Raw genomic sequence first — 55,577 nt, 5'->3', positions numbered from 1 at the left:
CCGGGGGGCGTGCCAGAAGGCGTCGAGGGGCTGGGGGTCGACCAGCCCCTCGCGGTCGAAGATCGCCCGGCCCAGCAGCTTCACCGGCACGCCGCGGCGCAGGGCCGAGAGGCCGACGGTGGAGTTCACCGTGACCAGCCCCGCCGCGCGCCCGAGCAGGACCGAGAGGTCGCCGCCGTCGATCGCCTCGACCCGCGCCTCGGCCCCGTGCCGCGCCGCGACGCCCCGCAGCAGGCGCCGCCAGGGAGTCAGGCCGTTGTCCATCGGATGCTCCTTGACCAGCAGGCGGGCCGAGGGCGGGGCGTGCAGGGCGAAGCTGCGCACCACGGCCTTCGCCGTCTCCCGCAGGTCGGGGTCGGGGCCGTGGGCGCGGATCTGGAAGTCGGTGCGCAGCTGCAGGGGGAAGAGGAACAGGGGGGCGTCGTCGGCCGCCCACGCCTCCCAGACCGCGGCCGCGTGGGTCCGGTCGCGGCGGGCGCGCAGCATCTTCCACAGGAAGCCGCCGTATTCCGCCAGCGGATGCCAGGTCTGGTGCCGGCGATAGCCGGGGTGCGTCGCCCAGGAGAGCGCGAGGTTCGTGAGGTTCCACGCCACGTCCATCGCCGCGTAGGCCGCGAAGGAGGAGCGGTAGAGGCGGCGCTCCTGCGGGAGCTCGCCGCGGGCGGCCAGCGCCTCGATCGCCGCCCAGTCCGTGGGGAAGGGGGCCGCGGCGCCGCCGCCGTCGGGCTCGACCGTCAGCCAGTCGGGGCGGACGTAGCCCAGCTCGACATGGTGGACGCGCACGCCCGTCGCCTTCGCCCGGTCCACCGCGGGGCGGTGCAGGGGGCGGTTGTCGCCCAGCAGCACGAGGTCGGTGACCCCCTCCCGCGCCATGAAATCGGCGACGTACCGGGGCCAGTCGTCGAACGATCCGCGGTAGGAGCGCCCGCCCCCGCGCCGCCAGAACAGGGCGTCGCCGGGGGAGAGGTGCAGGCGCAGGACGCGCGCGCCCCGCGCCTCCAGCGCATCGCCCAGATGCGAGAAGAACGGGGAGGAGGGCCCCTGCAGCAGCAGCGCGCAACGCTCGCCCATCGCTCGATCTCTCCCGTGGTCCGCGGCGCCGGGGGGACGGCGCGGCCTCGGTCTGCACGGGCGCGGGGCGGGGCGCAAGGGGGCGGGCGGGGGCCTGCGCATTGACTTGGCGCGGCGCGCAGCCTAGCCCCTGCCACCGCCGGGGGCCGTCGCCCGCGGCGGAGCGCAGACCGCAGCGGAGAGGGCAGGCGCATGGCCGCAGTCAAGGCCGCAGTCAAGGCGGGCGGTCCGCAGGGCCGCAGAACCCGGGCCCGGCGCGTGCTGTTCCTGCAGGGCCCGCCGACGGTGTTCTGGCGCGAGCTCGCCGCCGCCTTCGAGGCGCAGGGCCACGAGACCCGCCGCATCAACCTCAGCGCCGCCGACTGGCTGACCTGGCGACGCCGGGGCGCGGACAACTACCGCGGCACGCTGGGCGGCTGGCGGAGCTGGCTGGGGCGCTACCTCGACGCCGAGGGGATCACCGACGTCCTCTACTACGCCGACCGGCTGCCCTATCACGTGGTCGCCGCCGAGGAGGCCGAGCGCCGCGGCATCCCCTGCCACGCGGTCGAGTTCGGCTACCTGCGCCCCGACTGGCTGACGCTGGAGCGGCGGGGGATGGGGGCCTATTCGCACTTCCCCAACGATCCCGCCACGATCCGCGCGCTCGCCGAGGCGATCGTCGAGAAGCCGCCGCTGGGCACGCGCTATGCGCATTCCTTCATCCGCGAGGCGACGGACGAGCTGCTGTTCAACCTGGTCAACGCGCTGTTCTGCTGGCCCTGGCCGTTCTTCGACATGGACAAGCGCTATCACCCGCTGACCGACTACCCCAGCTGGATCCCCCGCCTGATGCGCGGCGACCGGCTGAAGCGGGAGGCCGACGCGGTGGTGGCGCGCTGCGTGGCGGGCGACTGGCCCTATCACCTGTTCGCGCTGCAGATCGAGGCGGACTACCAGCTGCGCGACAACTCCCCCTACGACACGCTCGCCCAGCCCATCGCCGAGGCCATCGCCTCCTTCGCGCGCCACGCGGCGGCGGAGCACCGGCTGGTGTTCAAGCTGCACCCGCTGGACAACGGGCAGGAGAACTGGCCGGGCCTGGTGAAGCGGCTGGCGAAGGAGGCGGGGGTGGCGGATCGGGTGATCGCCATCGACGGCGGCGACCTCGAGGCGCTGCTGGTCCACGCCAACGGGGCGCTGTCGGTGAACTCGACCGTGGGGCTGCACGCGATCCGGGCGGGGACGCCGACGCTGGCGCTGGGGCCGGCGGTCTACGACATGCCGGGCCTGACCCACCAGGGGCCGCTGGCGAGCTTCTGGACGGCGCCGGAGCCGGTGGACGCGAACCTGGCCGCGGACCTGATGAAGGTGCTGGCGGACACGATCCAGGTGAAGGGGTCGTTCTACAACCCCGCCGGCCGGGCGCTGGCCGCGAAGGAGATCGTGCGCCGGGTGGCCGCGGGCGAGGTGAACGAGCCGGGCGCCTTCGTCACGGCGCCCCCCCGCCTGCCGGTGCGCCGCCGCGACGCCGACGTGGCCTTCGAGGCCGCGCACCCGGCCGCCTGAGGCCGGGCCCCCGCGGCGGCCCCAAGCCGGCGCGTCCCCTCTCCCCCTCCACCCGGGCGCCCGCGGCGCCCCGCGCGGCCCCGACGCGCCTCCCGCCCGCCCACCCCGGCGCTCCGGGGCCGCGCGAAGCGTATTCGGCGGGCGGCGGAAGGCGAGGCGCGGGGGCGGTTGGAACGGAAAACGCCGCGGGCGGGGCCCGCGGCGTTCGATATCTGGGTAGGCGTAGGCAGGGGCTTCAGCGCCCCGGCCTCAGTCCAGCGTGTTCAGCAGACGCAGGGTCTGAGTCGTCGGCGACAGGGCCTTGTCGACCACCTGCAGCACCTTGCCCGCCTGCGCGAGGTCGGAGTTGGCGGTGTAGACGATGTCCCCGTCCTCCATCGCGAAGCGCCGGGCGAGGAAGAACGAGCCCGGGTCCGACAGGTCGAGCCCGTAGACGATCGGCGACAGGGCCGTGCCCGGCGCCGGCGCGGCCGAGGGGCCGGCGAGGGCCATGGCGACCTCGGGATTCTCGTAGCGGAAGACGAAGACCGAGCGCGGATCGGCGCGGTTGTCGTCGAGCCCGCCGGCCTCGGCGATGGCCTGGTCGAGGGTCACCACCTCGGTCGAGAAGGCGATGCGGCGCGGGCGCCCGGCGGCGCCCAGCGCGGTGAAGCTCTGCCCGATGTCGAGGGCCGCGATCACGTCGCCGGAGCGCACGCGCACGTTCTGCGCCGGCTCGCGCAGGATGCGGGCGAGGTGCGCCTCGGCCTGCACGTCGCCGCGGGTCAGGCGGATCAGGGTGCGGTGCGCCGGCGGCTTGGAGCCGCCCGAGGCCGCGATGACGTCGAGCACCCGCTCCCCCACCCCGTTCAGCTTCACCCGGCCGGGCTTGCCGATGGCGTCGCCCAGCACGGTGACGGTGGAGACGGGGGACTGGTCGATGGTGACGATCACCTGCGGCTCGATCGCCTTTCCGGCGAGGGCGCGCACGATCGCGTCGCCCACCGCCTCGGGCGTGCGGCCGGCGGCGCGGATGCGCCCGGCGTAGGGCACGCTGATCTGGCCGTCGGGGCTGATGCGCTGCACGGGCAGGGCGGCGCCGCGGCTCTCGCTGTTCTGGGTCGAGAAGAGGCCGCCCTCGACCGCCTCCCAGATGGTGATGCCGACGATGTCGCCGACCCGGAACACCTGCGCGTCCTCGGCCCCGCGGCCGGCGAGGTCGGCGGGCGGCTCGGCGCGCGAGCGCTCCAGCAGCTCGATCACCTCGGGCGTCAGGATCGTGTAGGCGTAGGGGGCGACGGTGGCCTGGGGGTCGGCCGCCGCCGAGCGCACCGCGTCGCCCGAAGGGCCCGAGGCCGGCGCCGCGGCGCAGCCGGCGAGCGCCGCGGCCAGCAGCCCCGCGCCGAGCATGCGCAGCCCGCGGCGGCGTCCGCCGACCGCGCGCAGCCCGTGCCGCGCCGTCGCGGCGTCGTCGCCGCGTCCCGCTTCCCGTCCGCGCATGTGGCAGATCTCCCGTTGCTCGTCCCTCGGCGCGCGCCTCTTGAGGACGCGCTGTCCCGAGGGTCTGTGTGCCCCGCGCGCGGCGCGCAGGCAAGGGCGCAGCGCGGGACGGGAGGCGGAACGCGGGAGCGGCGGCTCAGTCTTCCCGGCGCCGGCGCATGAACAGGCCCAGCGCGGTCATCCCCGCGCCCATCAGCCCCAGCGCGGCGGGCAGGGGGATCGCGGTCGCGTCCATCGAGGCCTTCTGCGCCGCGGCCGCCTCGGCGGCGCGGCGGGCGGCCGCGTCGCCGGCGTCGCCGCATCCCGGCCCCTCCATGCAGGGCCAGGCGAGGAGGTTCGCCTCCCCCGGCGACGCCGCGGTCGAGTCGGGCGCGGTGACCAGCGCCAGGTGGCCCGGCTGCTCCGCCGGGTCCTGCTGCACGGCGGAGGCGAGGCCGGCGGAGAGGGCGAGACACAGGGCCGGAGCGCAGGTCAGCGTCAGGATCGGGCGGGCGCGACGGGTCGACACCGGGAGGCTCCTTGAAAACGGGTCCGTGAACGGTCGTGCGCAGTCTTAGCGGCGAGGCGTGATGAAAGCGTGACGAAACGGGCGCCGCGGCGCCACAAGAATTGCTGCACCGCGGCATCGCGGCGCAGCCCGGGCCGGAGCCCGGGCCGCGACGCGCCCCGGGCGCGCCCGGCGCAGGCTCGGGTCGCCGGCCGGCCCGCGGTCATCGGGCCGCCTCGCCAAGGGCCGCGCGGATATGCTAACCGGGGGCCGACGTCGGCTGCGACGTCCGCCCGGACCTGCGCCGGGCCGCCCGGACATGCCGCTGGAGCCATGACCGCAACGAACGCCTCCGCCGCCGAATCCCCGCTGCGCGTGCACCTGCGCGTGGTGATCGCGCTGCTGCGCCGGGAGATGTCGACGAAATACGGCCGCTCGGTCGGCGGCTACTTCTGGGCGGTGGCCGAGCCCTGCGGCATGATCTTCATCATGTCCTTCGCCTGGTCGTTCATGTCGCGCAGCCCCGACCTGGGCCAGAGCTTCGTGGTCTTCTTCGCCACCGGCTTCCTGAGCTTCAACTTCTACCGCAACACCGCGCAGGGCCTGTTCACGGTGGTGCGCAACAACTCGAGCCTGCTGAAGTACCCCAACGTGAACATCTGGGACGCGCTGGTCGCGCGCCTGGTGCTGCAGACGCTGACCAACTGCATGGTCGCGGTGCTGATCCTGGGGCTGGCGGTGGGCTTCACGGGGGAGCGGATCTCCCTCGACTTCCCGCGCATCGCCGCGGCGCTGAGCGCGGCGACGATCCTGGCGCTGGGGGCGGGCACGCTGAACGCGGTGCTGTTCCACGTCTTCCCGACCTGGGAGCGGATCTTCAAGATCATCAACCGGCCGCTGTTCATCATCTCCGGCGTGCTCTACACGCCCGAGAGCAAGCTGATCCCCGGCCCGGCCATGGACCTGCTGGCGCTGAACCCGCTGGTGCATGTCGTTTCGGCCTTCCGGGAGGGGATCTACCCGGTCTACCACGCGCGGCTGAACCACCTGGAATACCCGGTGGCGCTGGGCCTGGTGCTGCTGTTCTTCGGCCTGCTGCTGCTGCGCCGCTATGACGAGAGGCTGCTGGAGCGGTGATCCAGCTCGAGAACGTCTCGAAGTCCTTCCACATCAAGGGAGGCGTGAAGACCGTGCTGCACCAGCTCAGCATGACCATCCCGCGCGGGCGGTCGCTGGCGCTGCTGGGGCGCAACGGCGCGGGCAAGTCGACGCTGCTGTCGATGATCGCGGGCTCGTTGAAGCCGGACACCGGGCGGATCATCCGGGACTGCAAGGTCTCGTTCCCGCTGGGCTTCTCGGGCTCGTTCCACAAGGACATGACGGGGCGCCAGAACCTGCGCTTCGTGGCCCGCATCTACGGCGTCGACGTCGAGGAGCTGACGGACTACGTGCTCGATTTCTCCGAGCTGGGGCCGTATCTCGACCAGCCGGTGGGGGTCTATTCCTCGGGCATGAAGGCGCGGCTGGCCTTCGGCGTCTCGATGGGGATCAAGTTCGACACCTACCTGGTGGACGAGCTGACGGCGGTGGGCGACCAGAGCTTCAAGGTGAAGAGCCGCGCGGTGTTCCAGGAGAAGCTGTCGAACTCCGACGTGATCATGGTCTCGCACTCGATGAAGCAGCTGCGCCAGTACTGCGACTGCGGGATGGTGCTGGAGAACGGGCGCGTCGAGGTCTATGACGACCTCGAGGACGCGATCAACCGGCACATGCGCAACATGGAGATGGGCCCGGGCGGGGCGGGGGGCGACGAGCGTCGCCAGCGCCGGCGCCGGGACCAGGCGCGCGTCAAGGCGCGGATGAAAAAGCGCCGCGGCGCGCGGCGAGGATTGATCTGAGATGGACGAGCAAGACCGCCGGCCCGGGGAAGAGCCCGTGCCCAACCTGTTCAACGACCCGCTGGAGACCCAGGGCGCCGAGCATCCCGACGGAACCGTCGAGACGCCCGAGGCCGCCGGTCCCGCGCGCCGTCGGCGCAACCAGGAGAAGCGCGCCCGCCGTCTCGCCCGCAAGGCCTCCCGTGGAGGGGGCGGCGGCGGCGGCGGTGGAGGCAACGGCGGCGGCGGCGGCGGCAAGGGCGGCCGCGGCAAGGGCGGCGGCCGCGGCGGCAAGGGCGGCGGCGAGCTGCTCGACGATCCGCTCGACGACGATTTCGACGAGGAATACGCGCCCGCGGCCGGCGCGTCCGGCGGCGCCGTGGTGACCCAGGCCGACGCGCGCGAGGCGCGCCGCTCGGCCCGCAAGGCGCGGCGCGCCGGCGCCGAGGGCGGCTCGGGCGGCGGCGGGGGCGGCGGCTCCGACACGCCCCGCGGCGCCTCGATCATCGTGGACGTGCAGTCCGAGGCCATCGCCCGCCGCGCCCGGCGCCGGCGGATCTGGTCGCGCATCTGGCTGTGGCTGAGCTTCCTGGCGCTGGTCGCCGCGCCCTCGGGCGTCGCGGGCTGGTATCTCAACACCGTCGCCGCGGACCAGTACGCCAGCCAGGTGAGCTTCGCGGTGCGCAGCCTCGACGGCGGCCTGCCCTCGCCCCTGACCGAGTTCCTGGGCGGCGCCTCGGACAGCACCGCCGGCGACAGCGAGATGCTGTTCGAATACCTCCAGTCCCAGCCGCTGGTCGAGAAGGTGCAGTCCGAGGTCGACCTGGTCGAGCTCTACAACCGGCCCGAGGCGGACTGGCTGTTCTCGATGGGACGCGACCGGACCATCGAGGAGATGGTCGAGTACTGGAACCGCGCCGTCACCGTCAGCTACGACACCGGCGCCGGCATCATCTACGTCGAGGCCCGCGCCTTCCGCGCCGAGGATGCGCAGGACGTGGCCGAGGCGGTGCTGAGCGCGAGCGACACGCTGATCAACGGCCTGTCCACCGGCGCCCGCCAGGACGCCGTGCGCTACGCCCAGCGCGACCTGGAGGAGGCGGAGGAGCGGATCCGGCGCACCCGCCTCGCGCTGCAGGAGTTCCGCTCCGCCCAGGGGACGGCCGACATCGGCTCGGACATCACCCAGCAGATGGCGCTGATCTCGCAGCTGCGCTCGGCGCGGTCGGAGGCGGTGGCGGAGTTCGACAGCCGCAAGGACCTGCTGGGCGCGAACAGCCCCACCCTGTCGGCCCTGCGCCGGCGGATCGAGAGCCTCGACGCCCAGATCGCGGCGGAGGAGGCGCGCATCGCCTCCGCGCCCACGGCCGACGGCAGCCCGGCGCTGCCGAGCGCGCGCCCCACGCTGGCCGAAGCCGCGGGCGAGCAGGAGCGGCTGCAGGTGGAGCTGGAGCTGGCGACCAACATGTACACCGCCGCCCAGGCCTCGCTGGAGGCGGCCCGGGCCGAGGCGCGGCGCACGCAGCGCTATCTCGCCACCCACATCCACCCGACGCTGGCGCAGGAGGCGGAGTATCCCCGCCGCATCACCTGGACCGTGGCGGTGTTCGTGGGGCTGCTGCTGGTCTGGTCGATCCTGCTGCTGATCGTCGGCTCGATCCGCGACCGCAACTGAGCCGGGGGGCGCGCCCCCCACGCTTCCCGGAATGCAGATCGGCGCGGCCCCGCAAGGGACCGCGCCGACGCCTTTTCGGACGGGAGCGCCTCCGCCCGAAAAGCGGGGGGATGAAAGGCCCGGAGGGGGCGGCGCTCAGATCAGCAGGGCGGCCTCCGAAAGGTCCGCGAGGTCGGTCTCGTCCAGGCGCACGGTGCAGTCGGGCGCGAGGCTGAGCAGCACGTCGTCGCCGTCCTGGGCGGCGGTCGCCAGCGCGGCGGCCGCGTCGGAAAAGGCGAAGGCGGTCAGGTCCAGCACGTCCTCGCCGGCGTCGAACCCGTGGATGCGGTCGTGGCCGTCGCCGGCGGCGAAGACGAAGCGGTCGGCGCCCTCCTGGCCCCACAGCCGGTCGTCGCCGGCGCCGCCCTCGATCACGTCGTCGCCCTGGCCGCCCTTGATGCGGTCGTCGCCCTCGCCGCCGTAGAGCAGGTCGTCGCCCTTGCCCCCGTCCAGCCGGTCGTCGCCGGCGTCCCCGCTCAGCAGGTCGCCGTCGTCGCCGCCGTCGAGACGGTCGCGCCCGGCGCCGCCCGAGAGCGAATCCGCGCCCGCGTCGCCGCGCAGCCGGTCGTCGTCGTCGCCGCCCGACAGCGCGTCGTCCCCGTCGCCGCCGCGAAGCTCGTCGCGGCCCGAGCCGCCCGAGAGGTCGTCGTTCCCGCCGCCGCCGCGCATCCGGTCGTCGCCCGCGCCGCCGGCGAAGGCGTCGTCGGCGTCGTCGCCCTTCATGTCGTCGTCGCGCCGGCCGCCGCGCTCGACCTCGGGACCCTCGTCCTCGTCGTCGCCGCCCTTCGCGCCGAGCTCGCCCTCGCCCAGGCCCTCCAGCCGGGCGATGTCGTCGAGGGTGGCGGGACGCTCGGTCTCCACCCCCTCGGCGTCGACATGCTCATAGACGTCGCCCTTCACCGTCTCCTCGGACCCGTCGGGCCAGGAGACCTGGATGGAGCGCGGCGTCAGCTTCCACACCGAGCCATCGGCGAGCAGGCGGGTCTGGAAGTCGGCCGTCGCGCCGACCTCGAGCAGGTGCGCGACGTCGTCCTCGGTCGCGATGCGGCGCACGTCCTCGCCGCGCTTGGCCTTCAGGCGGTAGATGCCGTCCTTCAGCGTTTCGCGCGTGCCGTCGGCGTGGCGGATCTCGATCCGGTCGGCGCTGATCTTGGCGCGGGAGAAGTCGGTTCCCATGAGTGGCCCCCTTTCGTTTCGCTCGCGGGGGACCATCGCCGGGCGGCGTGAGCAAAACGTTGGAAAGATGGGTTAACGGGCCCCTCGATCGCTAAAATGCGAACGGCCTGCGCCGGGGGGCGCGGGCCGTCGGTCGGGCCGCAGGGCGCGGGGCCGATCACATGTAGTCGTACTCGTAATAGGAGTAGGACTCGGAGTTCAGCGCGTACTTGTTGAGGATGACGCCCGCGATGGGGATCATCTCCGACAGCTGCCGCTCGCAATCGTCGAGGTTGCGCACCTTGGTGGTGCCGGCCGCGGCGATCAGCAGGGCGCAGTCGACGTAGTTCATGAACGACATGGCGTCGTCCGAGGCGAGCATCGGCGGCAGGTCGAAGATGGTCACGTCGGGCTTCAGCACCCGGTCCATCTCCTCCAGCGCCTCGGCCGCGTCGGGGTGCTGGAGCAGCTCGGCCGAGTGGCGGAAAGACTGCGAGGTCGGGCCGACGGCGAGGTTGTCGCCCATGCGGATGAAGAACTCCTCCGGCCGCACGCCGCCCATCAGGTAGTCGCCCATCGAGAGCTGGCTCTCGAGGCCGATGACCTTGCGCACCTGGGGCCGCTTGAGGTCGACGTCGCAGATCACGCAGCGGGTGTTGCGCTGGCGCGCGAAGGAGAAGGCCAGGTTGGTCGCGATCATGGTCTTGCCGCAGGACATGGTCGGCGAGGTGACCGCGATCTTCTTCCAGTTGTTGGCCTCCATCATGCGCAGGATCTTGGTGCGCAGGATGTCGAAGGGCACGTGGGCCGGATCGTCCTTGGTGAAGGTGACGATGCGGTTGCGGGTCAGCACCTCCTCGTCCGGCTCGATCTGCTGGAGGGCGAGCCAGCCCGGGGGCGTCTCGTAGTCCTCGAAATCGGTGCGGGGCGGGGGCACGGGCTCGTCGCCCAGGGTGGCCGCGCGGGCCTGCTTGGCGCGGTTGATGGCGGCCTTGATGCGTTCCATGGGTCTTCGAGCCTCTTGAATCGACGCGACGCGGGCGCTGCAGTCCCGCGCCGCCGGCCCCTGGGGACGCGGCGGCGCGGGGATCGCGTCAGAACCTCAGACGGGATTTCACCAGATCCATGAGCGAGTCGATCTTCGTCTTCTCGATGATCTTCTCGCCGATCAGGTCGAGCGGCATGTAGTAGGTGTGCACCAGCGCGACGGCGGTGATCACGGTGACCACGCTGAGCACGATGATGGTCCAGCGCAGGCGCGACCGGCGGCGGACCTCCTGGTCGGTGTAGATGTAGGGGATCACCGCCAGCGGCTGGATGTCGAGGGTCGAGATGATGTCCGAGGGCCGGCGGATGGCGCGGTTCAGGAACTCGAGCACGAAGACCAGCCCGAGGCCCGCGCCGGTGCCGCCGGCGAAGCCCATCAGCAGGATCTTCAGGCGGTTGGGCTTGTCGGGGCTGTCGGGGACGCCGGCCTGCTCGATCACCTCGAAGCGCTCAGCCTGCTGCTTGAGCTCGAGCTGCTCGCCGGTGGCCGAGACCGCGAGCTTGGCGCGGGCCTGGTCGTACTGGTTCTGCAGGCCCTCGTAGTTCCGCTGCAGGGCGTTGAGGGCCATCTGGGTGTTCGGCGTCTCGGCGATCGACCGCTCCAGCTCGGCCTCCTGGCGCTCCAGCTCGGCGATCTCGTCGGCCATCTGGTTGAGCTGGGTGTCGATCAGCTCGATGCGCTGGTTGGTCTCCCTCAGCTTCTCCTCGATCACCGAGGAATTGCTGTCGCGCAGCGCCGCTTCCTGCTTGGCACGGTCGGCCTCGATCAGGGAGTCCATGGCCGTGATCCGGTTGCGCAGGGCCCTGATCTCGGGGTGGGTCTCGGAGAGGACGGCGGCGCGCAGCTGGAGCTGGCGCTCGAGGTCTTCCTTCGCCCGCTCGGACGGGGTCAGCGGACGCTCCTGGTCGACCAGGTCGGAGGGGTTCTCCTTCAGGGCCATCAGGGTCTTGCGCTGCTCGCGCAGGTCCGACATCTCGCGGTCGAGAAGCTGCATGCGCTGCTGGACGCGCTGCACCTGGGTGGTGCGGAACTCCAGCGTCTCGGGCAGGGTGGCGCGGTTGGCGCGCTTGAACTCGACCATCTGGCTCTCGATGGCCGTCAGCTCGCCGCCCAGGCGCTGGCTCTCCTGTTCGAAGAACTCGTAGGTGTCCGCGGCGCGCGCGGTGCGCAGCTTGAGGTTGTTCTCCAGGATGCGGGTCACGTACTCGCCCGCCACCCGGGCCGCGATGTTGGGATCGCGCGCGGAGAAGGAGATCGAGAAGGTCATCGCCATCGCCACGTCGCGCCGGGTGTTGGTGCCCAGCACCTCGCTGGTGAAGCTGGACTGGCGGCGCATCGCCTCGACGATCTCGGTCGGCGTCATGTCGCCGGCGTCGCGGAACACGCTGTACTGGGCCGCGATCTCGAGCAGGTTGTCGCGGGTCATCAGGCGCTGCTGGATGACGCGCAGACGCTCGGCCGCGTGGCTGGTGACGGTCGACTGCACCAGGTCGGTGGGGATCTGCTGGCTTTCCACCAGGATCCGCGCCTTCGAGGTGTAGGCCGCCGGAAGCAGCACCGCCGCGGCGGCGAAGCCGGAGAAGATCAGCACCGCCGTCAGCAGGAAGATCGGGAACCTTCGCAGCAGGATCGACAGCAGGTAACGCGGATCCAGATCGTTCAGCATGGCTCGCCCCTTGAAAGCCGGACGCGGCGGGTCAACCGTTGCGGTCCCAAACGCCGTGGAACATGTTGGAATCGCCCTGCGGGCCGGCGTCGGACGGCGAAGACGACGATCCGTCCTGGCTCCACGTCGCCTGGCCGGAGGACTGCGGGTTCGAATGCGCCTGCGGCGCGGCGGGCGCCCAGCCCCGGTCGGGGGCGGACGAGGGTTCGGGCAGGCCGAGCGCGGCCTCGGCGCCGCCGCCGGTGACGGCCGCGAAGACCCCGGACTGCCGGCGGTCCTCCAGCACCTCGCGCACCAGGGCGGCGTCGGCGACCGGACGATCCTCGGAGAAGGCGTAGACCAGGGCGTAGTCGCACAGCTGGTTGATCAGGCGCGGGATGCCGCGGCCGGCGAGGTGGATCATCCGCCGCGCCTCGGGGTCGATGATCTCGCGCGTGGCGCCGGCGTGGCGCAGGCGGTGCAGGATGTATTCGTCCGCCTCCTCGGCGGTCAGCGCCCGCAGGTGGAACTCGGCCGCGATGCGCTGGGCGAACTGCTGGAGGATCGGCTGGCGCACCAGCTCGCGCAGCTCCGGCTGGCCCACCAGGATCAGCTGCAGCAGCTGGTCCTTGTCGGCGTTGATGTTCGAGAACATCCGCAGCTCCTCGAGCGCCAGCGGCGAGAGGTTCTGCGCCTCGTCGAAGATCAGCGCGGTGCGGCGGCCGGCGGCGTATTCCTCGATCAGGAAGTCCTGGAACTGGCGGAACAGCTGCACGTAGCCCAGGCCCGGCTCGACCGGGCGGTCGAGCGACATCAGCACCCAGTGCAGCAGCTCGCCCCGGTCGCCCTGGGCGTTGGAGATCAGCCCGACGGAGAAGTCCTGGGGCATGTCGTCGAGGAGCTTGCGCACCAGCGTCGTCTTGCCCGAGCCGATCTCGCCCGTGATCATGGTGATCGGGGAGTGGGCCGCGATGCCGTATTCCAGCATCGTGTAGGCCTTGCGGTGCGGAGGGGCCCAGTACAGGAAATCGGGATCCGGCAGCAACGAGAACGGCCTCTCGGAGAGGCCGAAGTGCTCGTTGTAGAGGCGGGAGAGATCACGCATCGCCGCGCCCTCCCGCCGGGAGAGCGCCGCCCGGCGCGGGTCGGTGACCGAAAAGACGGTCGCGCGTCTGGCGCCGGGCATGGCTCACTGGGTCACCCCCTGCTGCTTGGCGGCGTCGCGCTTCTTCTGCTCTTCCTCCCGCCGGCGCAGGGCGTCGGCCTCGAGCGCGTCGATGCGGGCCAGCACCTCCTCCGCCCGGTCCTTCTGGGGGAAGTTCACCTGCTCCGAGAGCTGGATCGCCCGCTTCACCTGCTCCCGCGCCTGGGCGAGCTGGCCGTTGGCGGCCAGCACCACGCCCAGGTGGTACTGGACCAGCGGGTTGGTGGGCAGCCCCTCGGCCGCCGCGCGCACGATGGGCAGGGCGTCGGCGCTGGAGCCGGTCAGGTGCAGCAGCCAGCCGTAGGTGTCCATCAGGTGCGGCTGGCGAGAGTCGCGGAACCGCTTGGCGATGTTGAAGGCGCGCTCCACCTGCTCGGGGTCGTCGGCGCGGTGGTCGGCCAGCAGCGAGGCGAAGTTGTTCGCGATCACCGAGGAGTTCGGACGCTCCCGATACAGCTCGGCGTAGATCTCGATCGCCTCGTCGAAGTCGCCGGCGTACTCCTCCTGCATCGCCTGGGTCAGGCGCAGGGCGACGTCGTCGTCGTTCATCGCCACGCCCTTCTCGAGGGCGGCCGACATCTCGTCGGTGCGGCCCATCGAGTTGTAGATGCGCGCCAGGCTGGCGTAGGCGGCGGCGTTGTCGGGCTGCAGCTCGATGGCGCGCTGCAGGTCGTCCTCGGCCAGCTCCAGCTCGCCGCGGCCCGACAGGATCGAGGCGCGCAGCACCAGCGCGGTCGGGTCGTCGGGATCGTCGGTCAGCCGCTGGTCGAGGAAGTTCAGCGCCCGGTCGGCGTCGCCGCCCGCCAGCAGCGCGCGGACCAGCGAGATCATGCCCGCGTCGCCCTGCCTGCCCTCGGTCACCAGGTTCTCGAGGATGTCGGCGCTCTCGGAGAACTTGCGCTGGCCCAGCGCGGCGCCCGCTTCGATGCGGTCGGCGGACTCGTCGTCGGGGTTCAGCGCGCGCAGCCGCTGGGCGACCTGCTCGGCGGCGGCCCACTGCTGCTGGCGCAGCTTGATCTGGGCCAGCGAGATCAGCAGCTCGCGCCGCTCGCCCTTGCGCTTGATGGCGTCCTGCAGAAGGCTCTCGGCCACGTCGACCTTCTGGGCGTCGATCAGCGCCTGCACGTAGCGCAGCACGATCTGCGGCTCGTAGTCCGACTTCTGCACCGCCTGGCCCATGCGCTCCAGCGCCAGCTCGCGGCTGCCGTCGCGCTCGTAGGCGGAGGCGAGCATCATCATCACCTGGACGTCGTCCGGCGCCACGTCGAGCGCCGAGCGCAGGTCGCGGATGGCCAGCTCGTTCTCGTCCACCACCAGGTAGCGCGAGGCGCGCAGGGTCAGCGCGCCGGCGTTCTTGGGGTCGATCTTCAGCAGCTCGGCCAGCAGGGCGTCGGCGGCCTCGTATTCCTCGTGGCGGATGTGGATCTTGGCGCGCTCCATCATCGCCTTGCCGCCGCCGTCGGTGCCCTTCTTCTCGGCGATGACCTTGTCGAGCCGCGCGACCGCGGCGTCCTCGTCGCCCTCGCGCAGGTCGAGCGCGGCGAGCGCCAGGTCGTACTCGACCAGCGCGTCGGGCTGGGAGGCGAGGCGCAGCAGCTCCTCCCGCGCGCGGTCGGGGCCGTGCACGGCGTTGAGGAAGCGCGCGACGTCCAGCGCCTTCTGGAAGTCCTTGGCGTTGTTCTCGGCGATGGCGCGGTACTGCGCCTCGGCGGCGTCGTAGTCCTTGCGCAGCGTGTACCAGCGGGCCAGCGCCTCGCGGAACTTGTCGGTCTTGGGGAAATGCTCGACCAGCCGCTCGAGCTGGCCGCCGACGTCCTCGTCGCGGCCCAGTTTCTCGAGCAGGCCGAGGCGGATCACGTTGAACGAGAGGTCCCCCTCGTCGAGCGCGAGGCCCGCGTCCAGCGCCTCGAGCGCCTCGGCGTTCTTGCCCTGGTCGACCAGCCAGGCGACGCGCACCAGGCGCGCGGTGACCTGGGAGGGGTCCTCCTCGAGCACCGCGTCGGCCATGGCGACGGCCTTCTCGCGGTCGCCGCGCTTGTAGTCGATCGAGGCGCGGATGGCGCGCACGCGCGGATCGTCCGGCTGCGCCTTCATCGCGACGTCGATATGGCTCTCGGCCTCCTCGAGCTGGTTGGCCACCAGCATGATCTCGGCCATGTCGATGCGCGCCTGCACGTGGTCGGGCTGCGTCGAGAGAATCGCGCGCAGCTGCTCCACCGCGCCGCGGATGTCGTTGCGGTTCTTGTAGAACTTCACCAGTTCGTAGCGCGCCACGACGTTGTTGGGCTGCAGCTTGATCGCGTTCCGGAACTCGAGCTGCGCCTGGAAAGGCTTGCCCTCCTGCATCAGTTCCAGACCGCTCTCGAGGTGAGACTGCGCCCTCTCCTCGGCGGAATCGCACCCCGCCAGCATGGTCCCCACGGCGGCCGCAAGAACCACCGAGAAGAGCCGACCCCGAATTTTCATATCGCCTGCATCCCCAAACACGGACGTCCGCCGGGCTTCAACCGGCCGGATGCCCACTGCGCACGACGCCCTCGTCCCCGTGCCGCGTGGCTTTTGATCGGCGACTCCGCGGTTCCCCCAAGCGAACGCCGCGAGTCGTATTGCCGTTCCCTCCATCGTTTAACCTGCATTCACTCCAAAATCCAAGCCGTTGCAGCCCGAAAGCCGCGGCCAAGCGGCGCGTAAATGTTGATTCTTTGCTCAAACTCCCGCGATAGGGTCGGAGCGGCGGGCGTCCGGACGCGGCCGGCGCGCGCCACCGGCAGGCGAGCGGGGGGAGGCGAGGCTCCCGCGCCGCGGGGCGTGGCCGGACGTTGCGGCGCCGCAGGCGGGCGAGTAGCGTCGCCGGTCGGCCGGCGCGGCGGGGGACCGGGGCCGCGACAGGAGGTCGGACATGGGGTTTCCGCAGCGGCTCTCGGCGGCGCAGCTCGACGACAGGATCGACGCGCTCTCCTACCGCGGGGGGCCGCGGCCCGAGGGCGCGGTCTTCGAGTATGCGTTCGAGCGCAAGGCCGATCCCGGCAGCCCGCTCGACGGGATCGTCTCGGGCTACCGGGGCTGGACGCAGTCGGGCAAGGCCGCGGTGAAGGCCGCGCTGGCCGAGATCGCGGCGGTGATCGACGTCACCTTCCGGCCCGTGCGCGACGGGCGGGAGGCCGACTTCAAGTTCTTCCGCGCCGACGACCTCGGCGGCTCCAACGGCTACGGCAGCTTCCGCTACGTGGGCGACGACTGGGACGGATACGTGGCCATGCGCTCGGACTCCGACCGCGACCACGGGCTCCTGATGCACGAGATCGGCCACGCGCTGGCGCTGAAGCATCCGGGGAACTACGGCGGCGCGCCGCGGCCCTACCTGCCCAGCCGCGAGGACACGACCGACCTGACGGTGATGTCCTACACCGAGGGGCGCCACGATCCCGCGACGCCGATGATCTACGACGTCGCCGCCCTCCAGGCCCGATGGGGCGCGAATGAGAGCGCGCACCTCGGCCGCACCCGCTGGACGGCGCCCGAGACGGGCGAGGCTATGACCATCTGGGACGCCGGCGGGCGCGACCGGATCGTGCACCGCGGCGCCGCCGACGCGGTCGTCGACCTGCGCGAGGGGGCGTTCAGCTCGCTCGGCGCGCCGCGCGACGTCTCCATCGCCTACGGCACGGTCATCGAGGACGCGAAGGGCGGCGGGGGCGACGACCGGCTGACGGGGAACGAGGCGCGCAACGTCCTGAAGGGCGCCGGCGGCGACGACGCGCTGCGCGGCGGCGGGCGGGGCGACCGGCTGATCGGCGGCGCGGGCGACGACGTGCTGGACGGGCAGGGGGGCGCCGACCGGCTGAAGGGCGGGGCGGGGCTGGACGAATTCCGCTACGCCCGCGGCGGCGGCGCCGACCGGATCCTCGATTTCGCCGAGGGCGAGACGGTTGTGATCACAAAGGTCAAGGGCTTCGCGCAGCTGACGATTTCCGATGAAGGCGGCGACGCCCACGTGACCGCCAGAGGCGTGGACCTGACCTTCGTGGGCGTCGCGGCCGAGACGCTGGACGCGGGCGACTTCCAGTTCGCCTGAACGCGAACGGCCGCCGCCCGGGGAGGGCGACGGCCGCGGGTTCGGCGCGGGGAAGGCCGCGTCAGTCGAGGGCCACCGCCTCGGGCTTCGCGGCCGAGAGGGGGGCGGGATCGAAGGCGTCGCGCACCGCCTCGGTCGAAGGCGCGTCGGCCTTGACGATGCCCTTGCCCACGATCCAGGCGGCCTCCTCGACGATCAGGTCCAGCAGCTCCCGGTCGAGGGTCAGGCCGATCTCGACCTCGGACCACATCGCCTCGAGCGCGGGCTTGGGCATGGCGCCCTTCATGTTCGCCAGCACCGCGTCCTGCGCGGCGGAGGGATCGGCCGCCACGTCGGCGTCGGCCTTGGCGAGGGCGGCCATGAACGCCTCGAACGCCTCGGGCTTGGCGCGCAGGGACTCGCCGTTGGCCGACAGGATGAAGTGGACCGAGTAGCCCGGCGCCTTCAGCTCGACGTAGTCGTCGCCCAGCGCGGCCTTCGCGGCGGCGTAGAAGGTGGGGAAGGTGACCATCGCGTCCACGTCCCGGCGCGCGACGGCGGGGGCGAGGTCGGCGGGGCCCGCGTTGATCACGGTGGCCGAAACGCCCGCCTGCTCCAGCACCTTGGACAGGTAGAAGTCGACGTTGGTGCCCAGCACCGTGCCGATGTTGCGCCCTGCGAGGTCGGCGGGCGAGGCCAGCGGCCCGGCCTTGGTGTTGCCGATCACGCGGGAGCCGCGGAAGCGGGCGAGGTCGCCGACGACCTTGAAGTCCTGGCCGCGCAGCACGCCCACGGCGGCGGGGAACTCGGCCATGAAGGCCACGTCCACCTGGCCGCCGATCAGCGCCTCGAACCCCTCGCGGCCCGAGGGGAAGGAGACGATCTCGACCTCCAGCCCGGCCTCGGCGAAGTAGTCCTTGGCCAGCGCCACGTCGACCTGCGGGGTCTGCGGGTTGGGCGTCCAGGCGAAGACCAGCTTCTCGGCGGCGAGGGAGAGGGTCGGCAGCGAGAGGGCGGCGGCCGCGACGGCGGCCAGGAAAGCGCGTTTCATGGTCGAGAGCTCCAGCAAGGGGACGTCGGGTCGAGAGGGTCAGGCGGCGAGGGTTTCCGGCTCGCCGCGCAGCAGGTCGAGGATCCGGGCGCGGGCGGCGAGCTGACGCTCGTCGAAGCGCGCGGCGGAACGGGGGCGGGGCTGGTCGAGGTCGAGCGTCTCGACGATCCGCCCCGGGGCCGGGGACATCACGTGGATGCGGTCGGCGAGCACCAGCGCCTCGTCCACGTCATGGGTGATGAAGAGCGTGGTGGCCGCGTGCGCCCGCCAGACCTGGGTCAGCAGGTCGTGCATCCGGCTCCGCGTCTGGGCGTCGAGCGCGCCGAAGGGCTCGTCCATCAGCAGGGCCTTGGGGCCGCCGGCGAAGGTGCGCGCGATGGCCACCCGCTGCTTCATGCCGCCGGAGAGCTGGCCGGGATACTTGCGCTCCTGCCCCGCGAGGCCGACCTCGGCCAGCGCCGCGCGGGCGCGGGCCTCGATCTCGTCGCGCGGCAGGCCCAGCCGGCGCAGCGCGAACTTCACGTTGCCCAGCGCCGTGAACCACGGGAACAGGGCGTACTGCTGGAAGATCACGCCGACCTCGGCGTCGGGGCCGGTCACCGGCTTTCCGTCCACGCGGACCTCGCCCTCGGACGGGGCCAGGAAGCCCGCGACCGCGTTCATCAGCGTGGACTTCCCGCAGCCCGAGGGGCCGATGATCGCGGTGAAGGTCCCCGGCTCGAGCCGCAGGGTGGTGGGGGTCAGGGCGCGGGTGCGCCCGCCCTTGGCGTCCCCGGTCTTGGTGGGGAAGTCGATCGCCACGCGGTCGATCTCGACCAGGCCTCGGGTCGCTTGGGTCATCACGCCTGCTCCCAGTGCACGAGGCGTCGCGAGATGCGGTGGACGATCTGGTCCACCACCGCGCCGGCGAGGCCGAGGACGATGAGAAGGGCGAACATGCGGTCGGTGCGCACGTACTGGCGCGCCTCCTGCAGGCGGTAGCCGATGCCGGACGAGGCGCCGGTCAGCTCGGCCGCCACCAGGCTCAGCAGCGCCAGCGCCACCCCCAGCCGCAGGCCCGCCACGATGTGGGGCGCGGCGGCCGGGATCACCACCTGCACGAACTCCCGCAGGCGCGAGGCGCCCATCGAGCGGGAGGCGCGGATGTAGATCTCGGGCACGTACTGCATGCCGTGGTGGGTGTTGAACCACACCGTCAGGAACACCGTGTAGGCGATGACGAAGTGCTTCGAGCTTTCGCCGATGCCGAACCAGACGATGGCGACCGGGACCAGCGCGATGGCCGGGATCGGGCGCATCAGGGTCAGGAACGGCCCCAGCAGCATCTGGAAGAGCTGCGTGCGCCCGGTGGCGAGCCCCACGGCGACGCCGAGCGTGGCGCCGATCAGGAAGCCGATGGCCGCCCGCGAGAGCGAGACCGTCAGGTCCTGCGCCAGCACGCCCGCCTGCGCCATCTCGACGAAGGCCTCGACCACGGTCCAGGGCGCGGGGAACAGCGCCTCGTTCACCGAGCCGGAGGCCGAGACCCCGGCCCACAGCGCCAGCACGAAACCGAGGCTGACGGCGGGCCGCAGCGGGCCGGCCAGCGTGCGCCCGATCGCCGGCAGCCGCGCGGCGATCCCCGGACGGGCCGGGGCGGCGGAGGGGGGGCGTCGCTCGGTCATCATCTCCGCTACAGCCATGACACGTCCTCCCGCGCATACCGGTAGGCGCGGAAGACGCTGTTGTGATGGCCGCCGATCATCCGGTCCATCCCCGGCTCGGGATAGGGGGCGAATTCGGGGATGACGAATTCCCAGACCACCTCGCCCGCGGGCGTGACCTCGAAGAGACGGCCCGTGGCGCTCTCCGTGACGAAGGTATTGCCGTTGGGCAGGCGCTGGGCGCCGCCCATGTAGGGCGAGAAGAAGCTGGGCGCGTTGGGGTCGCGGTATTCCCAGACGATAGCGTTGGTCGCCGGATCCACCTCGACCACGCGGGAGAAGTGGGAGGAGACGCCCGGCCGCATCGTGCCGTTGTCGAAGATCAGCACGTTGCCGTTGTCGAGCTCCACGGGCGTGTGCTGCTGGGCGAGGATGTCCTGCCCGATCACCCAGGCGACCGCGCCGCTCTCGCGGGAGACGGCGATCACGCCCGAGGTGGTGCGCAGGCTCATCAGCACCAGGCCGCTCCGCGCGTCCCACAGGCCGTTGATCATCGGCCAGTGCTGGAGGTCGAAGACGGGCTGCGTCGGGAAGTCCTCGGGGCGCAGATGCTCCCAGCTCTTCCACTCCCAGACCAGGTCGCCGTCGCGGTTCACCTGCTTGACCACGTCGCCGTAGACCCGCGCGCCCGGCGCGCCGCCGAGGCGGCGGACCACGTCCTCGGGCAGGGGATGGGCGGCGGTGTAGAGGATCGAGCCGTCGTCCAGCCACTGGGCGTCGTGGTGGTGGGCGGGATCGACGTGGCGGCGCAGGATCTCGCCGTCGGGGGCGACCTCCATGAAGTCGCCGCCGCGCCACAGCGGCCAGATCGGGTAGAGGATCGGGCCGTCCTGGCAGGAGCCGTTGTAGCCCAGGTTGCCGTTCTTCAGCAGCACCGCGTGGCGGCCGGGCCGCACGGGGAGGGTCCAGCGGTGAACCTCGGCCCCGTCCTCGTCGATCAGCTTCACCAGCCCGGCCGCGGTCTGCGGCGCATAGAGCGTCAGGCCGCCGAAGGCGCGGGAGGGGTCGTTGCAGGTCAGCCCGGTCAGGCGGCGGCGGAAGGTCACCTGGTCGGGCAGGTCCGCCGTGGCGACTTGCGTTATCGGGGCGGTGCAGGTCATCTGTCTCGGCCTCCAGTTGCGCGGTGCGCCGCGGGGGAAAACGATTTGACGCCCCAAGAAAAACGTTTTTTCCGGGCGATGTGAAGCGAAACCTGCCAAGAGGCGGGCAATTGAGGGCGGATGCACGCCGTTTGCGCAGGGTTTGCGCATTTCATGGGCGGAATCCGGTCAGGGGCGGGGGCACATGGCTGCGAATCGGGGACGCAAGGTCACCATCCTGGATATCGCGCGGGAGCTGAACGTGGCGCCCTCCACGGTCTCGAACGCCCTCTCGGGGCGGCGCTACGTGGACGAGGAGCTGGTGGCGAAGGTGAAGGCCACCGCCGAGCGGCTGGGCTACCGGGCCAACCCGGTGGCGCGGCGGCTGCGCTCGGGCCGGGCCTCGGCGATCGGGCTGTTCTCGGCGATGCCCTTCGCGGTGACGGGGGGAACCTCCCGGCTGGGCTTCATGATGGAGATCGCGGCGACCGCGGCCGAGGAGGCGATGCGCTCGGGCCTCTCGCTGATGCTGATCCCGCCGATGGAGGCCTCGCCCTCGGTCGACGACCTGCTGATCGACGGGGCGCTGCTGATCGAGCCGGCGCGCGACGACCCGTTCGCCGAGCTGCTCGACGCCCGCGGCCTGCCGGTGGTGCGCATCGGCCGCCAGCCGGGGCGCGACGACGCGCCCGCGGTCGACCTGCGCTCGGGCGAGACGGCGGCGCTGCTGCTCCGCCACCTCGAGGAGACGGGCGCCCGGCGCATCGCGCTGATCACCGCCGCCGCCCGCCGCGCCAGCCACGAGGAGACGGAGGCCGAGTACGCCCGCTTCGCCGAATCCCGCGGCATGGCCCCGGTGCACCTGCGCCTGGACGAGAGCGGGGGCATGGCGCTGGGCCGCGCCGAGGCGCTGCGCCTGCTGCAGGAGCATCCGGAGGTGGACGCGATCCTGGCGATGGTGGACGTGTTCGCCGCCGGCGCCTGCCAGGCGGCGCGCGAGATCGGCCGCTCGATCCCCGGCGACCTGCGCATCGCCACCCGCTACGACGGCCCCCGCTCGCTGGCCGCGGACCCGCCGCTGACGGCGGTGAACCTCGGCCTGCCGGAGGTGGCGCGCGAGGCGGTGAAGATGCTGATCCCGATGATCGAGGGCGACGCGCTCGTCGGCCCGGCCCGCGCCCCCGACGCGCGCCTGACGGTGCGCGCCTCGACCGTCGCGGGCTGAACCGGGCGGGCCCGGGCGCGGCGGGGGCGCCCCGCCGCGCCGGGTCCCCCCTCAGGCCTCGTTGGTCAGGACCACGGTGCCGGAGGCGGCGAACATGCCCCCCACCCCGTGGACCAGCGAGATCTTCGCCCCCTCGACCTGGGCGGGCGAGACGCCGCGCATCTGGCGCACGCCCTCCTGCAGCGCGTACATGCCGTACATGCCCGAGTGCATGTAGCTCAGCCCCCCGCCGTTGGTGTTCAGCGGCAGCTTGCCGCCGGGGCGGGTGTGCCCCTCGGCGATGAAGGCCCCGCCCTCGCCGCGGCCCACGAAGCCCAGGTCCTCGAGCCCGTAGACCGGCAGGTGGGCGAAGGCGTCGTAGATCATCAGGTGATCGACGTCCGCGTGGGTGATGCCGGCGCTTTCGAACGCCAGGCGGGCCGAGGTGCGGAAGGCCGCGGAACTGCCGAAGTCCTTCATCTGGGAGACGACGGGCGTCTCCGCCCCCTCGCCGACGCCGCGCACGTAGACGGGCTTGGTGGGGAAGTCCTTCGCGCGGTCGGCCTTGGTCAGGATCAGCGCCCCGCCGCCGTCGGTGACCAGGCAGCACATCAGCAGGCGGAACGGCCAGGCGATCATGCGGGAGTTCAGGACGTCGTCCACCGTGATCGGGTCGCGGAAGCTGGCGCGGGGATGGAAGGCCGCCCACTCGCGCTGGACCACCGCGACCATGGCCAGCTGCTCCTCGGTCAGCCCGTCGTCCTTCATCTTGCGCAGCACCGGCAGGGTGAAGCGGTTCGGAGGGGCGGTGACGCCGTAGGGCTGCTCGAACTGCTGGTCGAAGAGCGAGGGGAAGATCGCGTTCCCGTAGCGCCCGAGGCGGGAGCGGCCGCTCTCGCCATGGGTGATGAGGACGGTCTTGCACATGCCGGATTCCAGCGCCGCCACCGCGTGGCGCACGTGGACCATGAAGGAGCAGCCGCCGACCGAGGTGCCGTCGACCCACGACGGGGTGATGCCCAGGTAATGCGCGACCTCGACCGCGTTGTGGCCGGCGGTGGCGACGCCGTCGATGTCCTTGATCGTCAGCCCGGCGTCCGCGATCGCGTTCAGGGCGGCGTCGGCGTGCAGGCCGATCTGGGAGAGGGTCGGGATCTTGCCGAGCTCGGTGGTCTCGGCGGCGCCGACGATGGCGACGGAATTGGGGGTCATGCTCAGGCCCCTTTCGCCGGGCGGAACTGGGGGAGGGAGATCTCGTCGCTCAGCTTCTCGAAGGTGACTTCGAGGGGCATGTCGAGGACCAGCGCCTCGGGCGTCTGTTCGCACTCGAGGATGTTGGACATCATCCGCGGGCCTTCCTCGAGCTCGACCACCGCGATGGCGTAGGGGGCGGCGAAGCCCGGCGCCGGCAGGTGGTTGATGACGTAGGAATAGAGGCGGGCGCGGCCGGACGCGGCCTCGACCTTCACCTCGCGCGAGCCGCATTCGGGGCAGAAGGCGCGGGGCGGGAAATATGCGTCGCCGCAGGCGGTGCAGCGCTGCAGGCGCAGCTCGCCCTGGCGCGCGCCCTCCCAGAAATGCGCGGTCTCCGGCGTGGGCGCCGGCACGAAGCGTTTCGGATCGCTCAAGGTTTCGTCTCCCTGTCGAGGGCGGGGCCGGGGGTCGGGCCCGGGGGCGCGGCCGGGGCTTGCGCCACCACCTGTCGGCCGGCAGGTTTTCCGCGGGCCGCGGCCAAGTCAAGCGCGGCGGCGGCGGCCGAGCAGGAGTCTCCGAACCGGCAAAGGAGAGGGCGGCGTGCAAAATCGCCCTCCCGGTTCCGCACAGCGGGACTTGGCGCCGCATCCCCTTGCGTCCGGGCGCCCAGCGCGTGCGTCCGCCGTTATAACACGCTAAGCAAAGCGAAAGACCTGCCGGCCGACAGGCGCAGATGGAGGAGCGATCCCAGTGAGCGAATTCCGCGAGGACGAGAAGCACCCGGGCGTCTGGGCCGTGCGGACCCCGAACAAGCCGGCCTTCCTGCACCAGGTCACCGGCGAGGCGATCACCTACGCCGAGGTAGAATCGCTCTCCAACCGGGTCGTCCACCTGGCGCGCAGCTTCGGGCTGCAGCGCGGCGACCGCGCGGCGGTGTTCCTCGAGAACCGGATCGACTACACGCCGATCTTCTGGGGCTTCATGCGCGCGGGCCTGAAGGTCACCCCGATCCCGACCCACCTGACGCCGGAGGAGGTGGACTACCTGCTCAACGACTCGGGCGCGAAGATCCTGGTCACCTCGCAGGCCAAGCGCGCGGTCGCCGAGAAGCTGACCGGGCCGAAGCTGCTGCCGGGCGCGCGCTTCATGCTCGACGACGCGGGCGGGGGCTACGTCTCGTTCGAAAAGGCGCTCGAGAAGTTCCCCGACCATCCCATCGCCGACCAGTCCGAAGGCTCGGAGATGCTCTATTCCTCGGGCACCACCGGCAAGCCCAAGGGCGTGGTGCGCCCGATGTCCGAGGCGCCCTTCGGCACCCCCACCAAGGGCATGTTCCTGACCTGCGACCGCTGGGGGATCACCGACCAGACCGTCTGGTTCCACCCCGCGCCGATGTATCACGCGGCCCCCATCGGCTACGCCCTGCGGGTGATGCGCTGGGGCGGCACGATGATCGTCTCGGGCAAGTTCGACCCCGAGGCGGCGCTGGCCACGATCGAAAAGCACAAGGTCACCCATTCCCAGTGGGTGCCGACCCATTTCGTGCGGATGCTGCGCCTGCCCGAGGAGGTGAAGGCGAAATACGACCTGAGCTCCCTGCGCTGCGCGATCCACGCCGCCGCGCCGTGCCCGCCGCAGGTGAAGAAGGCGATGATCGAGTGGTGGGGGCCGGTGATCGAGGAATACTACGCCGGCTCGGAGGCGAACGGCGTGTGCACGATCAGCTCGGAAGAGTGGCTGAAGAAGCCCGGCTCGGTGGGGACCACGATCCTGGGCCGGGTGCGGATCTGCGACGACGACGGGAACGAGGTTCCGGCGGGGACCGAGGGGACGATCTATTTCTCCGACGGGCCGAGCTTCGAGTATCACAACGACCCGCAGAAGACCGCGGACAGCCGCAACGACAAGGGTTGGACCACGCTGGGCGACGTCGGCTACGTGGACGCGGACGGCTACCTGTTCCTGACCGACCGCAAGACCTTCATGATCGTCTCGGGCGGCGTGAACATCTACCCGGCCGAGATCGAGAACCTGCTGGCGACCCATCCCAAGGTGGGCGACGTGGCGGTGATCGGCGTGCCGGACGAGGAGTTCGGCGAGTCCGTGAAGGCGGTGATCGAGCTGCCCGCCGGCCTCTCGCCCTCGCCCGAGCTGGCGCAGGAGATCATCGACTTCTGCCGCGCGCACCTGAGCCATGTGAAATGCCCCCGCACGGTCGACTTCATCGACCAGCTGCCGCGGGCGGACAACGGCAAGCTCTACAAGCGCCAGCTGCGCGACAAGTACTGGGAAGGCCGCGACCGCCGCATCGCCTGAGCCGAGGCGACGGGAGAGACAGGGGGCGGCCCTCGGGCCGCCCCTTCGCATCTGGGCGCAGGCCCGGTAGTGAAGCGCGACCCGGCCCGCGAGCCGGGGCCTCTCCCTCCGCCAGCCGCGGGCAGGCGACTGGCAAACCTGCACGGGCCCGCCGCCAAGCGGGCGCCCCGGCCTCCGAGCCGGGGCCACTCCCTCTCCCGGGCCCCGACGACCCGCTGGAGGCGGCGCGCCTCCCTCCGCCTCGGGCGCCCGCCCCGGTCCCCCGTGGCCGGGGCTTCCCCCTGCGCCGGGCGGCGGGCGTTGCACGGTCCCGCGCCGGGCGGAGAACCTGCGGGCGGATGGGCCGGCGCTCGGCCTTGCCTCCCGCGCCGCCCCTCCGCTAGCCTCCGCGCGAAGCGCAGGCCTCCCTGCCGCGACGCGGGAGATCGCGATGCTCGCCCCCTTCGGAACCGACCTGTGGCTGGCCGAGGGGCCGGTGGTGGAGGGGATGGCGGGGTTCCGCTTCCCCACCCGCATGGCGGTGATGCGCCTGGGGGACGCCGGCCTCGCCGTCTGGTCGCCCGTTGCGCCGAACGACGCGCTGCTGGCGGAGGTCGAGGCGCTGGGCCCGGTGCGCTGGCTGCTCGCGCCCAACGACCTGCACCACCTGTTCCTGCCCGACTGGGTGCAGGCCGTCCCGCGGGTCCGCGTGCTCGCCGCCCCCGGGGTGCGCGAGAAGCGGCCCGACATGGTGATCCATGCCGTGCTGGGGGAGGATCCGCCGCCGTCGGCCTTCGAGGGGGCGCTGGACATCGCCCCGATCCGAGGCAACCGCGTCACCACCGAGGTCGCCGTCTTCCACCGCGCCAGCCGCACGGCGATCTTCACCGACCTGCTTCAGGCGCTGCCGCCGGGCTGGTTCCGCGGCTGGCGGGGGCTGGTGGCGAAGCTGGACCTGATGCAGGAGGCGGAGCCCACCGTGCCGCGCAAGTTCCGCATGGCCTTCCAGGACCGCGAGGCGGCGCGCGCCTCGCTCGCGCCCGTGTTCGACTGGCCGGCGGAGCGGCTGGTGATCGCCCACGGCGCGCCGGTCGAGCGCGACGCGGCGGCGCTGCTGAAGCGGGCGTTCGGCTGGCTCTAGGCCGCGATCAGGCGGCGGCGTCGAGGGTGGCGCGGGCGAACGCGGCCACCTGCCGGCCCAGCGCCTCGAGCTGGCCGCGGATCTTGGCGTCCTCGCAGTCGCCGTCGGGGCTGAACACCGGCTCGGCCGTGTTCACCGCGACGCCCAGCGGCGTGTTCCAGCCGCGCAGGGCGTGGACCACGTCGCGCAGCGAGTTCATCGTGGTCACCGCGCCCTGCCAGCCGCCGCCGGTGGCGACCACGCCCACGGCGCGCCCCTCCAGGTAGGGGCGGGCGTCCTCGCGCAGGTCCTCGATGTAGTCGATGGCGTTCTTCACCAGCCCCGACATGCCGCCGTGATAGCCGGGCGAGCCCAGGATCACCCCGTCGGCGCGCCGGATCTCGTGGATCAGGCGGCGGGCGGACTCGGTGCGCGAGGGATCCTCGGGCGAGTAGGGGGGCAGGTCGAGCGCGCGGCCCGCGATCAGCTCCGTCTCGCAGCCCTGCGCCTCGGCGGCGTCGAGGGCGATGCGAAGGGCTTTCTCGGTGGAGGAGAAGTCGCGGAGCGTGCCGCCAAGGCCGACGATGAGGGGCTTTCGGGTCATGGCGAGACCATAGGCGCGCCCCAACCGACGCGCAAGCGAGGCCCCCGCGGAAACCCGCCGGGACGAGGCGATTCCGGCGCCGGTCCGCTCGCGGGCGCGCCGGCGCCCGCGAGGCTGTCGTGCGCCGGTCTCAGGCGCCCTTGAAGGCGGGCGGACGCTTGTCGAGGAAGGCGGCCACGCCCTCCTTCACGTCGTCCGAGCAGAACAGCAGCGCCTGGGTGTCCGCCTCGGCCGAGAGCAGGGCGTCGAGGCTCATCGGTCCGCGCGCCAGCGTCTGCTTGGAGGTGGCGACCGAGAGCGGCGCGCAGCGCGCGACCTCCTCGGCCATGGCGAGCGCCTTCTCGACCGCCTCGCCGGGGGCGCAGATCTCCTCGACGATGCCCCAGTCGGCGGCGGTCTGCGCGTCGATCATCCGCCCGGTCATCGCCAGCAGCTTGGTGCGGCCCATGCCGATGCGCGCGGGCAGGGTGTGGAAGACGCCCAGATCCGGCATCAGTCCCAGCTTGCCGAAGGGCAGCGAGAACTTCGCCTCGGACGAGGCCACGACCATGTCGCACATCGCGGCGATGGAGAGGCCGGCGCCGACCGCGTAGCCCTCGACCGCGGCGATCACCGGCTTGGTCCCGCCCTGCACGATCTTCACGAGGCGATGCACGTCCTGCAGGCGCGCGCGGCCCGAGGCGGCGGTGATCCCCTTCATGGTCGAGATGTCGCCGCCCGCCGAGAAGCAGCCGCCGGCCCCGGCGAGCACGATCGCGCGCACCTCCGGGTCGGCCTGCGCCTCGGCCATCGCCTCGATCAGGGCGGGGCGCAGGGCCATCGACAGCGGGTTGCGCCGCTTGGGGTCGTTGATCCACACCAGCGCGGTCGCGCCGATGCGCTGGGTCACGCAGACGGGATCGTCGGCGCCGGGTTCGACCGGGGCCTCCATCTGGTCCTTCATGGGGGGTCTCCTCCTTCGTGGGCCGGGCGGATCCCGGCTCGGATCTCAGCGGCTGAGCATCGGCGCGATCGAGCGGCCCAGATGCACCAGGCGCGGGCCGACCTCGGTCTCCAGCTTCTCGCGCGTGGCGAGGAAGCCGGGGCCGGCGGCGTTCATCGCCATCGCCTCGGACTTGTCGGGCGAGACGACCGGCACGGCGACGGCGCGGATGTCGGACTGCCACTCCCCGTCGGCGATGCAGAAGCCGCGCTCGTCCACCTGGGCCTTGGCGTCGAGGATGCGGGCCTTCAGGTCGGGCCAGGCGGTTCCCAGCTTGCGGGCCAGCCGCTCGAAGATGAACTCGCGGTCGGCCTCGGCGATGCCGGCGAGGAAGGCGCGCCCCAGCGCCGTGGTCGCCATGTCCACGCGGTTGCCCACGTCGAGGCGGATGGTCGAGACGGTGGCCGGGTGGCAGGCGTCGACGTAGATCATCCCCAGCCGGTCCCGCGCGCCCAGCGCGATCGACATCTCGGCGTCGTTGGCGAGCTTCTGCATCGGCTCGCGCGCCACCAGCCGGACGCGCAGGGAGGAGATCACCGGGTAGCCCAGCGTCAGCAGGGCGGCGGTGGGCTCGTATTTCGACAGGCGCCGGATCAGGCGCAGGTAGCCCAGTTCCGTCAGCGTGTGGGTCAGGCGGGTGATCGTGGCCTTGGGCAGGCCGGTGATCTCGGCGAGCTCCGAGTTGCCCAGCGGCGCGGGCCGGGCGGAGAAGGCGCGCAGGATCTCGAGCCCCCGCGCCAGCGCCCAGACGAACTTGCGGTCATGGGCCAGGCGCTCGGACTGCTCGCCGTCCAGGTCCAGCGGCACGGCCGAGCGGGAGGAGACCGGCGCAGGGGCGGTCTTGGCCTCGGACTCACCGGCGGCGTCGTTTCTGGACATGGGCTCTCCTCGTCGTGAACTCCTGCAGCCTTGTCCGAACCGCCCCCGGTTGTCCACTTTCGCGTGGCGGGGGCGATCCGCCCAACGGCATCGGGGGTCGGACAAGCGGTCGGCGGGACCGAACAGCGGAACGCCGGTTCGCGCCCACTGGACCCGTCGGGGCTTTTGTCGGACATTGCGCCCGCCGTCGCCCGGCCCCGAGGGCCGCAAGAAGACGACGCCGCCCCCCGCCCGCCGCGCCGCGCGGGCGCCGAGAGAGGAGACGCTCATGTCATCGCCCTTCCGGTTCGACCCGGTGGCCATGCCCGAGGTCGAGCCAGAGCTGCGCGCAGAGGTGCGCGAGTTCCTGGCCGAGTGGACGCCCCGCTTCACGCCCTGGCAGATCGGCCATTCCTGGACCGGCTTCGACCGCGAGTTCTCGAAGGCGGTCGGCGCGCGCGGCTGGATCGGCATGACCTGGCCCAAGGAATACGGCGGGCACGAGCGCTCGGCGCTCGAGCGCTACGTGGTGATCGAGGAGATGCTGGCCGCGGGCGCCCCCGTCGGCGCGCACTGGATCGCCGACCGCCAGTCGGGGCCGCTGATTCTGCGCGTCGGGACCGAGAGCCAGCGCAGGAAGTGGCTGCCGCTGATCTGCTCGGGCGAGGCCACGTTCTGCATCGGCCTCAGCGAGCCCGACTCGGGCTCCGACCTCGCCTCCGTGCGCACGCGCGCGACCCGCGACGGCGACACGTGGCGGCTGAACGGGCGCAAGATCTGGACGACGAACGCCCATCACTCCCAGGCGATGATCGCGCTGGTGCGCACCTCGGGCGGGCCCGAGGACCGGCACAAGGGCCTCAGCCAGGTGCTGGTGGACCTGACGCTGCCCGGCGTCTCGATCCGGCGGATCGCGGACATGACGGGCGGGGCGCATTTCAACGAGGTGACCTTCGACGACGTCGACCTCGGCCCCGACGCGCTGGTGGGCAAGGAGGGGAACGGCTGGGCCCAGGGCATGTCCGAGCTGGCGTTCGAGCGCTCGGGCCCCGACCGGTTCCTCTCGGCCTTCCCGCTGATGCCGCTGCTGGTGGACGAGATCGCCGCCGCCGGCGAGCCCGACCGCCTGTCGGCGCGCGAGATCGGGCGCACCGTCGCCGAGCTCGCCGCCCTGCGGGAGATGTCGGTGTGCACCGCCGGCATGCTCGACCGCGGCGAGGACCCCGCCCAGGAGGCGGCGGTCATCAAGGAGGTGGGCGTGACGCTGGAGCAGCGGATGCCCGAGATGGTGCGCGACCTCGCCCCCGGCGCCTTCCCGGGCGCGGTCGAGGGCGCGCTGGCCGAGATGCGGGCGGCGGTGGCGCAGCAGGCGCCGACGTTCAGCCTGCGCGGCGGCACGCGCGAGATCATGCGCGGGATCATGGCCAAGGGGATGGGTCTGCGATGAGCCTGGACAACGACACCGCGACCCTGCTCGCGGATCAGCTCGACCGCCTGTTCGCGCAGAAGGTCGACGCGAAGCTCCTGCGCGCGGTGGAGGCGGGCGAGCCCGCCTCGGCGCTGGAGGCGGAGGTCGAGGCGCTGGGCCTGACGCTGGCGCTGGTGCCCGAGGAGGCCGGCGGCGCCGGGCTCGCCTGGTCGGAGGTCGGCGGCGTGCTCGAGGCGCTGGGCCGCTTCGCCGCGCCCGTCGCGCTGGGCGAGCGGATGGCCGCCGCCTGGGCGATGGCCCAGGCCGGGATGGAGGTCCCCGAGGACGTGCCGCTGGCGAGCTGGGACCGCCTGACCCTGGACGGCGAGACCGTCTCGGGCGCCTGCGTCGTGCCCTGGGGCCAGGCCGGCGGCCGGGTGCTGGTCACCGCCGGCGAGGGCGAGGCCGCGAAGCTGGTCCTGCTGGAGATCCCGGAAGGCCGCGCCCTGCCGACCATCGGCCGCGACCCGCGCCTGGTGGTGGAGTTCGCCGGCGCGACGCCGCTCGCCTCCGGGCCGGCGCCGATGGGCGGCGAGGGGCTGCCGGCGGCGCTGGCGGTGGTGCGCGCGGGCCAGATCGCGGGCGCGATCAACCATGCGCTGGCCGAGTCGATCGACTACGGCAACACCCGCGTGCAGTTCGGCCGCCCGATCGGCAAGTTCCAGGCGATCCAGCACCTGGTGGCCGAGCAGGCCGGCGAGGCGGCCGCGGCCAAGGCGGCGGTGCAGCTCGCGCTGCGCTCTATGGACGCCGCGCCCTCCTGGCAGGCCGCCGCGGTCGCCAAGATCCGCGCGGGCCTGGCGGTGGAGCCCGTCGCGGCGGTCGCCCACGCCGTCCACGGCGCCATCGGCGTGACGGAGGAGCACATGCTCCACCACACCACCCGGCGGCTGTGGCAGTGGCGCGACGAGGCGGGCGACGAGAACGCCTGGTCCGAGCGCCTGGGCCGCGACGCCATCGCCGGCGGCGGCAAGCAGCTGTGGAAGACGGTGGTGGCGCTGTCGGGCGGCCGCTGAGCGAGCCCGTCTCCACCGCAATAAGGATCGGCCCGCTCGCGGGCCGATCCGCGTTTCAGGGGCCGCGCGGCCTGCGCCGGGCCGGCGAGCGGGCCGGCCTTCGGCGCGGCGCGCCGCCGGGATCGCGCGCCCGGCTCAGCCGGTCGCCAGCATCCGAAGCTCCACCAGCGCGCCGGGCAGGGCGAGGCCGGCGACCTCGACGGCGGTCCAGGCGGGGTAGGGCTCGGCGAATCTCTCGGCCAGCGCGGCCATCATCAGGGGCATCTGGGCGGGCAGGCCGCCCTCGGGGCCCGCGACGTGGTAGGAGGTGATCTCGACCACCGCCTCCCAGCCGACCCCCGCCTCGGCGAGCACCTGGGCCTGCAGGTCGAAGGCCGCCGCGATCTGGGCGGCCGCGCCCTCGGCCAGGACCGGCGGGCGCAGCTCGCGCAGGCCGAGCTGGCCCGAGAGATGCAGGAAGCCCCCCGCCCGGACGGCGGGCGAGAAGCGGTAGCCGGGGTAATGGGCCATCGAGGGGGGCGTGATCGCCTGTTTCATTCCGGTGCTCCTGCGCTTGACGTAGCGACGCCGCCGCGTGCGGGCGCGCCGCGCGCCCATGACTGTTGCCTCGGCCCGGGAATCCCTCTATCCGGTCGCCGGCGAAATCCATGGGTCCGCCGCGCGACCCGACCAAGTGAGGAATGACCGCGATGGCCAAGGCGAAGTTCGAGCGCAACAAGCCCCACGTCAACATCGGCACGATCGGCCACGTCGACCACGGCAAGACGACGCTGACGGCTGCGATCACGAAGTACTTCGGCGAGTTCCGCGCCTACGACCAGATCGACGGCGCGCCGGAGGAGAAGGCGCGCGGCATCACGATCTCGACCGCGCACGTGGAGTACGAGACCGAGGCGCGCCACTACGCCCACGTCGACTGCCCCGGCCACGCCGACTACGTGAAGAACATGATCACCGGCGCGGCGCAGATGGACGGCGCGATCCTGGTGGTGAACGCCGCCGACGGCCCGATGCCGCAGACCCGCGAGCACATCCTGCTCGCGCGCCAGGTCGGCGTGCCCGCGCTGGTGGTGTTCATGAACAAGGTCGACCAGGTCGACGACGAGGAGCTGCTGGAGCTCGTCGAGATGGAGGTGCGCGAGCTCCTCTCGTCCTACGAGTTCCCCGGCGACGACATTCCGATCGTGGCGGGCTCGGCCCTGGCCGCGATGGAGGGCCGCGACCCCGAGATCGGCGAGAACAAGATCCGCGAGCTGATGGCGGCCGTGGACGAGTACATCCCGACCCCTGAGCGTCCCATCGACCAGCCGTTCCTGATGCCGATCGAGGACGTGTTCTCGATCTCGGGCCGCGGCACCGTGGTGACCGGCCGCGTCGAGCGCGGCATCGTGACCGTGGGCGAGGAGATCGAGATCGTCGGCATCCGTCCGACGAAGAAGACCACCGTCACCGGCGTCGAGATGTTCCGCAAGCTGCTGGACCGCGGAGAGGCGGGCGACAACATCGGCGCGCTGCTGCGCGGCGTGGGTCGCGACGACGTCGAGCGCGGCCAGGTGCTGTGCAAGCCCGGTTCGGTCACCCCGCACACGGACTTCGAGGCCGAGGCCTACATCCTGACCAAGGAAGAGGGCGGCCGTCACACCCCGTTCTTCACCAACTACCGCCCGCAGTTCTACTTCCGGACCACCGACGTGACCGGGACGGTGGCGCTGCCCGAGGGCACCGAGATGGTGATGCCGGGCGACAACCTGAAGTTCACCGTCCAGCTGATCGCCCCGATCGCGATGGAAGAGAAGCTCCGCTTCGCCATCCGTGAAGGCGGCCGCACCGTCGGCGCGGGCGTCGTCTCCAAGATCCTGAAGTGATCCGGCGCGCCCTGCGGGGCGCCTGAGACGCAAGACTTCGAGGGCCGCCGCGGGCAACCGCGGCGGCCCTTCCGCTTGAAGGGCGCGGCGCCGACCGCTAGGGTCGCGGCATCGCAACCGGGCGGCTTTCTCGCCCCAGGTTCGGAGGGCCCGTCGGTCCTCCTCTTACCCTGATCTTCACTTGCTCTCCCGCCCTGCGCGCCGCCATCGAGGCGGAGGTGGACGCGCGCCTGTTCGACGAGCGCGGCGCGCCGACGCCGGCCTGCCTCGATCTGATGACCAGCGGCGCCACGATGTTCCGCGGCGAGTTCGTGCCGCCCGTCCTGCAAAGGCTCGGTCCGGCCGCCCGTGCGATGGGCGACGCCCTGCTGACCGAGGCCGCGCTGGCGCTGGAGCCTGCGCGGATCCGCTGCGCGCTGATCGAGGCCGAGGCGACCGTCGCCGCCCGGCGCCTGGGCGAGGTCGAGGACCCCGTCGCCGCCTGGCGCGTCCTGCGCGAGGCGGAGGCGCCCTCGGTCGACCGGCTGTTCCGGGCGCTGCGCCGCGAGGCGATCGTCCAGGATCACATCGAGGAACTCCTCTGGGCCCGCGCCCGCCTGGCGAAGGACGGCGTCCGGCGGCTGGACGACCGGCAGGCGTGGCTGCGTCTCTTCGGGATTCTAGGCGCGTTGGTGGAGGCGGCGCGCAGGCGCCGGTCGCGGGCGCGGCGCGCCTGAGCCCCGGGCGCCGGCCTCGGCGACGCCTCGGGGCCCGCTCCGCCCTCTCCCGCCCGTTTCACGCCTGCACGCCGCATGCGCGCTTGCCGGGCCGCGGCTTCGCGCGCAGGCTGAGGGGGCGACCCTGGGTCAGGGAGGGCGGAGCGATGACCGGGACGACGGGCGACGGGTGGAGCGCGGGGGACGCCTACGAGCTCTACATGGGCCGGTGGAGCCGCCGCGTGGCGACGCTGTTCCTCGACCGGCTGGCGCCGGGCCCTGGGCTCGACTGGATCGAGGTCGGCTGCGGGACAGGGGCGCTGACGCGGGAGATCCTGGCGCGGTTCGATCCGCGCTCGGTCTTCGCGCTCGACGCCTCGGCCGACTTCATCGCCCATGCCCGCGCCGCCTCGCCCGATCCGCGCGCGCGCTTCGCGGCCGGCGACGCGCAGTCGCCGCCGTTCGAGGCGGGGGCGGCGGACCTGGCGGTCTCGGCGCTCGCGATCAACTTCGTGCCCGACCGGGCGGCGGCGCTGGCGCAGATGGCGCGGGCGCTGCGGCCGGGCGGGCGGCTCGCCTTCTACGTCTGGGACTATCCGGGCGGCGGCGTGGGGATGATCGACGCCTTCTGGCGGGCGGCGGCCTCGCTCGATGCAGAGGCCGCAGCGCTGGACGAGGCGCGCCGCTTCCCCTTCTGCACGCCCCGGGGCCTCGCCGCCGACGTCGCCGCGGCGGGCCTGCCCGAGCCGGAGGTCGCGCCGCTGGAGGCCGAGGCCGTCTTCGCGGACTTCGAGGACCTGTGGCGCCCGTTCACCCTCGGCGCGGGGCCGGCGCCGGCCTATTGCACGGGCCTGCCGCCCGGGCGCCGCGCCGCGCTGGAGACGCGCCTGCGCGAGACGCTGGGGCCCGGCCCGATCCGCCTGCCGCTGCGCGCCTGGTCGGTGGAGGTTTCGATCCCGGACTGATCCGGGGCGCCGCTGGCGCGTGACCGTGGCGCCTAGTCCGCTTCACGGAATTATCAAGGGGGCGCCCTCGCATTTCATCGACGGCCCCGATGAATTGCGGCAGACTCGTGGCGAACGCGATCAGACCGGAGGTCCAGATGCATCGACGTCGCCCGATCCGCGCCGCCTTTCCGCGCCGCCTCGCCGCCCTGCTGACGCTCGCGGCCGCGGCGGGAGCGCCCCTCGCGGCCGCCCAGGCCGCCGCCTGGAGCCGCGCCGCGGACCAGGGATTCGCCGCCGCCCAGCCCTCGAGCGAGGCGCTGGCGCTGGCCGCAGCGCTGTGCGACGGCGGGCTGACCGCCAAGGTGCTGAGCAAGACCGAGCCGCTGGTCGCAAGCTCGCTGTCGCGGATCGAGGAGGTGGGGCCCGAGATCAGCGACGAGGCGCGGCCCCTGCTGGCGGAGCTGGTGCGCGACCAGCTGCGCGGGCGCCTGCGCGGGCAGCTGATCCCGGCGCTGGCCGACGTCTACCTCGACAGCTTCTCGCCGGGCGAGCTCGACGCGATGATGCAGCAGCGCCTGGCCCCGGGCGCGCGCGGCGAGCAGCCGGACCACACCAGCTTCCTGCGCCGGGTGAACGGGCGGCTGAGCGAGGTCTCCATCACCGCGCTGGGCGAAAGCTTCGCGGCCGGGCGCGACCTGATCGCCAGCGGCGCCGAGCTGCCGCTGGGCGAGGGCGACCGGCAGGCGGCGATCGAGCTGCTGGACATGCTGGCCCAGCTGACCGAGCGCCACGTCGCGGCGATGCGCTGACGGGCTCGGGCGCAGGCGCGCCCCGCTCACGCGAACGTCGATTGCGGAGGCGGCGGGCCGCGTCATCCTGACCTAACGGCGCCCGACGGGTGGCGCCGGGACGAGAGGGAGACGACCATGGACGGGCCCGCCGACGCCCCCCGCCGCCTGACGGCCGCCGACTTCGACCAGGAGCTCCTGGACCTCTACGACTATTACGCTCACGGCCGGATCTCGAAACGGGAGTTCCTGGACCGGGCGGCGAAGTTCGCCGTGGGCGGGATGACCGCAGCGGCCCTGCTGAACGCGCTGAAGCCCGACTACGCGCTGGCCGAGCAGGTGAAGTTCACCGATCCCGACATCACCCCGGAATACGTCATGTATCCCTCGCCGCAGGGGCACGGCGAGGTGCGCGGCTACCTGGTGACGCCCGCGAAGGTCGAGGGGAAGATGCCCGCCGTGCTGGTGGTGCACGAGAACCGAGGCCTGAACCCCTACATCGAGGATGTCGCCCGGCGCGTCGCCAAGGCCGGGTTCCTGGCGCTGGCGCCGGACGGGCTGACCTCGGTCGGCTTCTACCCGGGCAACGACGAGGAAGGGCGCGAGCTGCAGAAGCAGGTCGACCCGGCGAAGCTGATGAACGACTTCTTCGCGGGGGCGGAGTGGCTGATGGGCCACGAGCGCTCGACCGGCAAGGTGGGCTGCGTGGGCTTCTGCTACGGCGGCGGCGTGTGCAACGCGCTGGCGGTGGCCTATCCGGAGCTGGGCGCCTCTGTCCCCTTCTACGGCCGGCAGGCGAAGGCCGAGGACGTGCCGCGCATCCAGGCGCCGCTGCTCCTGCACTACGCCGAGCTCGACGAGCGCATCAACGCCGGCTGGCCGGAGTACGAGGCGGCGCTGAAGGCGGCGGGCAAGACCTACGAGGCGCACATCTACCCGGGCGTGAACCACGGCTTCCACAACGATTCGACCCCGCGCTACGACGAGGCGGCGGCCGAGCTCGCCTGGTCCCGCACCATCGCGCATTTCGACCGATACCTGAGATAGGGGGCGGCGGAGCGGCGCTCGCCGAGGCGCTGCGCGCCCGGCCTCGCCCGCCCGCCGACCCCGCTTCCGGCGGGCGAGGGGGGCGGGCGGCGCGGCCCGGCCCGGGGCCTGGTCAGAGCTTCCAGAACAGGTGCGCGCCGATCTGGGCCATCAGCTTGGCCTTGGCCGTCCAGTAGGGGCGCACGGTCAGGTTGTGGAACATGTTGGCGCCGTTGGTGGGGTCCTCGACCTCGCCGGCCAGCACCTTCTGGGCCACGTTCAGCGACTGGGCGTATTCGCGCGCGTGCCGGGCCTCGTCCGGGCGGCCGTCGCAGAACCAGCTGAACTGGCAGGGCCGGGCCGAGCCGCCCTGCTTGACCACCTCGCACACGTCGTCGGGATAGCCCGAGGCCTCGGCCCGGTTCAGCACCACCCAGGCGACGGCGGTCTGCTCGCGCTCGGCGCGGCCGCGGCTCTCGAAATAGACGGTCCGCGCGAGGCAGGTCAGCGGATCCTCGAGCGGCGAATCCGGCGCGCCGGGCGCGGGCGCCACGGGCAGGGTGGCGGCGGTGACGAGGGCGACGGGGCCGCTGCGGGCGCCCTCGCCCTGCACCGCGGGCTCGATGGCGGCGCGGTGGCCGGTGCGGGCCTCGACCGGGTGGGGGGAGGCGGTCTGCGGCTCCCCCTGGTCCAGCGCCATCCGCGGCGGGGCGTCCGGCGCCAGCGCGCAGCCCGCGAGGAGCAGCGCCGCGGCGAGCAGGGTCGGAAGGCGTGGGGTCATCGAGCGTTCCAGGCGGTTGCGATCGGGGCGGACCCTCGGGCGGCTCCGCGGCGAAATTCGGGCGCCGGACCTGCGACGCGTCGGCCCATTTCGCGCGACCGCGCGCCGTTGCGCAACGGGGAACCGCGGCGGCTGCGCGACGGGCGGCGTCGCCGGGCGGGAGACGAAGGGACCGGGACTGCGACGGGGATGGTCGGGCGGGGCGAGAGCGCCGCGCAGCGGCGGGCGAGGGCCGCCCCGACCGCCTTGCGCTCCGCCTGCGGCCCGGCGCCGTCGCGCCCCCCTTGTCCACGCCGCCGCAGGCCCCTAGCTTTCCCCGGACCGTCGCCCCGCGGATGCCCGGCGTCGCGGCGCCCCGCCGAGGGAGGAGACGATGGACCAGACGCTCGCCTGACCCAGCCCGACCCGGACCCATGCGGTCCCCGGACCTCCAGGAGAGAGCGCCATGCAAGGCCTTCGTCTCGACGCCGCCGCGCGTCATCCGATCCGTCTTCCCGACGGAACCGCCCACCCCAACGTCGTGCACCTCGCCGAGGTCATCGACCATCCCAACATCGAGGTCGGCCCCCACGCCTACGCCAACGACTTCGAGCCGGTGACGGACTGGGCCGCCCGCCTCGCCCCCTACCTCTATCCCGGGGCGCCCGAGCGGCTGCGCATCGGGGCCTTCGCCCAGGTCGCCCACGGCGTGCGCTTCGTCACCGCCTCGGCCGACCATCCGATGCGGGGGCTCTCGACCTATCCGTTCCGCACCTTCGGGCCGACGGCCGAGGCGGACTGGGCGCGGCTCTGCGGCCCCTTCGCGGACACCGAGGTCGGGCCCGACGCCTGGCTGGGCCATGGCGCGCTGGCGCTGCCGGGGGCGCGGATCGGGGCGGGGGCGATCCTCGCCGCGGGCGCCGTGCTGAAAGGCGAGGCGCCGCCCTACGCGATCCTCGCCGGCAATCCCGCGCGGGTGATCCGGATGCGCCTGTCGCCCCCGGCCGTCGAGGCGATGCTGGCGCTGCGCTGGTGGGACCGGCCCTCGGACTGGATCGCCGCCCGCGTGGACCTGATCGAGGGCGCCGACCTGCCGGCCCTGGTCGCCGCCGCCCGCGACGACGGGGTGGCGGAGGGGCCGGCGGACACGCTGCACGCCATCGACCTCGACGCGCTCTCGGCGGCGCTCGCCGCCGCTCCCGCCGTTCCGCCCCGGGCCGCCAAGGCCGGGGCCAGACCCGAAAGGACCGCCCCATGAAAACCGTTCAGGCCGGCGCCGCGACGATCCCCGCCCTGGGGTTCGGCACCTGGAAGCTGCGGGGACGGGAGGCGACCGACATGGTCGCCCGCGCCCTCGCCGAGGGCTGGCGCCATGTCGACACCGCCCGCATGTATGGCAACGAGGCCGAGGTAGGCGCGGGGATCCGCGCCGCCTCCGTGCCCCGCGCCGACGTGTTCCTGACCACCAAGATCTGGCCCGACGACCATGCGCCCGACCGGCTGCGCGCGGCGGCGGAAGATTCGCTGAAAAACCTCGGCGTCGACCACGTCGACCTGATGCTGCTGCACTGGCCCTCGAAGACCGCGCCGCTGGAGGAGACGATCCCGGCCCTGACCAAGCTCGTCGCCGACGGGCTGGCGGCGAACGTCGGCGTCTCGAATTTCCCGAGATGGCAGCTTCGCGAGGCGGCGAAGCTCGCGGACGTGCCGCTGGCGACCAACCAGGTCGAGTTCCATCCGTTCTTCGACCAGTCGGCGATGCTGGACGCGCTGGCGGAGCTGGGCATGGCGCTGACCGCCTACATCCCGCTCGCCCGCGGCAAGGCGGCGACGGACGAGACGCTGGCCCGGATCGGCGAGGCCCACGGGGTGAGCGCGGCGGGCGCGGCGCTGGCCTGGATCCTGTCCAAGGGCGCGATCGCGATCCCGAAGACCGCCAACCCCGCGCGGCTGGCCGAGAACGCGGCCGCCCTCGACGTGACCCTGACCGCGGAGGAGATCGCCGAGATCGACGCCCTGGCGACCGGCCCGCGGCTGGTCAGCGATCCCTCGCGGCCGGAGCTGATGCCCGACTGGGACTGAGCGGCCCGTCCCAATCCGCCGAAGTCGAAGGAAGAACGACGAAGGGGGAGAGGCGCGCCTCTCCCCCTTCGGGACGTCTTCGCGATGCGGCCCGGATCACTCGATCCGGCTGAGGCGCATGCGGTAGAACTTGCCGTTGTTGAGCTGGATGTCGGCCTCGATGTAGCGCTGGCGGCCCTGCTGGAACAGGATCGCGTGGGCGTTCAGCACCATGATGTGGCCCGACTTGGTGAAGGCGCCGGTCCAGCGCTCGACCGGGCGCTCCTCGCCCTCCAGCTCGATGCGCATCAGGCCGCGGGCGAGCGTGCCCTGAACGTCGGCGATGGTCAGGCGCGCGCGGCCGACGATGCCGCCCTCGGTCTCGAAATAGCGCATGTTCATCAGCTTGAAGGGCCCCTCCCACACGCCGACGTAGCGGCCGGGGTCGGAGGGATCCATGCGCACCTCGCGGATCGGGCCGCCGCCGCTCTCGAAACGGCCGGCGGGCGGGGCGCCGGGGGAGTAGTCGTCGTCCTCGTCGGTGATGTTGGGGAAGCTCGAGTCGTAGCGCGACGAGGCCGCGTCCGCCGTCGGCGCGACGGGCAGGGCGGCGAGGCCCGCGCCCATCGCCAGCGCTGCCAGCGCCAGGCCGGCGCGGCGGGCGGAGGTCGCGACGGCCGGGGCGACGGCCCGGGCGAGGGCGGGGATCAGGTCGGCGAGGGATCGGGTCATGGGAACCTCTTTCTCGGGGCGCCGTGTCAGCATGCCATGCGACGGGCGAGCTGCGCCACGAAATGGCGCTCGCCCTCCACGCTCAGCCGGCGGGCGGCTTCGGCGACCGGCATCCAGACGGGGGTGTGGTCGGGCTCCACCGGCGGGCCCAGCGGTCGGCCGGCGCGGCACAGGTAGATGCGGCAGATCTTGCGCGCCCACATCGAATAGTCGGGCATCCAGCGGTAGTGCTGGAAGGCGCCGAGACGGCGGAGGGGCTGAACGCTCCACCCCGTCTCCTCGTAGACCTCGCGGGTCAGGGCGCGCAGCGGGCTCTCGCCCGGGTCGATGCCGCCGCCGGGCAGGAGGAAGCTCTCGCCCTCGTTCGGGGTGGCGGCGAGCAGCAGGCGGCCGGCGTTGACGCCCCCGCCCAGGATCGCCGCATAGGCGCCCGGGCGCTCGCGGTAAGGGGCGTCGGAACGCCAAGGATCTCCGAAGCGGCGCATGGCGGGCACCATCCTCCCGGCCGCGGGCCGGGGCAAGGGGCGCGGCGTCGCGGGGGGGGGGCGTTTAGGACCCTGCGCCGGGAGGCTCGCGGGCGCGCAGGCGCCGCGTCGGCGGTCGCGCCGGGGGCCGGCGGCCTGCCCGCGGCGCGCGGGACCCGGGGCGCGTGGGGCGCAGGGGGCGGGACGCGGGCGGCGCGCGCAGGCCCCTCCGGCCAAGCGGCGGCCTGCGTCCGGTCCCCGCCCGCCGCCCGCGCCGCCATCCGCCCTGCGCCGCGGGCGCGCTGGATCCCGCCTGCGCGCGGGCAGAAGCGGCGCTTCCCTGCGTGACGTATGCGTCACGCCTCGCCGGGGGGCGCCGGCGGCGGGGGTGGCGCCGGGCGGCCATGGAATCTATATCGCCCCCGACAGGCCGGCCTTTCGCCGGCCCGAGGAGATTCCCATGCCGCTGGACCTTCATGCCGGCGGGTCCGCCGTCCACCCGGGCGGCGCCCCCGGAGACGACGCCGTTCTGCCGTTTCAGCTCGACCGCTGCGACATGCGCGGCCGTGCCGCCCGGCTCGACGCCACGCTCGCCACCATCCTCGGCCAGCACGCCTACCCGCGCCCGATCGCGGGGCTGGTGGCCGAGGCCGCCATGCTGACCGCCCTGATCGGCCAGACCCTGAAGCTGCAGTGGCGCCTGTCGCTGCAGGTGCGGGGCGACGGGCCGATCCGCCTGGTCGCCACCGACTGGTTCGCCCCCGAGACCGAGGGCGCGCCCGCCCGCCTGCGCGCCTACGCCGGCTACGACGCCGAGCGCCTGGACGAGGCCGCGGATCCGTTCGGCCAGTTCGGCAAGGGCTATTTCGCGGTGATCATCAACCACGGATCGGGCCAGCCCTACCAGGGGCTGACGCCGCTGGCCGGCGGCTCGCTCGCCGCCTCGGCCGAGGCCTATTTCGCCCAGTCCGAGCAGATCGCGACCCGCTTCGCCATCGCCTCGGCCGAGGCGACGGCCCCCGGCGAGGCCGGCGCCTGGCGCGCGGGCGGCGTGATGCTCCAGCACATGCCGCCCGCCTCGCCGCTGCGCTCGGGCGCGGGCGGCTCGGGCGAGGGCGGCGTGATGATGGCCGCCGACGTGGCCGCCATGGGCGGGCACGAGGAGGACTGGACCCGGGCCAACATGCTGCTCGACACCGTCGAGACGCATGAGCTGCTGGGCCCCCACGTCTCCCCCGAGGAGCTGCTGGTGCGCCTCTTCCACGAGGAGACGCCCCGCGTCTGGACCCCGCAGCCGGTCGGCTTCGGCTGCACCTGCTCGGCGGAGAAGGTGGTCACCGCGCTCGCCCAGTATTCGTCGCGCGACATCGGCCACATGACGACCGAGGACGGCAAGGTCACCGCCGACTGCCAGTTCTGCGGGGCGCACTACGAGTTCGAGCCCGACACCCTGGGCTTCGACGCCGAGAACCCCGCCGAGGGCGACGGCGACAACGTGGGCGGCCCCTCCGCCTGAGCCGGCGGGGGCGGCGCCTCGGCCCGCCCCGCGCTCCGCCGCGACCTGCGATCCGACGCCGTCCGTCCTGCGGGCGGCGTTTCCATTTTCGGGACGGCGCGCCCCTCCTCCGGCAAGCGTTTCGCGTCGGGCCTTTCAAAACCGTTGCCAAGTCCGGGCCGCGGGAGGAGAACTTTCCGCAAGGGGAAGCGCCGGCGCCATTGCACAGGCCGGCGGGACGAAGGAATTCCAGACATGGGCATCGGCAAGGGCGGCAAGGAACGGGCCGTCGGCGCGCTGGGTCCCGCGGGCGGGCTGCAGCCCGACGCGGCGGTCCTGGAGAACGGCAAGGTCGTCGTCGCCTGGATCAACAACGCGGTCCTCGCGGGCGAGGACGCGACCGTCGACCAGAAGTTCTCGCTCGTCTCGGCGCGGATCCTGCGCCCCGACGGGCGTCCCGCGGGCAAGCCGTTCGAGGTCAACCGCACGCCCGAGGACCAGCAGCTCAACCCCCAGGTCGAGGCGCTGAAGGACGGCGGCTTCATGGTCGCCTGGCACAACAACCTGGTGGGCGGCGACCCCGAGGCGCAGGCGCAGGTGTTCTCGGGCGCGGGCAAGCGCCTGGGGCCGGAGCTGACGCCCGCCTCGACCTCGGAGGATTCCCAGGCCCGCCCGCAGGTCGCGCCCCTGTCGAACGGGAACGCCCTCATGATCTGGGAGGACGACCGCGACCCGCTGGGCGAGACCGAGAGCGACCTCTACTGGCGCGAGGTGAACGCAAAGGGCCGGTTCGTCGGCAAGGAGAAGCTGCTCGTCGACGGCGGCGGCCTGACCCCCGACCTCGCCGAGCTGAAGAACGGCAAGCGGGTGGTGGTGGTCGACGACCTGGCGCAGATCGTGGTGCGCACGCTCTCGGACGCGGGACGGGAGCTTCGAAAGGTCAGCCTGGGCGAGAAGGTCGACCAGCCGCAGGTCGCGGCGCTGAAGGGCGGCGGCTTCGTGGTCGCCTGGCTGGAAGGCGGGCCGGTGAAGGACAACGGCAGCCCCGACTGGCAGGAGACGGTGGTCGCGCAGCTCTTCAACGCCAAGGGCAAGCCGGTGGGCGACCTGATCGGCGTGCCGAAGGACGGCGCCGCGACGACCTCGGGCTTCTTCGATCTGACGGCGCTGAAGTCGGGGGGCTTCGCGCTCGCCTGGACGCAGACCGGCGGGGCGGGGGACGCGTCCTCGATCCACGCCGCGGCCTTCACCGCGAAGGGCGCGCGCGACGGCAAGGAGGTGCAGGCCAACAAGACCGAGACCGGTCCCCAGTACGACCCCTTCATCGTCGAGACGAAGGCCGGCAAGCTGATGATCGGCTGGGCGGACCAGTCCTTCGGCTTCGGCGGCGCCCCGTCCGAGATCGTGACCCGCGTCTTCGACCTTGGCGGAGGCGGTGGCGGCGGCGGGGGGCGCAAGGCCGCCTTCGCCGCGGAGATCGGGGCCTCGATCGAGGCCGCCGCCGCGCCGCGCGCCGGGGAGATCCTGCTGCTCGGCTCCGGCGACGACCGCTGGACCGGCGACGGGCATGAGTGGAGCGACGACCGCGTCGACGGGCAGGGCGGCGACGACCGGATCCGCGGCGGGGCCGGCAACGACAGCCTCTACGGCCGGACCGGCGACGACGACCTGCGCGGCGGCGGGCAGTCCGATTTCATCTGGGGCGGGCGCGGCGACGACGACCTGTGGGGCGCGCGCGGGCAGGGCGAGCTCTACGGCGGCCGCGGCGCCGACGCCTTCCATTTCGAGACCGGCAAGGGCCTGACGTGCATCATGGATTTCGAGAGCGGCCGCGACCGCATCGTGGTCCACGGCTTCGAGGACCTGGGCGAGGCGGCGTTCCGCATCGTCGATCACTCCGGCCTGCCGGTGATCGTGGCGATGGGCGACCAGCGGATCGGCTACTTCAACCACCTCGAGGGCGACACGCCCGTCTACGCCGACATCGTCTTCGCGCCCGCCGCCGGCCGCGCGCCCGCGACGGCCGCGGCGTCCGCCGTCTCCGCCCGCGGCGGCGCGCCGACGGTGGGGGACGGGACCTCGAACACCGTCTTCCTGGGCGAGGGCGGGGACGTCTGGGACGGGCGCGGGGCGAACGACACCGCCCATGGCGAGCGCGGCGCCGACCTGATCCATGGCGGCGCCGGGCGCGACCGGCTCTACGGCGGGGCGGGGAACGATTCCCTCTACGGCGACGGCGGACGCGACCGGCTGCATGGCGGCGCCGGCGCGGACCTGCTGAACGGCGGCGCGGGGGACGACGTGCTCTACGGAGAGGGGGGCCGGGACCGGTTCGTGGGCGGCGGCGGGGACGACTCCTTCTTCGGCGGCGGCGGCCGCGACCGCTTCGAGACGGTCGTCGACGGCACCTCGAACACGATCTTCGTGGGCGATTTCCAGTCCGGGACCGACCGGCTGGTGGTGACGGACGTCGACGGCCCGGTCGAGCGGACCGACGTCACGGTGCAGGACCTGGGCGACGGCACCTCGAACACGCTGCTGTTCGGCGAGGTGATCGGGCGCTTCGACACCGAGCGGGGCGAAGCGCCGGGCTTCGACGACCTGATCTTCGCCTGAGCGACGGGCCGCGGCCCGGGCCTCGCGCCCCGGCCGCGGCCCGCGTGTGCGCTCAGCCCCGCGCGGCGGCGAGGAAGGCGTCGACCTCGGCCTCGGTGGTGGCCCAGTTGCACACCAGCCGGCAGCTCAGCATCTCGTCGCCGGGCCCCTCCAGCGGCTGGTCGAAAGGCCAGAGGTAATACTTCGCCCCCGCCGCGTGCAGCCGCTGGTGGGCGGAGCGGGGCAGCTCCACGAACAGCGCGTTGGCGTCCACCGGGTGCAGCAGCGTGGCGAGGTTCCCCTCAGCCAGCCCCGCCGCCATGCGGTCGGCGGCGGCGTTGGCGCGGCCGGCGAGGTCGAGCCACAGCCCGTCCGTCAGCCAGCGGTCCATCTGCGCCGAGACGTAGCGCATCTTCGAGAACAGGTGCCCGCCGCGCTTGCGGCGCAGCTGGAACTCCCAGGTCCGCGCCGCGTCGGGATCGAAGAAGATCACCGCCTCGGCCGCCATCGCCCCGCATTTGGAGGCGCCGAGGCACAGAACGTCGACGCCGGCTTTCCAGCTCAGCTCGGCGGGGGAGCAGCCCAGCCGCGCCACCGCGTTGGAGAAGCGGGTGCCGTCCATGTGCACGGGCAGGGACCGGGCGTGGGCGAGGTCGGCCAGCGCGCGCACCTCGGCGGGCGTGTAGACCGCGCCCAACTCGGTCGCCTGGGTGATCGAGACCGCGCCGGGCTGGACGTTGTGCACGCTCGCCTGCGCGCCCGCGTCAAGCGCGCGCGCGAGCTCGCCCGCGTCGATCTTGGCGTGGTCGCCCTCGAGCAGGGTCAGCTTGGCGCCGCCGGAGTAGAACTCGGGCGCGCCGCACTCGTCCTCCTCGATATGGGCGCGGCGGTGGCAGTAGACGGTCTGCCAGGGCTGCACGAGCGTGCCGAGCGCCAGCGCGTTCGCGGCGGTGCCGGTGGCGACCAGGTAGGCCTGGGCCTTCGGCGCCTCGAAGATCTCGCGGATCCGCTCGGTGACCGAGGCGGTCAGGGGGTCGTTCCCGTAGGGCATCGCGCCGCCCTCGTTCGCCGCGACGACGGCCTGCATCAGCTCGGGCGCGGCGGGGCCGGCGTTGTCGGAGGCGAACATCATCGCGGCGGATCCTCTGCTGGGAAAAGGCGGGGGCGGGCGCTCAGAGCGGCGCGTCGAGGGCGTGGTCCTGGAGGTCCTCCTCCGCCACGCGCTCCTCATGGATCAGGCGGCCGGGGAAGTTGCGCCCGTCGGCGGCGATGCCCGCGCGCCGGGTCGAGGCCGGGTCGCCGGTGACCAGCGGGTGCCACTCGGGCAGGTCGCGGCCCTCGGCCAGCAGTCGGTAGGCGCAGGTGGTGGGCATCCACTCCTTCGCCTCCTCGAGCGTGTCGGGGGTCAGGTTCACGCAGCCGGGCACCAGCGTGCGGCGCAGGGGATAGTTGCGGCAGCCGCAGGTCTGCGGATCGTAGAGGCGGCAGTGGACCCGGGTGTAGAGCAGCTCCTCGGTGTCCTCGTCCTCGAGCTTCACCAGGCAGCAGCGGCCGCAGCGGTCGCAGAGCGATTCCCACTCCTCCCGCGTCATCTCGGCGAGGGTCTTGGTCTTCCAGAAGTCGGTCGTGGGGGTCATCGAAGGGTTGTCGCGCAGGCGCGCCCCCGCGTCCAGAGGGGGAATGGCGCGATCATCGGCCCGCCCGGTCCCTGCGGCTGCGGCGCAGGATCACGGCGGCGGCGATCAGCCCGGTCAGGCCGACGACGGCGAAGACCTCCTCCCGCCCCAGCCCGACCGCGAGCAGGACCATGGCGAAGAGCGAGCTGAGCACCATCGCCGCCGAGTCGGTGATGTTCGAGCAGGCGACGAAGCGCCCCCGCTCCTCGGGCGGGGCGGCGTCGAGGTAGACCGCGTTCAGGGGCACGACGTAGAGGCCGCAGAAGGTGGCGAGCACCACGGCCGCCCCCAGCACCGCCCAGGCGTCCGCCCGCCCGAGGAACCCGCCCGCGTCGAGCAGCGGCCCCGCCCGGTCGAGCCCCGCGCCGTAGGCCGTGGCGGCGAGCCAGAACAGCACCGCCCCCGCCGCGATGCCCAGCGCGCCGAGGGGCGGCAGGGCGAGGCCGATGCGCCCCCGCGTCGCCCGGTTGGTCAGCGCGGCCCCCAGCGCGAGCCCGGTCACGAAGGCCGCCAGCAGCACCAGGGCCGCGTCCTCGGAGGCGTGCAGCGTCTCCTTGGCGATGGGCAGGATCAGGGTCAGGAAGGTGGCGCCGGCGAACCAGAACCAGCTGATGCACAGGATCGCGAAGAAGGGCCGGCGGTTGCGCGCGCAGCCGCGCACCACGTCGCGGATCGCGCGCACCACGGTGACGTCGATCTCGGGCGGGCGGCCCTGGCGGGGGGCGGAGGGGGCCATGAAGCTCGCGGCCCAGCCCAGCAGGGCCACGGCCACCACCGCCGCGCCCACCAGCGTGGCGCCGCCGGTCATCAGCGCCACCTTCAGCCCCAGGATCTGGCCCAGGATGATCGCGAGGAACGTGGCCGACTGCACCAGGCCCGCGCCCGCCATCAGCTCCCGCCGCGCCAGGTACTGGGGCAGGACCGCGTACTTGATCGGCGCGAAGAAGGCCGACTGGGCGCCCATCAGGAACAGGAGCAGGTAGAGCAGGAAGATGTTCTGGACCTGGAAGGCAAGCGCCGCGAGCAGCATCAGCGCCACCTCCGCCCCCTTCACCCAGCGCATCATCCGCGCCTTGTCCACGCCGTCGGCGATCTGGCCGGCGACTGCGGAGAACAGCGCGAAGGGCAGGATGTAGAGCGCTCCGGCGATCAGGACGTGGAGGTCGACGTCGAGGCCCAGCTGCTCGGCCAGGCGCCAGGTCAGCAGGGCCATGAAGCCGTTCTTGAACACCTGGTCGTTGAAGGCGCCCAGGAACTGCACCCAGAACAGCGGCCAGAAGCGGCGCGCGCGCAGCAGGTCGAGCTGGCGCGGGGGCGGCCCGTCCTCCGGCGCTCCCCCCGGCTCGTCCGTGGGCGCGGCTTCGGCGCCGGCGCGCCCGCTGGCAAGGGTCATGTCCGTCTCCTGCAGATCGAGCGTCAGGGGACGCGCCGCGACGCCCGAGGTCAAGGCCCCGGCGCGGGCGCGCCGGCCGGCGAGGTCCCCCCGGCCGCGACGAAAGCGCCGCGTCGCCCCGCGCGCCCGCGGCCGCCCGCCCGCCCGCGGCGCGCCCCGGCCGGTGCGCTTGGGGCGGTCGGGGGCAGGGCGGACGGGGGCGCCTTCCTGGGGAACGGCGGCCGCCCGGCGCCCCTTCGCCCCACGCGCCGACGCCGGGATGCGCCGCGGGCGAGGGGCCGGCGACCCGCGCGACCGTCGACGCGGCGCCTCCCCGGTCGATCGAATGCGCTGGACCGGGGCGGGCGGGGCGGCTTGCCCGGCGCGCCTGCGCGGGCGATGAGGGGGCATGCCGGAGTTCGCCCTCGCCTTCGCCGTCTTCCTCGCCGCCCATGTCCTGCCGGCGGCCACCGGGCTGCGCGCCGCGGCGGTGGCGCGGGTGGGGCGGGGGCGCTGGGTGTTGGGCTACTCGCTGCTCTCGATCGCGCTGCTGGCCTGGCTGATCTCGGCGGCCCTGCGCGCGCCCTACGTGGAGCTCTGGGCGCCCTCGCGCCCGCTGGCGCTGGTCGCGCTCGCGGTCATGCCGCTCGCCTGCATGCTGCTGGCGGCGGGGGCCGCGCGGGCCAATCCGGTCTCGGTCTCCTTCCGGGGCGGGCCCGTCGACGCGGCCCGGCCGGGCGTGCTGGCCCTGACGCGCCACCCGATCCTGTGGGCCTTCGCGCTCTGGGGCGGCGCCCATGCGCTGGCCAACGGCGACCTCGTCTCGGTCACGCTCTTTGGGGGCTTCGCGCTCTTCGCCCTGGTCGGGATGCGGGGGCTGGAGCGGCGGGCGCGGCGGCGGGGAGAGACGGCGGGCTTCGCGCCCGCCCGCGGCCCCCTCGGCGCGCGGCTGCGCCGGGCGGCCTCTCCGCGGCTGGCGGCGGAGGCCGCGCTGGGCCTCGCGCTCTATGCGCTCCTGCTGGCGCTGCACGGGCCGGCGCTGGGCGTCGCCCCCACGGCTTGGATCTGACGGCTCAGGCCGCCCGCGCCGCCCGCTTCGCCGCCTGGCGCGAGACCAGCCGCACCTTGCGGGGCGAGGCCGCCCAGATGCAGCCGATGCACACCACCGACAGCACCAGGCACAGCCAGAACCCGGCCGCGTAGCCCCCCGTCTCGTCCCGGATCACGCCCATCAGCCACACGCCCGCCGCGGCGCCGGTGTTGGCGACCAGGCTGATCGCGGTCAGGATCGAGGGGAAGCGGCGGCCCTGGAAGACCTCGGCCGGGATCGCTCCGAAGATCGCCGAGACGCCGTTGCCCAGCAGCCCCTGCACCACCACCATCGTCCACATCAGCGCGGCCGTGGGCGCCTGCTCGAGCATCAGCAGGCAGGCCGAGGCCAGGATGTAGCCGGTCCCCGCCACCGTCCAGCCGATCTCGCGCCCCCAGCGGTCGGACAGCGCGCCGACCCCGATCTGGCCGGCGATGCCGAAGAAGGCGACCATGCCCAGCGCCAGCGCCGCGACGCCGGGGCCGAAGCCCTGGTCGATCAGGAAGCGGGTCTGGTGGACCTGGATCGCGTACCAGATGAACAGCCCGCAGAAATAGCCCGCGGCGATCCACCAGAACCGCGCCGTGCGGATCGCGAGGCCCAGCGTCCAGTCCGTCTCGGCCCACTTGCGGTCGACCACCGGGTCGATCGCCTGGCGCGGGGCGTCGCCGGGTTCGGGCGCGCTCTCGCCGTCGGGCAGCAGGCCCATGTCCTCGGGGCGCATGCGCTGGAAGGCGAGGTTGAGGGGGATGATCGCCACCGCCGTCACCGCCGCCACCGCGAGGCAGGCGGCGCGCCAGCCCTCGGTCTCGATCAGCCACTGCATCGCGGGCAGGAGGGCGACGCTCGCCACCCCCACCCCCGCGAAGGCCAGCCCGATGGCGAGCCCGCGGTTGCGCACGAACCAGTTGGGCAGGAACATCGAGTGGGTGATGTAGCTCATCGCCATCGAGCCGTTCACCGCCAGCAGGCCGAAGGCGAGGTAGAGCTCGAGCGGCGTGGTGATCCAGGTCGCGGCCACGTAGCCGAGCGCCACCATCGCGGCGCCCACGGGGATCGAGCCGCGCGGGCCCCAGCGCGTCATCATCCAGCCCACCACCGGCAGGAAGGCGGTCGAGGCGAGGAAGCCCACCGAGAACGCGCCGGAGGTGACGCCCGAGTTCCAGCCGAACTCGGCGATCACCTCGGGGAACAGCAGGCCGAAGCCGGTTCGCGCGGTCACCGCGACGCCCATGGTCACGAAGGCGACCGCGACGACGATCCAGCCGTAATAGAGCCGGGGGCGTCTGCGAGCCGCGGACGCGGCCCCCGGGGGTGGGGCGATGGTCATCGAAATCTCCTCCGAGGCCCGCGCGTCTGCCGGCGCGGTGCATGGCGAGGGCCAACATATGCGGCCGGCGCGCGGCCTGTCGATGACCTCGGGGGTCGTCGAATCGCACGCGTGGCGCGCAGGCCGGGACGGCCGGGCAGGGGGCGGGGCCGGGGCGGGAGAGGGGCCTGAGGGCGGAACTTCGGCCCTCGGGGCGCGGGGACCCGCCCTGAGCGGCGCGTGCGCATGGGCTCGCGCCCGTCGCCTCTCCCGCGATCTCCCGCGCAGCCGCGCCCCCGTGGGAGCGCTCGGGCCCCCGACCGGCGCGCCCGGTCGCGGAGCCTGCGCCGCCGCCCGGGCGCCGGGCGCCGAGGGGCGCAGGGGGCGAATCGTTTGCCCTTCCGATGATCCGTCGATATTTCCCGACATATGGACTCGTCCGACGCCCTCGCAGCCTTCGCCGCCCTCGGCCAGCCCACCCGGCTGGACGCCTTCCGCCTGCTCGTCGAGGCGGGCGAGGAGGGTCTGCCGGCGGGCGAGGTCGCCCAGCGGCTGGGCGTGCGTCACAACACGCTGTCCTCCAACCTCGCGATCCTCCAGCAGGCGCGCCTGGCGCGCAGCCGGCGGGAGGGGCGCGTGATCCGCTATTTCGCCGACCTCGACGGGCTCGGCGCCCTGCTGGGCTTCCTGCTCCAGGACTGCTGCGGCGGCCGGCCCGAGCTGTGCCGCCCCCTGATCGAGCAGATCGCCCCCGCCTGCCCGCCGTCCCCCTGTTCCGCCCCGCCCGAGGAGACCCGCCCGTGACGCAGACCGACGCCGCCCCCGCCCCCGGGGGCCTGGGCCTGTTCGAGAAATGGCTCTCCGTGTGGGTGGCGCTCGCCATGGCCGCGGGGATCGCGCTGGGCGAGATCCTGCCCGGCCCCTTCCAGGCGCTGGCCGCGCTGGAGGTGGCGAAGGTGAACCTGCCCGTCGCCGTGCTGATCTGGGCGATGGTGTTCCCGATGATGGTGGGGGTGGACTTCGGCTCCCTCTCCCACGTCTGGGACCGGCCGAAGGGCCTGGCGATCACGCTGGTGGTGAACTGGCTCGTGAAGCCCTTCACCATGGCGGCGCTGGGGGTGCTGTTCTTCCAGCACGTCTTCGCCGGCCTGATCGACCCGGCCGAGGGGCGCGAGTGGCTGGCGGGCCTGATCCTGCTGGGCGCGGCCCCCTGCACGGCGATGGTCTTCGTGTGGTCGAACCTGACCCGGGGCGACGCCAACTACACGCTCGTGCAGGTCTCGGTGAACGACGTGATCATGGTCTTCGCCTTCGCCCCCATCGTGGCGATCCTGCTGGGGGTGGGCGACATCGAGGTGCCCTGGGGCACGCTGCTGCTCTCGGTCGGGCTCTACGTCGTGGCGCCGCTGCTGGCAGGCGTCGCGGTGCGCGCGCGCCTGGTGCGCCGGGGCGGCGAGGCCGCGGTCGACGCGTTCAAGGAGCGGGTGCGCCCCGCCTCGATCGGCGGGCTGCTGCTGACGGTGGCGCTGCTCTTCGGCTTCCAGGGGGGCGTGATCCTCGACCGGCCGCTGGCGATCGGGTTGATCGCGACGCCGCTGCTGATCCAGTCCTACGGGATCTTCTTCCTCGCCTATTTCGCGGCGCGGATCGCGCGGGTGCCGTTCTCGGTCGCAGCGCCCTGCGCGCTGATCGGCACCTCGAACTTCTTCGAGCTGGCGGTGGCCGTCGCCATCAGCCTGTTCGGCCTGGGCTCGGGCGCCGCGCTCGCCACCGTCGTGGGCGTGCTGGTCGAGGTGCCGGTGATGCTGTCGCTGGTGGCCTTCGCCAACCGCACCCGCGGCTGGTTCCCGGCCGAGGGGCCCGCGCGATGACCGTCACGATCTTCCACAACCCCGCCTGCTCGAAATCCCGCGCCACGCTCGCCCTGATCCGGGAGGCGGGGATCGAGCCGGAGGTGGTCCTCTACCTCCAGACCCCGCCCGACCGCGCGCGGCTGGAGGGGCTGCTGGCGGCCATGGGCCTGACGGCGCGCGAGCTGCTGAGGAAGGGCGAGGCGGCCTATGGCGAGCTCGGCCTCGCCGACCCCGCCCGCTCCGAGGCCGAGCTGGTCGCGGCGATGATCGCGCACCCCCGCCTGATCGAGCGGCCGATCGTCGAGACCCCGAAGGGAACCCGCCTGTGCCGCCCGCCCGAGCGGGTGCGCGAGATCCTCTAGACCGGGGGGCTCGGGCCGGCGGCCGCGGGGGCCGCCGGCCGGGCGCGTCAGGCGAAGGCCCAGGGCTCGGGCAGGGCGATCCAGCTGGTGTCGGAGAGGTCGAACGCCCCCAGCCCCTCGAGCATCAGGCCGTAGTCGGCGATCCCGTCGCCGCCGTCGTCGATCGCGACCAGCCCGTCCTCCATGCGGATCTCGACCACGCCGGCCTCGCCCGAGAAGGCCTCCGTGCCGATGTAGCGGACCTCGTCCGCCTCCCCGAACAGCAGCGCCGAGAGGCCGGACAGGTCCAGTTTGTCGCCCTGGGCGGCCTTGAAGTCGGTGACCGTGGTGGGGCTGGTCTTGTCCCACAGCAGGCCGCAGGCCTGGAAGAGGTCGCCGCCCTTGCCGCCGGTCCAGACGTTCGTGCCCTGGCCGTCGAACTGGAACCGGTCCGCGCCGCCCTGGCCGAACAGGCGGTCGTCGCCGCCCTTGCCCATCAGCAGGTCCGCGCCGCCGCCGCCGTAGAGCCTGTCGTTCCCGTCGAAGCCGTCGATCGAGTCCATCCCGCCGCCGCCCTTGACGACGTCGTCCCCGTGCGAGGCGTTGATCTGGTCGTTGCCCTTGCCCAGCTTGATCACGTCGTCGCCGAGCGAGCCGTTGATCCGGTCATGGGTCTTGCTCAGCGCGCCCTTCAGCCCGGTCACCGTCAGCTCGTTCCAGATCAGGCCCGAGCCGGCCACGTTCACGACGCGGGAGATGTCGACCTCGGAGTTGAGGTTGATGACGCCCACGACCTCGCCGTCGCGCAGGAACTGCAGCTTGTCGACCGTGCCGGACCAGACGCCGCCCTTCTTCGAGAAGTCGCCGACGAACTTGTAGCCGACCTTCGCTTCATAATCGGGCTGGTTGTGAATGGCGTAGGTGAAATCGGTCTCGATCGCGATGGCCTTGGCCGACTTGCGGTTGGGCAGGGCGTCGGCCCAGTCCTGCGCGTCGAAGCTGTAGTAGCCCTGCGTCGCGAAGGAGACCGCGTCGGCGTAGAAATCCGCGATCGGCTTGATCGCCTTGATGATGGAACGCGTCATGAATGTGCTTTTCGCCTCGTGCTGAGGGTGTTTCCCCAGGGACGGCCGCCGGCGACGCCGAGCTGCGCCCGACGGTCCCCCCGGCGCGGCGTCGCCGCCCCGCCCCCGGGCGGACCATAGAGGCGCCGGTTCATCCGCGTCGATATCCGGCGGGCCTCTCGCGGCCGCCAAACCGCACCGTGGCGCGCTATTCCGTTGCGGAAGCTGGGGAACTCCGACGCGCCGCGGGGGCGCGCGGCGGCGTCCGGCCGTTCATGCGAGGCGTGGGCGGGCGCTGCGTGAGGGTCCGGGCGGCCCGAACCGGCGGCGTCCCGGATCCGCAAATGCAAAGGGCTCCCGAAGGAGCCCTTGGGGACGTTTCCGTCCGCAGCATGCCTTGATGTGGTGCGGTCGAGAAGACTCGAACTTCCACGGGAGTTACCCCACAGGCGAGTTCAACGCTGCAGACCTTACCTGGGTCTTACGTGTTGCTTTCATTGAACTTTGCGAGTCTCGTTCCCGGCCGACTTTGTGGCTGTATTTCAGGTTTCCACAATCCTGACGATTTCGCTTGTGTATGCGGATGTGGAGTCAAAAAAGCAATCCCGGAGGCCTTCGGACCAATCGGCAAGTGGTGGGATGGCGCCGGGTGGCAGGGGGAAGGCTTGGTTAGCTCCGAGGTGATCTCGGGGACGTCTCGGATGCGTTCGCGCCGCTCCCGATTGCGAGTCAGAGGACCGAAATCGAGGCGAGACTCGGGTCAGCCGCGAGGCGAGGCCCGGGCGTGTTCGACACCGGGTTCCCGACTTTCTCAGACTTGGTGGTCGCTTCACGAGCGAGGCAGTTCGCCTCGCCCACTGTGGTCAGTAAGGGCGGTGCATTCTCGGGCCGGCATGGTCCGAAGGCTCGAAGAATCTAGCCGTTCAGCACCTTGACCTTGGCATCGAGCCGAGCCTTGATCTCGCGCCAGTCAGGCATGGCACCGTCCAGAAGGCGAGTGAACTGCGCGCCATGGTTGTGGTGCTTCAGGTGGGCCTTAATGTTGAGCGCGTATGACTTCATCAACTTCAACTGTGGCAGCATAGCGAAACTTGCCGCAGCCATAGTGGAGGGAGTTGGTCTCGGGTTGATTTTTCTAACCATCAGCACGAATATAGATAAGGCATCGCAAGGCAAAGCCAGCGGCAAGCTACGCATTTAGTTGGGTGAGTTAGACGCTCAGCCGCGCTGCGGGCACGTCAGGTGTCGAAACTACGGCGCTGCCAGAATTTGGTAAGGCAAGTCTCTCTATAGAGACTGCCAAAATTAAGCTGGGAAGATGGCAGCAGGCCGAAGAAAGTCACTTGCTCTGTCAGGCTGGTCAATTAGAATACCGGTGATGCTCGCGTGGTGTGAATTTTTCGCGTCGTAGGGTTCGCTTGATTGAGGCTGGGCGATATGACTGGAGATGACGATTTTCTTGTGACTGAACCGCTCCGGGTCTGCCGGAGGCTCCCACTCCTGAGTAGGATGGAGCCCCATGAGCAAGACGACGAACAAGTTCTCCCCTGAGGTCCGCGATCGCGCGGTTCGCTTGGTGCTGGACAGC

Annotated in this window: 50 protein-coding genes (1 of these 50 running past the window's edge); 23 read left to right on the top strand and 27 right to left on the bottom strand. The window is 72.7% G+C overall.

Annotated elements, in window-relative coordinates; all coding sequences use genetic code 11:
• Positions 1-1,071 carry the 5' portion of a capsular biosynthesis protein gene (locus P2H44_RS15020; protein WP_275764676.1) on the bottom strand. 144 nt of this gene lie to the left of the window's left edge, so only the first 1,071 of its 1,215 coding nucleotides appear in the window; the start codon lies at positions 1,069-1,071; the stop codon falls past the left edge of the window.
• 192 nt (positions 1,072-1,263) lie between these two features.
• Here P2H44_RS15020 and P2H44_RS15015 point away from each other — a divergent pair, with 192 nt between their 5' ends.
• Entirely contained in the window at positions 1,264-2,619 is a 1,356-nt protein-coding gene (locus P2H44_RS15015; protein WP_275764674.1) for a capsule biosynthesis protein, read from the top strand.
• 249 nt (positions 2,620-2,868) lie between these two features.
• Here P2H44_RS15015 and P2H44_RS15010 read toward each other — a convergent pair whose 3' ends face one another.
• Together P2H44_RS15010 and P2H44_RS15005 are read right to left on the bottom strand one after the other, a co-directional pair.
• Positions 2,869-4,098 (bottom strand): polysaccharide biosynthesis/export family protein, encoded by a 1,230-nt coding sequence (locus P2H44_RS15010; RefSeq protein ID WP_275764672.1) that lies wholly within the window; start codon positions 4,096-4,098, stop codon positions 2,869-2,871.
• 136 nt (positions 4,099-4,234) lie between these two features.
• Positions 4,235-4,606: a hypothetical protein gene (locus P2H44_RS15005; protein WP_275764670.1), complete on the bottom strand. Its 372-nt coding sequence runs from the start codon at positions 4,604-4,606 to the stop codon at positions 4,235-4,237.
• A 312-nt stretch (positions 4,607-4,918) separates the two neighbouring features.
• On the opposite strand from P2H44_RS15005, the gene P2H44_RS15000 reads away from it, so the two are divergent.
• From P2H44_RS15000 to P2H44_RS14990, 3 genes are read left to right on the top strand one after another with little or no spacing between them, the layout of a single operon-like run.
• Positions 4,919-5,722, top strand: a complete 804-nt coding sequence (locus P2H44_RS15000; protein ID WP_275764668.1) for an ABC transporter permease — start codon at positions 4,919-4,921, stop codon at positions 5,720-5,722.
• Positions 5,719-6,483: an ABC transporter ATP-binding protein gene (locus P2H44_RS14995; RefSeq protein ID WP_345799001.1), complete on the top strand. Its 765-nt coding sequence runs from the start codon at positions 5,719-5,721 to the stop codon at positions 6,481-6,483. The genes P2H44_RS15000 and P2H44_RS14995 overlap by 4 nt, the downstream gene beginning before the upstream one ends.
• Before the next feature lies 1 nt (position 6,484).
• Positions 6,485-8,137, top strand: a complete 1,653-nt coding sequence (locus tag P2H44_RS14990) for a hypothetical protein (protein WP_275764666.1) — start codon at positions 6,485-6,487, stop codon at positions 8,135-8,137.
• A gap of 135 nt (positions 8,138-8,272) precedes the next feature.
• Here P2H44_RS14990 and P2H44_RS14985 read toward each other — a convergent pair whose 3' ends face one another.
• The 5 genes from P2H44_RS14985 to P2H44_RS14965 all read right to left on the bottom strand — a co-directional run bounded on the left by P2H44_RS14985 (position 8,273) and on the right by P2H44_RS14965 (position 15,694).
• Positions 8,273-9,352, bottom strand: a complete 1,080-nt coding sequence (locus P2H44_RS14985) for a calcium-binding protein (protein ID WP_275764664.1) — start codon at positions 9,350-9,352, stop codon at positions 8,273-8,275.
• 157 nt (positions 9,353-9,509) lie between these two features.
• Positions 9,510-10,337 (bottom strand): CpsD/CapB family tyrosine-protein kinase, encoded by an 828-nt coding sequence (locus tag P2H44_RS14980; protein ID WP_275764662.1) that lies wholly within the window; start codon positions 10,335-10,337, stop codon positions 9,510-9,512.
• An 88-nt stretch (positions 10,338-10,425) separates the two neighbouring features.
• A complete protein-coding gene (locus tag P2H44_RS14975; RefSeq protein ID WP_275764661.1) occupies positions 10,426-12,045 on the bottom strand; it encodes a GumC family protein in 1,620 nt (539 codons plus the stop codon).
• A gap of 31 nt (positions 12,046-12,076) precedes the next feature.
• On the bottom strand, positions 12,077-13,129 hold the full coding sequence (locus P2H44_RS14970; protein WP_275764659.1) for an ExeA family protein: 1,053 nt from the start codon (positions 13,127-13,129) through the stop codon (positions 12,077-12,079).
• Between the two features lie 84 nt (positions 13,130-13,213).
• Positions 13,214-15,694: a tetratricopeptide repeat protein gene (locus P2H44_RS14965; RefSeq protein WP_275764658.1), complete on the bottom strand. Its 2,481-nt coding sequence runs from the start codon at positions 15,692-15,694 to the stop codon at positions 13,214-13,216.
• A 433-nt stretch (positions 15,695-16,127) separates the two neighbouring features.
• Here P2H44_RS14965 and P2H44_RS14960 point away from each other — a divergent pair, with 433 nt between their 5' ends.
• A complete protein-coding gene (locus P2H44_RS14960; RefSeq protein ID WP_275764657.1) occupies positions 16,128-17,303 on the top strand; it encodes a M10 family metallopeptidase C-terminal domain-containing protein in 1,176 nt (391 codons plus the stop codon).
• Positions 17,304-17,364: 61 nt separating this feature from the next.
• On the opposite strand, the gene P2H44_RS14955 is transcribed toward P2H44_RS14960, so the two are convergent.
• The 4 genes from P2H44_RS14955 to P2H44_RS14940 are packed head-to-tail and all read right to left on the bottom strand — an operon-like array spanning position 17,365 to position 21,136.
• Entirely contained in the window at positions 17,365-18,333 is a 969-nt protein-coding gene (locus tag P2H44_RS14955; RefSeq protein WP_275764656.1) for an ABC transporter substrate-binding protein, read from the bottom strand.
• Positions 18,334-18,372: 39 nt separating this feature from the next.
• A complete protein-coding gene (locus tag P2H44_RS14950) occupies positions 18,373-19,173 on the bottom strand; it encodes an ABC transporter ATP-binding protein (RefSeq protein ID WP_275764655.1) in 801 nt (266 codons plus the stop codon).
• Positions 19,173-20,015 carry an ABC transporter permease gene (locus P2H44_RS14945; protein ID WP_275764653.1) on the bottom strand — a complete coding sequence of 281 codons (843 nt, stop codon included), beginning with the start codon at positions 20,013-20,015 and terminating at the stop codon, positions 19,173-19,175. Before P2H44_RS14945 ends, P2H44_RS14950 begins: the two co-directional genes overlap by 1 nt.
• Complete coding sequence (locus P2H44_RS14940) at positions 20,006-21,136, bottom strand: aryl-sulfate sulfotransferase (RefSeq protein WP_275764651.1); 1,131 nt, start codon at positions 21,134-21,136, stop codon at positions 20,006-20,008. The genes P2H44_RS14945 and P2H44_RS14940 overlap by 10 nt, the downstream gene beginning before the upstream one ends.
• Positions 21,137-21,320: 184 nt before the next feature.
• Between P2H44_RS14940 and P2H44_RS14935 the strand changes: the two genes are divergently transcribed.
• Positions 21,321-22,340 (top strand): substrate-binding domain-containing protein, encoded by a 1,020-nt coding sequence (locus P2H44_RS14935; protein ID WP_275764650.1) that lies wholly within the window; start codon positions 21,321-21,323, stop codon positions 22,338-22,340.
• A gap of 51 nt (positions 22,341-22,391) precedes the next feature.
• Here the strand turns inward: P2H44_RS14935 and P2H44_RS14930 are convergent, their stop codons facing one another.
• Both P2H44_RS14930 and P2H44_RS14925 read right to left on the bottom strand, forming a co-directional pair.
• On the bottom strand, positions 22,392-23,531 hold the full coding sequence (locus P2H44_RS14930; RefSeq protein ID WP_275764649.1) for a thiolase C-terminal domain-containing protein: 1,140 nt from the start codon (positions 23,529-23,531) through the stop codon (positions 22,392-22,394).
• 2 nt (positions 23,532-23,533) lie between these two features.
• Positions 23,534-23,947: a Zn-ribbon domain-containing OB-fold protein gene (locus P2H44_RS14925; RefSeq protein ID WP_275764648.1), complete on the bottom strand. Its 414-nt coding sequence runs from the start codon at positions 23,945-23,947 to the stop codon at positions 23,534-23,536.
• Between the two features lie 316 nt (positions 23,948-24,263).
• Here P2H44_RS14925 and P2H44_RS14920 point away from each other — a divergent pair, with 316 nt between their 5' ends.
• Positions 24,264-25,829, top strand: coding sequence for an acyl-CoA synthetase (locus P2H44_RS14920; RefSeq protein WP_275764646.1), 1,566 nt, complete (start codon positions 24,264-24,266; stop codon positions 25,827-25,829).
• Between the two features lie 430 nt (positions 25,830-26,259).
• On the top strand, positions 26,260-26,949 hold the full coding sequence (locus P2H44_RS14915) for a DUF4336 domain-containing protein (RefSeq protein WP_275764645.1): 690 nt from the start codon (positions 26,260-26,262) through the stop codon (positions 26,947-26,949).
• Positions 26,950-26,956: 7 nt separating this feature from the next.
• On the opposite strand, the gene P2H44_RS14910 is transcribed toward P2H44_RS14915, so the two are convergent.
• From P2H44_RS14910 to P2H44_RS14900, 3 genes are all read right to left on the bottom strand, one after another.
• A complete protein-coding gene (locus tag P2H44_RS14910) occupies positions 26,957-27,532 on the bottom strand; it encodes an NADPH-dependent FMN reductase (protein WP_275764643.1) in 576 nt (191 codons plus the stop codon).
• A 130-nt stretch (positions 27,533-27,662) separates the two neighbouring features.
• Positions 27,663-28,475 (bottom strand): enoyl-CoA hydratase/isomerase family protein, encoded by an 813-nt coding sequence (locus P2H44_RS14905; protein ID WP_275764641.1) that lies wholly within the window; start codon positions 28,473-28,475, stop codon positions 27,663-27,665.
• A gap of 45 nt (positions 28,476-28,520) precedes the next feature.
• Positions 28,521-29,393, bottom strand: coding sequence for an IclR family transcriptional regulator (locus tag P2H44_RS14900; RefSeq protein WP_275764639.1), 873 nt, complete (start codon positions 29,391-29,393; stop codon positions 28,521-28,523).
• Between the two features lie 268 nt (positions 29,394-29,661).
• Here P2H44_RS14900 and P2H44_RS14895 point away from each other — a divergent pair, with 268 nt between their 5' ends.
• The gene (locus P2H44_RS14895) at positions 29,662-30,819 is read left to right on the top strand and encodes an acyl-CoA dehydrogenase family protein (RefSeq protein ID WP_275764637.1); all 1,158 of its coding nucleotides are present in this window, start codon (positions 29,662-29,664) and stop codon (positions 30,817-30,819) included.
• On the top strand, positions 30,816-31,856 hold the full coding sequence (locus P2H44_RS14890) for an acyl-CoA dehydrogenase family protein (protein ID WP_275764636.1): 1,041 nt from the start codon (positions 30,816-30,818) through the stop codon (positions 31,854-31,856). Before P2H44_RS14895 ends, P2H44_RS14890 begins: the two co-directional genes overlap by 4 nt.
• Positions 31,857-31,991: 135 nt before the next feature.
• Here the strand turns inward: P2H44_RS14890 and P2H44_RS14885 are convergent, their stop codons facing one another.
• Positions 31,992-32,393 carry a Rid family hydrolase gene (locus tag P2H44_RS14885; protein WP_275764634.1) on the bottom strand — a complete coding sequence of 134 codons (402 nt, stop codon included), beginning with the start codon at positions 32,391-32,393 and terminating at the stop codon, positions 31,992-31,994.
• 152 nt (positions 32,394-32,545) lie between these two features.
• On the opposite strand from P2H44_RS14885, the gene tuf reads away from it, so the two are divergent.
• The 5 genes from tuf to yghX all read left to right on the top strand — a co-directional run bounded on the left by tuf (position 32,546) and on the right by yghX (position 37,198).
• A complete protein-coding gene (gene tuf, locus P2H44_RS14880; protein ID WP_275764633.1) occupies positions 32,546-33,721 on the top strand; it encodes an elongation factor Tu in 1,176 nt (391 codons plus the stop codon).
• A gap of 218 nt (positions 33,722-33,939) precedes the next feature.
• Positions 33,940-34,437, top strand: a complete 498-nt coding sequence (locus P2H44_RS14875; protein WP_275764632.1) for a hypothetical protein — start codon at positions 33,940-33,942, stop codon at positions 34,435-34,437.
• 146 nt (positions 34,438-34,583) lie between these two features.
• Positions 34,584-35,381, top strand: coding sequence for a class I SAM-dependent methyltransferase (locus P2H44_RS14870; protein ID WP_275764631.1), 798 nt, complete (start codon positions 34,584-34,586; stop codon positions 35,379-35,381).
• Positions 35,382-35,518: 137 nt separating this feature from the next.
• Positions 35,519-36,172 (top strand): hypothetical protein, encoded by a 654-nt coding sequence (locus tag P2H44_RS14865; protein ID WP_275764630.1) that lies wholly within the window; start codon positions 35,519-35,521, stop codon positions 36,170-36,172.
• 117 nt (positions 36,173-36,289) lie between these two features.
• Positions 36,290-37,198 (top strand): YghX family hydrolase, encoded by a 909-nt coding sequence (yghX, locus tag P2H44_RS14860; protein ID WP_275764629.1) that lies wholly within the window; start codon positions 36,290-36,292, stop codon positions 37,196-37,198.
• A gap of 112 nt (positions 37,199-37,310) precedes the next feature.
• Here yghX and P2H44_RS14855 read toward each other — a convergent pair whose 3' ends face one another.
• On the bottom strand, positions 37,311-37,958 hold the full coding sequence (locus P2H44_RS14855) for a cell wall hydrolase (RefSeq protein WP_275764628.1): 648 nt from the start codon (positions 37,956-37,958) through the stop codon (positions 37,311-37,313).
• Between the two features lie 445 nt (positions 37,959-38,403).
• On the opposite strand from P2H44_RS14855, the gene P2H44_RS14850 reads away from it, so the two are divergent.
• Both P2H44_RS14850 and P2H44_RS14845 read left to right on the top strand, forming a co-directional pair.
• Positions 38,404-39,195 (top strand): LbetaH domain-containing protein, encoded by a 792-nt coding sequence (locus P2H44_RS14850; RefSeq protein WP_275764627.1) that lies wholly within the window; start codon positions 38,404-38,406, stop codon positions 39,193-39,195.
• Positions 39,192-40,019, top strand: coding sequence for an aldo/keto reductase (locus tag P2H44_RS14845; RefSeq protein WP_275764626.1), 828 nt, complete (start codon positions 39,192-39,194; stop codon positions 40,017-40,019). The genes P2H44_RS14850 and P2H44_RS14845 overlap by 4 nt, the downstream gene beginning before the upstream one ends.
• Positions 40,020-40,115: 96 nt before the next feature.
• Here P2H44_RS14845 and P2H44_RS14840 read toward each other — a convergent pair whose 3' ends face one another.
• Together P2H44_RS14840 and P2H44_RS14835 are read right to left on the bottom strand one after the other, a co-directional pair.
• On the bottom strand, positions 40,116-40,730 hold the full coding sequence (locus P2H44_RS14840) for a hypothetical protein (protein WP_275764624.1): 615 nt from the start codon (positions 40,728-40,730) through the stop codon (positions 40,116-40,118).
• 26 nt (positions 40,731-40,756) lie between these two features.
• Positions 40,757-41,215 (bottom strand): NUDIX hydrolase, encoded by a 459-nt coding sequence (locus P2H44_RS14835; RefSeq protein ID WP_275764623.1) that lies wholly within the window; start codon positions 41,213-41,215, stop codon positions 40,757-40,759.
• Positions 41,216-41,654: 439 nt separating this feature from the next.
• Here P2H44_RS14835 and hslO point away from each other — a divergent pair, with 439 nt between their 5' ends.
• Both hslO and P2H44_RS14825 read left to right on the top strand, forming a co-directional pair.
• Positions 41,655-42,710 carry an Hsp33 family molecular chaperone HslO gene (gene hslO, locus P2H44_RS14830; protein ID WP_275764622.1) on the top strand — a complete coding sequence of 352 codons (1,056 nt, stop codon included), beginning with the start codon at positions 41,655-41,657 and terminating at the stop codon, positions 42,708-42,710.
• Between the two features lie 234 nt (positions 42,711-42,944).
• On the top strand, positions 42,945-45,305 hold the full coding sequence (locus P2H44_RS14825; RefSeq protein ID WP_275764621.1) for a calcium-binding protein: 2,361 nt from the start codon (positions 42,945-42,947) through the stop codon (positions 45,303-45,305).
• Positions 45,306-45,357: 52 nt separating this feature from the next.
• Here the strand turns inward: P2H44_RS14825 and P2H44_RS14820 are convergent, their stop codons facing one another.
• The 3 genes from P2H44_RS14820 to P2H44_RS14810 are packed head-to-tail and all read right to left on the bottom strand — an operon-like array spanning position 45,358 to position 48,353.
• Entirely contained in the window at positions 45,358-46,416 is a 1,059-nt protein-coding gene (locus tag P2H44_RS14820) for a threonine aldolase family protein (protein WP_275764620.1), read from the bottom strand.
• Between the two features lie 40 nt (positions 46,417-46,456).
• Complete coding sequence (locus P2H44_RS14815) at positions 46,457-46,921, bottom strand: YcgN family cysteine cluster protein (RefSeq protein ID WP_275764618.1); 465 nt, start codon at positions 46,919-46,921, stop codon at positions 46,457-46,459.
• A 52-nt stretch (positions 46,922-46,973) separates the two neighbouring features.
• Positions 46,974-48,353, bottom strand: a complete 1,380-nt coding sequence (locus tag P2H44_RS14810) for an MFS transporter (RefSeq protein WP_275764616.1) — start codon at positions 48,351-48,353, stop codon at positions 46,974-46,976.
• A 388-nt stretch (positions 48,354-48,741) separates the two neighbouring features.
• Here P2H44_RS14810 and P2H44_RS14805 point away from each other — a divergent pair, with 388 nt between their 5' ends.
• Complete coding sequence (locus tag P2H44_RS14805; protein WP_275764615.1) at positions 48,742-49,401, top strand: NnrU family protein; 660 nt, start codon at positions 48,742-48,744, stop codon at positions 49,399-49,401.
• 4 nt (positions 49,402-49,405) lie between these two features.
• Here the strand turns inward: P2H44_RS14805 and P2H44_RS14800 are convergent, their stop codons facing one another.
• Positions 49,406-50,752, bottom strand: coding sequence for an MFS transporter (locus tag P2H44_RS14800; protein WP_275764614.1), 1,347 nt, complete (start codon positions 50,750-50,752; stop codon positions 49,406-49,408).
• A gap of 408 nt (positions 50,753-51,160) precedes the next feature.
• Here P2H44_RS14800 and P2H44_RS14795 point away from each other — a divergent pair, with 408 nt between their 5' ends.
• Genes P2H44_RS14795 through arsC form a run of 3 tightly spaced genes read left to right on the top strand, consistent with a single transcriptional unit; the run spans position 51,161 to position 52,946 of the window.
• Entirely contained in the window at positions 51,161-51,535 is a 375-nt protein-coding gene (locus tag P2H44_RS14795; protein WP_275764612.1) for an ArsR/SmtB family transcription factor, read from the top strand.
• 32 nt (positions 51,536-51,567) lie between these two features.
• Positions 51,568-52,602, top strand: a complete 1,035-nt coding sequence (gene arsB / locus P2H44_RS14790; protein WP_275765081.1) for an ACR3 family arsenite efflux transporter — start codon at positions 51,568-51,570, stop codon at positions 52,600-52,602.
• A complete protein-coding gene (gene arsC / locus P2H44_RS14785) occupies positions 52,599-52,946 on the top strand; it encodes an arsenate reductase (glutaredoxin) (RefSeq protein WP_275764611.1) in 348 nt (115 codons plus the stop codon). The genes arsB and arsC overlap by 4 nt, the downstream gene beginning before the upstream one ends.
• Before the next feature lie 47 nt (positions 52,947-52,993).
• On the opposite strand, the gene P2H44_RS14780 is transcribed toward arsC, so the two are convergent.
• Together P2H44_RS14780 and P2H44_RS14775 are read right to left on the bottom strand one after the other, a co-directional pair.
• The gene (locus P2H44_RS14780; protein ID WP_275764610.1) at positions 52,994-54,010 is read right to left on the bottom strand and encodes a calcium-binding protein; all 1,017 of its coding nucleotides are present in this window, start codon (positions 54,008-54,010) and stop codon (positions 52,994-52,996) included.
• Between the two features lie 894 nt (positions 54,011-54,904).
• On the bottom strand, positions 54,905-55,072 hold the full coding sequence (locus P2H44_RS14775; protein ID WP_275764609.1) for a YgjP-like metallopeptidase domain-containing protein: 168 nt from the start codon (positions 55,070-55,072) through the stop codon (positions 54,905-54,907).
• Positions 55,073-55,577: the final 505 nt, after the last annotated feature.

This window comes from Albimonas marina, assembly GCF_029223255.1.
Taxonomy (GTDB): Bacteria; Pseudomonadota; Alphaproteobacteria; order Rhodobacterales; family Rhodobacteraceae; genus Albimonas.
This window is presented reverse-complemented; position numbering and strand designations above follow the sequence as displayed.

Coding starts and splice junctions, on each gene's coding strand:
- P2H44_RS14905 (WP_275764641.1), bottom strand. CDS start 28,475: ATGAAGGACCAGATGGAGGCCCCGGTCGAACCCGGCGCCGACGATCCC.
- P2H44_RS14795 (WP_275764612.1), top strand. CDS start 51,161: ATGGACTCGTCCGACGCCCTCGCAGCCTTCGCCGCCCTCGGCCAGCCC.
- P2H44_RS15015 (WP_275764674.1), top strand. CDS start 1,264: ATGGCCGCAGTCAAGGCCGCAGTCAAGGCGGGCGGTCCGCAGGGCCGC.
- P2H44_RS14825 (WP_275764621.1), top strand. CDS start 42,945: ATGGGCATCGGCAAGGGCGGCAAGGAACGGGCCGTCGGCGCGCTGGGT.
- P2H44_RS14970 (WP_275764659.1), bottom strand. CDS start 13,129: ATGCGTGATCTCTCCCGCCTCTACAACGAGCACTTCGGCCTCTCCGAG.
- P2H44_RS14955 (WP_275764656.1), bottom strand. CDS start 18,333: ATGAAACGCGCTTTCCTGGCCGCCGTCGCGGCCGCCGCCCTCTCGCTG.
- P2H44_RS14940 (WP_275764651.1), bottom strand. CDS start 21,136: ATGACCTGCACCGCCCCGATAACGCAAGTCGCCACGGCGGACCTGCCC.
- P2H44_RS14805 (WP_275764615.1), top strand. CDS start 48,742: ATGCCGGAGTTCGCCCTCGCCTTCGCCGTCTTCCTCGCCGCCCATGTC.
- P2H44_RS14840 (WP_275764624.1), bottom strand. CDS start 40,730: ATGACCCGATCCCTCGCCGACCTGATCCCCGCCCTCGCCCGGGCCGTC.
- P2H44_RS14975 (WP_275764661.1), bottom strand. CDS start 12,045: ATGCTGAACGATCTGGATCCGCGTTACCTGCTGTCGATCCTGCTGCGA.
- P2H44_RS14965 (WP_275764658.1), bottom strand. CDS start 15,694: ATGAAAATTCGGGGTCGGCTCTTCTCGGTGGTTCTTGCGGCCGCCGTG.
- P2H44_RS15010 (WP_275764672.1), bottom strand. CDS start 4,098: ATGCGCGGACGGGAAGCGGGACGCGGCGACGACGCCGCGACGGCGCGG.
- P2H44_RS14810 (WP_275764616.1), bottom strand. CDS start 48,353: ATGACCCTTGCCAGCGGGCGCGCCGGCGCCGAAGCCGCGCCCACGGAC.
- P2H44_RS14865 (WP_275764630.1), top strand. CDS start 35,519: ATGCATCGACGTCGCCCGATCCGCGCCGCCTTTCCGCGCCGCCTCGCC.
- P2H44_RS14815 (WP_275764618.1), bottom strand. CDS start 46,921: ATGACCCCCACGACCGACTTCTGGAAGACCAAGACCCTCGCCGAGATG.
- P2H44_RS14915 (WP_275764645.1), top strand. CDS start 26,260: ATGCTCGCCCCCTTCGGAACCGACCTGTGGCTGGCCGAGGGGCCGGTG.
- P2H44_RS14890 (WP_275764636.1), top strand. CDS start 30,816: ATGAGCCTGGACAACGACACCGCGACCCTGCTCGCGGATCAGCTCGAC.
- P2H44_RS14945 (WP_275764653.1), bottom strand. CDS start 20,015: ATGGCTGTAGCGGAGATGATGACCGAGCGACGCCCCCCCTCCGCCGCC.
- P2H44_RS14775 (WP_275764609.1), bottom strand. CDS start 55,072: ATGCTGCCACAGTTGAAGTTGATGAAGTCATACGCGCTCAACATTAAG.
- tuf (WP_275764633.1), top strand. CDS start 32,546: ATGGCCAAGGCGAAGTTCGAGCGCAACAAGCCCCACGTCAACATCGGC.
- P2H44_RS14980 (WP_275764662.1), bottom strand. CDS start 10,337: ATGGAACGCATCAAGGCCGCCATCAACCGCGCCAAGCAGGCCCGCGCG.
- hslO (WP_275764622.1), top strand. CDS start 41,655: ATGCCGCTGGACCTTCATGCCGGCGGGTCCGCCGTCCACCCGGGCGGC.
- P2H44_RS14800 (WP_275764614.1), bottom strand. CDS start 50,752: ATGACCATCGCCCCACCCCCGGGGGCCGCGTCCGCGGCTCGCAGACGC.
- P2H44_RS14850 (WP_275764627.1), top strand. CDS start 38,404: ATGCAAGGCCTTCGTCTCGACGCCGCCGCGCGTCATCCGATCCGTCTT.
- P2H44_RS14990 (WP_275764666.1), top strand. CDS start 6,485: ATGGACGAGCAAGACCGCCGGCCCGGGGAAGAGCCCGTGCCCAACCTG.
- yghX (WP_275764629.1), top strand. CDS start 36,290: ATGGACGGGCCCGCCGACGCCCCCCGCCGCCTGACGGCCGCCGACTTC.
- P2H44_RS14935 (WP_275764650.1), top strand. CDS start 21,321: ATGGCTGCGAATCGGGGACGCAAGGTCACCATCCTGGATATCGCGCGG.
- P2H44_RS14930 (WP_275764649.1), bottom strand. CDS start 23,531: ATGACCCCCAATTCCGTCGCCATCGTCGGCGCCGCCGAGACCACCGAG.
- P2H44_RS14870 (WP_275764631.1), top strand. CDS start 34,584: ATGACCGGGACGACGGGCGACGGGTGGAGCGCGGGGGACGCCTACGAG.
- P2H44_RS14820 (WP_275764620.1), bottom strand. CDS start 46,416: ATGATGTTCGCCTCCGACAACGCCGGCCCCGCCGCGCCCGAGCTGATG.
- P2H44_RS14835 (WP_275764623.1), bottom strand. CDS start 41,215: ATGCGCCGCTTCGGAGATCCTTGGCGTTCCGACGCCCCTTACCGCGAG.
- P2H44_RS14960 (WP_275764657.1), top strand. CDS start 16,128: ATGGGGTTTCCGCAGCGGCTCTCGGCGGCGCAGCTCGACGACAGGATC.
- P2H44_RS14780 (WP_275764610.1), bottom strand. CDS start 54,010: ATGACGCGTTCCATCATCAAGGCGATCAAGCCGATCGCGGATTTCTAC.
- P2H44_RS14855 (WP_275764628.1), bottom strand. CDS start 37,958: ATGACCCCACGCCTTCCGACCCTGCTCGCCGCGGCGCTGCTCCTCGCG.
- P2H44_RS14985 (WP_275764664.1), bottom strand. CDS start 9,352: ATGGGAACCGACTTCTCCCGCGCCAAGATCAGCGCCGACCGGATCGAG.
- P2H44_RS14900 (WP_275764639.1), bottom strand. CDS start 29,393: ATGTCCAGAAACGACGCCGCCGGTGAGTCCGAGGCCAAGACCGCCCCT.
- arsC (WP_275764611.1), top strand. CDS start 52,599: ATGACCGTCACGATCTTCCACAACCCCGCCTGCTCGAAATCCCGCGCC.
- P2H44_RS14950 (WP_275764655.1), bottom strand. CDS start 19,173: ATGACCCAAGCGACCCGAGGCCTGGTCGAGATCGACCGCGTGGCGATC.
- P2H44_RS14895 (WP_275764637.1), top strand. CDS start 29,662: ATGTCATCGCCCTTCCGGTTCGACCCGGTGGCCATGCCCGAGGTCGAG.
- P2H44_RS14910 (WP_275764643.1), bottom strand. CDS start 27,532: ATGACCCGAAAGCCCCTCATCGTCGGCCTTGGCGGCACGCTCCGCGAC.
- P2H44_RS14885 (WP_275764634.1), bottom strand. CDS start 32,393: ATGAAACAGGCGATCACGCCCCCCTCGATGGCCCATTACCCCGGCTAC.
- P2H44_RS14845 (WP_275764626.1), top strand. CDS start 39,192: ATGAAAACCGTTCAGGCCGGCGCCGCGACGATCCCCGCCCTGGGGTTC.
- P2H44_RS15000 (WP_275764668.1), top strand. CDS start 4,919: ATGACCGCAACGAACGCCTCCGCCGCCGAATCCCCGCTGCGCGTGCAC.